66 protein-coding genes (2 of these 66 only partly in view) are annotated in these 56050 nt (G+C 53.4%); 54 read left to right on the plus strand and 12 right to left on the minus strand.

Annotation, left to right across the window (positions count from 1 at the left end; genetic code table 11):
• From ACX4JR_RS00320 to ACX4JR_RS00390, 15 genes are all read left to right on the plus strand, one after another.
• A protein-coding gene (locus ACX4JR_RS00320) for a CTP synthase (protein WP_476059066.1) crosses the window boundary here: on the plus strand, positions 1–899 show its 3' portion. Its footprint begins 712 nt before the window's first position; the window shows 899 of its 1611 coding nt (coding positions 713–1611); its start codon lies beyond the left edge, outside the window; it ends in the stop codon at positions 897–899.
• Positions 900–1027: 128 nt separating this feature from the next.
• Positions 1028–1984 (plus strand): signal peptide peptidase SppA, encoded by a 957-nt coding sequence (gene sppA, locus ACX4JR_RS00325; protein WP_476059067.1) that lies wholly within the window; start codon positions 1028–1030, stop codon positions 1982–1984.
• Positions 1974–2831 carry a YIP1 family protein gene (locus ACX4JR_RS00330; protein WP_476059068.1) on the plus strand — a complete coding sequence of 286 codons (858 nt, stop codon included), beginning with the start codon at positions 1974–1976 and terminating at the stop codon, positions 2829–2831. Before sppA ends, ACX4JR_RS00330 begins: the two co-directional genes overlap by 11 nt.
• Positions 2832–2932: 101 nt before the next feature.
• Positions 2933–3301: a response regulator gene (locus tag ACX4JR_RS00335; RefSeq protein ID WP_476059069.1), complete on the plus strand. Its 369-nt coding sequence runs from the start codon at positions 2933–2935 to the stop codon at positions 3299–3301.
• A 185-nt stretch (positions 3302–3486) separates the two neighbouring features.
• Positions 3487–4173 carry a hypothetical protein gene (locus ACX4JR_RS00340; RefSeq protein WP_476059070.1) on the plus strand — a complete coding sequence of 229 codons (687 nt, stop codon included), beginning with the start codon at positions 3487–3489 and terminating at the stop codon, positions 4171–4173.
• 105 nt (positions 4174–4278) lie between these two features.
• A complete protein-coding gene (locus tag ACX4JR_RS00345; RefSeq protein WP_476059071.1) occupies positions 4279–5133 on the plus strand; it encodes a class II fructose-1,6-bisphosphate aldolase in 855 nt (284 codons plus the stop codon).
• A gap of 15 nt (positions 5134–5148) precedes the next feature.
• Positions 5149–5799 (plus strand): fructose-6-phosphate aldolase, encoded by a 651-nt coding sequence (gene fsa / locus ACX4JR_RS00350; RefSeq protein WP_476059072.1) that lies wholly within the window; start codon positions 5149–5151, stop codon positions 5797–5799.
• Positions 5800–5888: 89 nt separating this feature from the next.
• Positions 5889–6350: a DUF2062 domain-containing protein gene (locus tag ACX4JR_RS00355; RefSeq protein ID WP_476059073.1), complete on the plus strand. Its 462-nt coding sequence runs from the start codon at positions 5889–5891 to the stop codon at positions 6348–6350.
• 5 nt (positions 6351–6355) lie between these two features.
• The gene (gene rho / locus ACX4JR_RS00360; RefSeq protein ID WP_476059074.1) at positions 6356–7669 is read left to right on the plus strand and encodes a transcription termination factor Rho; all 1314 of its coding nucleotides are present in this window, start codon (positions 6356–6358) and stop codon (positions 7667–7669) included.
• Between the two features lie 81 nt (positions 7670–7750).
• A complete protein-coding gene (locus ACX4JR_RS00365) occupies positions 7751–8683 on the plus strand; it encodes a peptidoglycan DD-metalloendopeptidase family protein (protein WP_476059075.1) in 933 nt (310 codons plus the stop codon).
• Positions 8684–8851: 168 nt separating this feature from the next.
• A complete protein-coding gene (rpmE, locus tag ACX4JR_RS00370; protein ID WP_476059076.1) occupies positions 8852–9055 on the plus strand; it encodes a 50S ribosomal protein L31 in 204 nt (67 codons plus the stop codon).
• Between the two features lie 59 nt (positions 9056–9114).
• A complete protein-coding gene (locus ACX4JR_RS00375) occupies positions 9115–10002 on the plus strand; it encodes a DUF1385 domain-containing protein (RefSeq protein ID WP_476059077.1) in 888 nt (295 codons plus the stop codon).
• A complete protein-coding gene (prfA, locus tag ACX4JR_RS00380) occupies positions 9992–11062 on the plus strand; it encodes a peptide chain release factor 1 (protein ID WP_476059078.1) in 1071 nt (356 codons plus the stop codon). Before ACX4JR_RS00375 ends, prfA begins: the two co-directional genes overlap by 11 nt.
• Positions 11059–11964: a peptide chain release factor N(5)-glutamine methyltransferase gene (gene prmC, locus ACX4JR_RS00385; protein WP_476059079.1), complete on the plus strand. Its 906-nt coding sequence runs from the start codon at positions 11059–11061 to the stop codon at positions 11962–11964. Before prfA ends, prmC begins: the two co-directional genes overlap by 4 nt.
• Before the next feature lie 58 nt (positions 11965–12022).
• Positions 12023–13303 (plus strand): ArsB/NhaD family transporter, encoded by a 1281-nt coding sequence (locus ACX4JR_RS00390; protein ID WP_476059080.1) that lies wholly within the window; start codon positions 12023–12025, stop codon positions 13301–13303.
• A gap of 6 nt (positions 13304–13309) precedes the next feature.
• Here the strand turns inward: ACX4JR_RS00390 and ACX4JR_RS00395 are convergent, their stop codons facing one another.
• Positions 13310–14005 (minus strand): HoxN/HupN/NixA family nickel/cobalt transporter, encoded by a 696-nt coding sequence (locus ACX4JR_RS00395; RefSeq protein ID WP_476059081.1) that lies wholly within the window; start codon positions 14003–14005, stop codon positions 13310–13312.
• A gap of 143 nt (positions 14006–14148) precedes the next feature.
• On the opposite strand from ACX4JR_RS00395, the gene ACX4JR_RS00400 reads away from it, so the two are divergent.
• The 22 genes from ACX4JR_RS00400 (at position 14149) to cooS (ending at position 31327) form a co-directional block, all read left to right on the plus strand.
• Positions 14149–14559 carry a nucleotidyltransferase domain-containing protein gene (locus ACX4JR_RS00400; protein WP_476059082.1) on the plus strand — a complete coding sequence of 137 codons (411 nt, stop codon included), beginning with the start codon at positions 14149–14151 and terminating at the stop codon, positions 14557–14559.
• The gene (locus ACX4JR_RS00405; protein WP_476059083.1) at positions 14501–15019 is read left to right on the plus strand and encodes a ribonuclease toxin HepT-like protein; all 519 of its coding nucleotides are present in this window, start codon (positions 14501–14503) and stop codon (positions 15017–15019) included. Before ACX4JR_RS00400 ends, ACX4JR_RS00405 begins: the two co-directional genes overlap by 59 nt.
• Before the next feature lie 68 nt (positions 15020–15087).
• Positions 15088–16155 carry an L-threonylcarbamoyladenylate synthase gene (locus ACX4JR_RS00410; RefSeq protein WP_476059084.1) on the plus strand — a complete coding sequence of 356 codons (1068 nt, stop codon included), beginning with the start codon at positions 15088–15090 and terminating at the stop codon, positions 16153–16155.
• A gap of 64 nt (positions 16156–16219) precedes the next feature.
• Complete coding sequence (locus tag ACX4JR_RS00415) at positions 16220–16762, plus strand: manganese efflux pump MntP (RefSeq protein WP_476059085.1); 543 nt, start codon at positions 16220–16222, stop codon at positions 16760–16762.
• 95 nt (positions 16763–16857) lie between these two features.
• Positions 16858–17346 (plus strand): low molecular weight protein arginine phosphatase, encoded by a 489-nt coding sequence (locus tag ACX4JR_RS00420; protein WP_476059086.1) that lies wholly within the window; start codon positions 16858–16860, stop codon positions 17344–17346.
• Between the two features lie 88 nt (positions 17347–17434).
• The gene (gene rpiB, locus ACX4JR_RS00425; RefSeq protein WP_476059087.1) at positions 17435–17887 is read left to right on the plus strand and encodes a ribose 5-phosphate isomerase B; all 453 of its coding nucleotides are present in this window, start codon (positions 17435–17437) and stop codon (positions 17885–17887) included.
• Between the two features lie 30 nt (positions 17888–17917).
• Complete coding sequence (gene glyA / locus ACX4JR_RS00430; RefSeq protein ID WP_476059088.1) at positions 17918–19153, plus strand: serine hydroxymethyltransferase; 1236 nt, start codon at positions 17918–17920, stop codon at positions 19151–19153.
• 25 nt (positions 19154–19178) lie between these two features.
• On the plus strand, positions 19179–19652 hold the full coding sequence (locus ACX4JR_RS00435; protein WP_476059089.1) for a deoxycytidylate deaminase: 474 nt from the start codon (positions 19179–19181) through the stop codon (positions 19650–19652).
• Positions 19637–19945 (plus strand): MazG-like family protein, encoded by a 309-nt coding sequence (locus tag ACX4JR_RS00440; RefSeq protein ID WP_476059090.1) that lies wholly within the window; start codon positions 19637–19639, stop codon positions 19943–19945. Before ACX4JR_RS00435 ends, ACX4JR_RS00440 begins: the two co-directional genes overlap by 16 nt.
• A gap of 15 nt (positions 19946–19960) precedes the next feature.
• On the plus strand, positions 19961–21130 hold the full coding sequence (gene wecB, locus ACX4JR_RS00445; protein ID WP_476059091.1) for a non-hydrolyzing UDP-N-acetylglucosamine 2-epimerase: 1170 nt from the start codon (positions 19961–19963) through the stop codon (positions 21128–21130).
• Positions 21131–21363: 233 nt separating this feature from the next.
• Positions 21364–21600, plus strand: coding sequence for an AtpZ/AtpI family protein (locus tag ACX4JR_RS00450; protein WP_476059092.1), 237 nt, complete (start codon positions 21364–21366; stop codon positions 21598–21600).
• Between the two features lie 4 nt (positions 21601–21604).
• Positions 21605–22021, plus strand: coding sequence for an ATP synthase subunit I (locus ACX4JR_RS00455; protein WP_476059093.1), 417 nt, complete (start codon positions 21605–21607; stop codon positions 22019–22021).
• Positions 22022–22053: 32 nt separating this feature from the next.
• The gene (gene atpB / locus ACX4JR_RS00460) at positions 22054–22812 is read left to right on the plus strand and encodes a F0F1 ATP synthase subunit A (RefSeq protein ID WP_476059094.1); all 759 of its coding nucleotides are present in this window, start codon (positions 22054–22056) and stop codon (positions 22810–22812) included.
• A 97-nt stretch (positions 22813–22909) separates the two neighbouring features.
• Entirely contained in the window at positions 22910–23143 is a 234-nt protein-coding gene (gene atpE, locus ACX4JR_RS00465; protein ID WP_476059095.1) for a F0F1 ATP synthase subunit C, read from the plus strand.
• A gap of 151 nt (positions 23144–23294) precedes the next feature.
• Entirely contained in the window at positions 23295–23789 is a 495-nt protein-coding gene (atpF, locus tag ACX4JR_RS00470; protein ID WP_476060598.1) for a F0F1 ATP synthase subunit B, read from the plus strand.
• Entirely contained in the window at positions 23783–24325 is a 543-nt protein-coding gene (locus ACX4JR_RS00475) for a F0F1 ATP synthase subunit delta (RefSeq protein ID WP_476059096.1), read from the plus strand. Before atpF ends, ACX4JR_RS00475 begins: the two co-directional genes overlap by 7 nt.
• 20 nt (positions 24326–24345) lie before the next feature.
• Complete coding sequence (gene atpA / locus ACX4JR_RS00480) at positions 24346–25854, plus strand: F0F1 ATP synthase subunit alpha (RefSeq protein WP_476059097.1); 1509 nt, start codon at positions 24346–24348, stop codon at positions 25852–25854.
• A 46-nt stretch (positions 25855–25900) separates the two neighbouring features.
• The gene (gene atpG / locus ACX4JR_RS00485) at positions 25901–26764 is read left to right on the plus strand and encodes an ATP synthase F1 subunit gamma (RefSeq protein ID WP_476059098.1); all 864 of its coding nucleotides are present in this window, start codon (positions 25901–25903) and stop codon (positions 26762–26764) included.
• A gap of 68 nt (positions 26765–26832) precedes the next feature.
• A complete protein-coding gene (atpD, locus tag ACX4JR_RS00490) occupies positions 26833–28266 on the plus strand; it encodes a F0F1 ATP synthase subunit beta (protein WP_476059099.1) in 1434 nt (477 codons plus the stop codon).
• Between the two features lie 2 nt (positions 28267–28268).
• Positions 28269–28670, plus strand: coding sequence for a F0F1 ATP synthase subunit epsilon (locus ACX4JR_RS00495; RefSeq protein ID WP_476059100.1), 402 nt, complete (start codon positions 28269–28271; stop codon positions 28668–28670).
• 142 nt (positions 28671–28812) lie between these two features.
• Positions 28813–29295 carry a 4Fe-4S dicluster domain-containing protein gene (locus tag ACX4JR_RS00500; protein ID WP_476059101.1) on the plus strand — a complete coding sequence of 161 codons (483 nt, stop codon included), beginning with the start codon at positions 28813–28815 and terminating at the stop codon, positions 29293–29295.
• 169 nt (positions 29296–29464) lie between these two features.
• A complete protein-coding gene (gene cooS / locus ACX4JR_RS00505) occupies positions 29465–31327 on the plus strand; it encodes an anaerobic carbon-monoxide dehydrogenase catalytic subunit (RefSeq protein WP_476059102.1) in 1863 nt (620 codons plus the stop codon).
• Between the two features lie 74 nt (positions 31328–31401).
• Here cooS and ACX4JR_RS00510 read toward each other — a convergent pair whose 3' ends face one another.
• The 4 genes from ACX4JR_RS00510 to ACX4JR_RS00525 all read right to left on the minus strand — a co-directional run bounded on the left by ACX4JR_RS00510 (position 31402) and on the right by ACX4JR_RS00525 (position 33798).
• Entirely contained in the window at positions 31402–31641 is a 240-nt protein-coding gene (locus tag ACX4JR_RS00510) for a hypothetical protein (RefSeq protein WP_476059103.1), read from the minus strand.
• The gene (locus ACX4JR_RS00515) at positions 31619–31927 is read right to left on the minus strand and encodes an AbrB/MazE/SpoVT family DNA-binding domain-containing protein (protein ID WP_476059104.1); all 309 of its coding nucleotides are present in this window, start codon (positions 31925–31927) and stop codon (positions 31619–31621) included. The genes ACX4JR_RS00510 and ACX4JR_RS00515 overlap by 23 nt, the downstream gene beginning before the upstream one ends.
• A 126-nt stretch (positions 31928–32053) precedes the next feature.
• On the minus strand, positions 32054–33295 hold the full coding sequence (locus tag ACX4JR_RS00520; protein ID WP_476059105.1) for an NAD(P)/FAD-dependent oxidoreductase: 1242 nt from the start codon (positions 33293–33295) through the stop codon (positions 32054–32056).
• On the minus strand, positions 33292–33798 hold the full coding sequence (locus ACX4JR_RS00525; RefSeq protein WP_476059106.1) for a 4Fe-4S dicluster domain-containing protein: 507 nt from the start codon (positions 33796–33798) through the stop codon (positions 33292–33294). Before ACX4JR_RS00525 ends, ACX4JR_RS00520 begins: the two co-directional genes overlap by 4 nt.
• A 246-nt stretch (positions 33799–34044) precedes the next feature.
• Between ACX4JR_RS00525 and spoIID the strand changes: the two genes are divergently transcribed.
• The 8 genes from spoIID to ACX4JR_RS00565 all read left to right on the plus strand — a co-directional run bounded on the left by spoIID (position 34045) and on the right by ACX4JR_RS00565 (position 43515).
• Complete coding sequence (spoIID, locus tag ACX4JR_RS00530; protein ID WP_476059107.1) at positions 34045–34992, plus strand: stage II sporulation protein D; 948 nt, start codon at positions 34045–34047, stop codon at positions 34990–34992.
• Between the two features lie 580 nt (positions 34993–35572).
• Positions 35573–36328, plus strand: coding sequence for a peptidoglycan DD-metalloendopeptidase family protein (locus ACX4JR_RS00535; RefSeq protein WP_476059108.1), 756 nt, complete (start codon positions 35573–35575; stop codon positions 36326–36328).
• A 121-nt stretch (positions 36329–36449) separates the two neighbouring features.
• On the plus strand, positions 36450–36710 hold the full coding sequence (gene spoIIID / locus ACX4JR_RS00540; protein ID WP_476059109.1) for a sporulation transcriptional regulator SpoIIID: 261 nt from the start codon (positions 36450–36452) through the stop codon (positions 36708–36710).
• Positions 36711–36854: 144 nt separating this feature from the next.
• Complete coding sequence (mreB, locus tag ACX4JR_RS00545; protein WP_476059110.1) at positions 36855–37910, plus strand: rod shape-determining protein MreB; 1056 nt, start codon at positions 36855–36857, stop codon at positions 37908–37910.
• A gap of 202 nt (positions 37911–38112) precedes the next feature.
• Positions 38113–42228 carry a S8 family serine peptidase gene (locus ACX4JR_RS00550; RefSeq protein WP_476059111.1) on the plus strand — a complete coding sequence of 1372 codons (4116 nt, stop codon included), beginning with the start codon at positions 38113–38115 and terminating at the stop codon, positions 42226–42228.
• A gap of 108 nt (positions 42229–42336) precedes the next feature.
• Positions 42337–42546: a type II toxin-antitoxin system HicB family antitoxin gene (locus tag ACX4JR_RS00555; RefSeq protein WP_476059112.1), complete on the plus strand. Its 210-nt coding sequence runs from the start codon at positions 42337–42339 to the stop codon at positions 42544–42546.
• A gap of 176 nt (positions 42547–42722) precedes the next feature.
• A complete protein-coding gene (locus tag ACX4JR_RS00560; RefSeq protein ID WP_476059113.1) occupies positions 42723–43025 on the plus strand; it encodes a UPF0175 family protein in 303 nt (100 codons plus the stop codon).
• Complete coding sequence (locus ACX4JR_RS00565; RefSeq protein ID WP_476059114.1) at positions 43018–43515, plus strand: PIN domain-containing protein; 498 nt, start codon at positions 43018–43020, stop codon at positions 43513–43515. The genes ACX4JR_RS00560 and ACX4JR_RS00565 overlap by 8 nt, the downstream gene beginning before the upstream one ends.
• A 17-nt stretch (positions 43516–43532) precedes the next feature.
• Here the strand turns inward: ACX4JR_RS00565 and ACX4JR_RS00570 are convergent, their stop codons facing one another.
• A complete protein-coding gene (locus ACX4JR_RS00570) occupies positions 43533–43892 on the minus strand; it encodes an anti-sigma factor family protein (RefSeq protein WP_476059115.1) in 360 nt (119 codons plus the stop codon).
• Between the two features lie 65 nt (positions 43893–43957).
• On the opposite strand from ACX4JR_RS00570, the gene ACX4JR_RS00575 reads away from it, so the two are divergent.
• The gene (locus ACX4JR_RS00575; protein ID WP_476059116.1) at positions 43958–44143 is read left to right on the plus strand and encodes a type II toxin-antitoxin system HicB family antitoxin; all 186 of its coding nucleotides are present in this window, start codon (positions 43958–43960) and stop codon (positions 44141–44143) included.
• Between the two features lie 74 nt (positions 44144–44217).
• On the opposite strand, the gene ACX4JR_RS00580 is transcribed toward ACX4JR_RS00575, so the two are convergent.
• From ACX4JR_RS00580 to ACX4JR_RS00595, 4 genes are all read right to left on the minus strand, one after another.
• Positions 44218–44613, minus strand: coding sequence for a HEPN domain-containing protein (locus ACX4JR_RS00580; RefSeq protein WP_476059117.1), 396 nt, complete (start codon positions 44611–44613; stop codon positions 44218–44220).
• Positions 44594–44929 carry a nucleotidyltransferase domain-containing protein gene (locus ACX4JR_RS00585; protein ID WP_476059118.1) on the minus strand — a complete coding sequence of 112 codons (336 nt, stop codon included), beginning with the start codon at positions 44927–44929 and terminating at the stop codon, positions 44594–44596. The genes ACX4JR_RS00580 and ACX4JR_RS00585 overlap by 20 nt, the downstream gene beginning before the upstream one ends.
• A 152-nt stretch (positions 44930–45081) precedes the next feature.
• Positions 45082–46155 carry an anti-sigma factor family protein gene (locus ACX4JR_RS00590; protein ID WP_476059119.1) on the minus strand — a complete coding sequence of 358 codons (1074 nt, stop codon included), beginning with the start codon at positions 46153–46155 and terminating at the stop codon, positions 45082–45084.
• Positions 46152–46769: a sigma-70 family RNA polymerase sigma factor gene (locus ACX4JR_RS00595; RefSeq protein WP_476059120.1), complete on the minus strand. Its 618-nt coding sequence runs from the start codon at positions 46767–46769 to the stop codon at positions 46152–46154. Before ACX4JR_RS00595 ends, ACX4JR_RS00590 begins: the two co-directional genes overlap by 4 nt.
• A gap of 251 nt (positions 46770–47020) precedes the next feature.
• Between ACX4JR_RS00595 and ACX4JR_RS00600 the strand changes: the two genes are divergently transcribed.
• From ACX4JR_RS00600 to ACX4JR_RS00630, 7 genes are all read left to right on the plus strand, one after another.
• Positions 47021–47173, plus strand: a complete 153-nt coding sequence (locus ACX4JR_RS00600) for a hypothetical protein (protein WP_476059121.1) — start codon at positions 47021–47023, stop codon at positions 47171–47173.
• Between the two features lie 220 nt (positions 47174–47393).
• On the plus strand, positions 47394–49562 hold the full coding sequence (locus ACX4JR_RS00605; RefSeq protein ID WP_476059122.1) for a copper amine oxidase N-terminal domain-containing protein: 2169 nt from the start codon (positions 47394–47396) through the stop codon (positions 49560–49562).
• Positions 49563–49840: 278 nt separating this feature from the next.
• Positions 49841–51202 (plus strand): ISLre2 family transposase, encoded by a 1362-nt coding sequence (locus tag ACX4JR_RS00610; protein WP_476059123.1) that lies wholly within the window; start codon positions 49841–49843, stop codon positions 51200–51202.
• Between the two features lie 118 nt (positions 51203–51320).
• On the plus strand, positions 51321–51494 hold the full coding sequence (locus ACX4JR_RS00615) for a hypothetical protein (RefSeq protein ID WP_476059124.1): 174 nt from the start codon (positions 51321–51323) through the stop codon (positions 51492–51494).
• Positions 51495–51614: 120 nt separating this feature from the next.
• The gene (locus tag ACX4JR_RS00620) at positions 51615–52706 is read left to right on the plus strand and encodes a TolC family protein (protein WP_476059125.1); all 1092 of its coding nucleotides are present in this window, start codon (positions 51615–51617) and stop codon (positions 52704–52706) included.
• A gap of 690 nt (positions 52707–53396) precedes the next feature.
• Positions 53397–54524 (plus strand): S-layer homology domain-containing protein, encoded by a 1128-nt coding sequence (locus tag ACX4JR_RS00625; RefSeq protein WP_476059126.1) that lies wholly within the window; start codon positions 53397–53399, stop codon positions 54522–54524.
• Positions 54525–54687: 163 nt separating this feature from the next.
• Positions 54688–54879 (plus strand): DUF2283 domain-containing protein, encoded by a 192-nt coding sequence (locus ACX4JR_RS00630; protein ID WP_476059127.1) that lies wholly within the window; start codon positions 54688–54690, stop codon positions 54877–54879.
• Positions 54880–54974: 95 nt separating this feature from the next.
• Here ACX4JR_RS00630 and ACX4JR_RS00635 read toward each other — a convergent pair whose 3' ends face one another.
• The gene (locus ACX4JR_RS00635) at positions 54975–55607 is read right to left on the minus strand and encodes a nucleotidyl transferase AbiEii/AbiGii toxin family protein (protein WP_476059128.1); all 633 of its coding nucleotides are present in this window, start codon (positions 55605–55607) and stop codon (positions 54975–54977) included.
• Positions 55556–55864 (minus strand): DUF6922 domain-containing protein, encoded by a 309-nt coding sequence (locus tag ACX4JR_RS00640; protein WP_476059129.1) that lies wholly within the window; start codon positions 55862–55864, stop codon positions 55556–55558. Before ACX4JR_RS00640 ends, ACX4JR_RS00635 begins: the two co-directional genes overlap by 52 nt.
• 74 nt (positions 55865–55938) lie before the next feature.
• On the opposite strand from ACX4JR_RS00640, the gene ACX4JR_RS00645 reads away from it, so the two are divergent.
• Positions 55939–56050, plus strand: the beginning of a protein-coding gene (locus ACX4JR_RS00645; RefSeq protein WP_476059130.1) for a DUF4351 domain-containing protein. Its footprint extends 644 nt past the window's final position; the window shows 112 of its 756 coding nt (coding positions 1–112); the start codon lies at positions 55939–55941; its stop codon lies off the right edge, out of view.

The raw sequence follows: 56050 nt of genomic DNA on the forward strand, positions 1-56050 counted from the left end.
AGGCCCTTGATGTGGATTCCATTTACGAAGTGCCGTTAAAAATGGAAGAAGAAGGCCTGGCCAATTTTACGGTGAACCGACTGAAGCTCGAATGCGGCCCGCCGGATATTTCTGAGTGGCGTAAAATGGTGGAAAAAATGAAAAACCTCAAAAACTTGGTCACCATCGGGCTGGTGGGTAAATATGTTTCCCTGCCCGACGCCTATATAAGTGTTGCCGAGGCGCTGAGGCATGCCGGCTTGTTCCACGGCTGGGCGGTAAAAATTAAGTGGATAAATTCCGAAGAAGTGCAGCCGGAAAATGTAGAAGATTACCTCCGCGATGTTGACGGCATACTGGTGCCCGGGGGATTCGGTGACCGGGGAATTGAAGGAAAGATTACCGCCATTAAATATGCCCGGGAAAGGCAGGTTCCCTTTTTGGGCATTTGCCTGGGAATGCAGCTGGCGGTGGTGGAATTTGCCCGTAACGTTTTGGGCTGGCATGGCGCCAACAGCTCGGAATTTGACGTGGCCACCCCGTACCCGGTAATTGATCTGCTGCCCGAACAAAAGAAACTGGACAGAATGGGCGGCACAATGCGCCTGGGAAGATACCCCTGCCGCCTGCTGGAAGGCTCACTGGCCCACCGGGCTTATAATACGCTGGAAATTTCCGAGCGCCACAGGCACCGTTATGAACTGAATAACGAATACCGGCAAGCCCTGGCTGAAAAGGGAATGGTTTTCAGCGGTACCACTCCCCCTGACGGCTATTTGGTGGAAATAATAGAATTACCGGGCCATCCCTGGTTTGTGGGCACTCAATTTCATCCCGAATTTAAATCCCGGCCATACAGGCCCCACCCGCTTTTCAAAGACTTTGTGGGCGCGTCCGTCAAAAACAAATCTCATCGATAAATTGGGACTTCTTGACAACAGCAGCTTTGGATTGACCCGATCCAAAGCTTTTTTGTTAGGAGGAGGGTACCGCCTGCCCGGTGAGAATTTAAAAGAATTAAATAATATTTAGGAGGTGTATTTAAGCTTTGCATAAAAAAGTGATAACCGGAATTATCATCGGAATTGTGGTTATATCTGTTGTTGCGGCCGGCATTATGGCCGGCAGGCCGGCCCCCCTGTCAAACAGTGCCCGGGGCAACATAGGGGTAATAAATATAACCGGCATGATCACCACCGGCGGTTCCACATCCCCTATTTTCGGCGAAGCCACAGCCGGGTCTGACGAAATCAACAAACAAATTCGGGAAGCTGCCGATAACCCCAATTTGAAGGCGGTGGTTTTACGGCTGAACAGCCCGGGAGGGACCGTGGCCGGCACCCAGGAAATAGCTGTGGAAGTTGACCGGTTGAGGAAGTCGGGCAAAAAAGTAGTGGCTTCCATGGGAGATGTGGCTGCCTCCGGGGCTTACTGGATAGCTGCCCGGGCCGATAAAATAGTGGCCAATCCGGGGACCATTACCGGCAGTATCGGTGTAATTATGCAGACGACAAACCTGGAAGGCCTTTACGAAAAATTGGGTATCGAGGAAAATACCTTTAAAAAGGGTAAATACAAGGACATGGGGTCGCCAACCCGGAAAATAACCAGGGAAGAAAAGGCCATAATAGAGGGAATGATTGATGAGCATTACCGGCAATTTATAAGGGCCGTTGCCGAAGGCCGGAATATGGATCTTGACCAGGTAAGAAAACTGGCCACGGGTAGGGTCTTTACCGGCAGCCAGGCCAGGGATGTGGGGCTGGTAGATGAACTGGGTAATTTTTACGATGCGGTAAATTTAGCCGCTGAGCTGGCCGGTATTCGGGGAAAGCCCGTTGTGGTGAACCTGGGACCGGAAAAAAATTGGTGGGACATTTTGGAAAGTATTGCCTTTCGGCCCTTTGAAAGCGTTAACTGGCAGCGTTTTTTGGAAGAATATCCTGCTGCCTGGCTGTTATATTCACCTGAATGGAAAGCGGGGTATATTTATAATGGCAGATAAAAACAGGGAGAATGAACATATGAAAGAAATTCAGGATTTTCGCGAAGATAACGGGGCGGAAAGGGAAACTGCCGGCGATCCCGCTTTCTTTGCGAGGGATATTGCGGGGCCGGGGGACCGGGAGGAAAGTTCCGTTCCCCGGGAATTGCCGGCCCCCGGCCGGCAGGAGGCGGGCGGGCCCGGAAAGGGCCCGGAGAAGCCGGGGCTTGAACTTTTTGATCTCATCTACGGCGTGCTCTTTGATCCCGGGCGCACCTTCAAAAAAGCGGCCGCCAGTCCCCCTCTCTGGCAGTCGGTGTTTATTTATGCCGTAATAAATCTCTTAAGCGGTATAATGGGAATATTCATCAAATTGAGGGTAATGCCTTTCGGCACTGTGGATCTTGCCATACCGGTAATACAGGTGGTGAAGGGCATGATACCCCTACTTGCCATTGGCGGCTTTTTTATGCAATTTATTAAATGGTTTACATATAGCGCGCTGCTGCACCTGATAGCCGATTTTCTCGGCGGCAGGGGTAATGCCCGGGGAGTGTTTACCGTGTACGGTCTGGCCGCGCTGCCCACGCTTTTTTTAATTCCCGTACAGTTATTGGTAATTGCCCTGGACCCGCGCAGCATTTTGGTAAATATAATATTAATTCCCGTTTCCCTGGCCCTGGCCATTTGGGGAATCGTTCTCCTGGTAATGGGTATACGGGAGGTGCACCGCCTGTCCACCGGCAGGGCGATTGCGGTTGTACTTACCCCTGTACTGGTCATGGTCGTGCTGGCGATTTTGACTTTAATCATAATTATGTCCTTTGCTGCTTCCCTACCCCCGCTGCTGCGCTGGCCTTCCCTTTAGAAATTTATTTGTGCAAGAAAAAATTCCGCCCCGCTGAAAGGGATAATTAATTCCGCCGGCGAATAGATGTGTATCCAGCCAGGGAATTGGGGGAATTTTAAGTGAGTGATAAATGCGACCTCTTGGTGGTAGACGATAATCCTGGTGTGCTCAGGCTTTTGCAAGAAGCTTTTAGCGAAGAAGGCTTTCAGGTGGTGACGGCAAAAAGCGGCAAACAGGCCCTGGAAACAGTAGCCCGCATCAAGCCCCGTGCGGTTCTCCTGGATATGAAAATGCCCGGCATGGACGGGGTGGAGACTTTGAAAAAATTGCGAGAAAGGGATAATGAAGTCCCTGTAATAATGATGACCGCCTATGGTGAAGTTGATGCCGTGGAAGAAATTCAAAAATACGAGGTACTGCATTATGTGATTAAGCCCTTTAATCTGGTGGAAGTGCTTTCTCTTGTAAAGAAAGTTTTAGAATTATAAACAAGGCCGGAAAATCTAGAAAAATTGGTTAATAATTTATCACACAAGGTGCTTACCGAAAAAGGGTTTTGGTTCTTGCCGGCGAAGCTTTATTACGTGAGAGCCGGTACACCGGCAGGGTGTTAACAGTTTTTTTGTAGATCCCATTGAGACATTTGGGGCGTTTTTTTGGAGGAGGATCAATAATGCTTATAAGTACAGATACCATGCTGGCCATGCGCTGCCCTGAATGTGGAAAGCTGGAATATAAAGTGCTGTCCCGCTTCCAAGTCAGCGAATCTAAAACTTTGCATATCAATTGCTCCTGTGGGGCCGAAAAGTTAATTATAAGCACTAAAAATTATAAAGATTACTGGCTGCAGGTTCCCTGTGTGGTCTGTGAAACGAAACACCTGCAACGCATTTCGGGAAAACAACTGTGGTCAAGGGGAGAAGTTTATTACCTTTTGTGCCAGGAAACCGGCCTGGAATTGGGGTACCTGGGGCCGGAGGAAAAGGTAAAGGCCTTGAGCCGCAGTTACGAGGAGGACTTGCAGTTTCTGGCCAGTGACTTCGGAGAGGATGACTATTTCCACAACTCGGAAATAATGTACGAAGTGCTGAACCGGCTGCATGATATTGCGGAAAGGGATGCTCTTTACTGCCAGTGCGGCAACCGGGAAGTGGAAGTGGATATATTTCCGGACCGGCTGGAACTGCACTGTAAGGAATGCGGCAGCATAAACATTGTTTATGCTGAGAATGACGATGACCTTAAGGTAATTGAGATGGTGGACAGTATAGAACTTACCCGCAACGGGTTTGAGTACCTTGACAGCCTGGCCAGTACCAAAAGGGCCGGTAAAAAGCCCAAAAGAAAGCGTAACAAGTAATTGCAAACACCTCCCCAGGGGGGTGTATAATTGTTTTTGGCCGGCACTGGCAAATTTAATATATCCCCTTACAGGGCATATTAAGGATGAAAGGAGGTAATAGCGGTGGGTTTTGTCCCCGTGGCTGACCTGTTAAAAGATGCCGAGGCCGGCGGGTACGCCGTAGGGGCCTTTAACTGCAACAACATGGAGATTGTACAAGCCATCGTAGCTGCCGCCGAGGCCGAAAAAGCCCCGGTGATTATCCAAGCCAGCCAGGGCGCCATAAAGTATGCTGGAATTGAATACATAGTAGCCTTGACCAAAGCCGCTGCCGCGTCAGCCAGCGTTCCGGTGGCGCTTCACCTGGACCACGGAACCAGTTTCGAACAGGTGATGCAGTGTATTCGGTCCGGCTTCAGCTCCGTTATGTTTGACGGGTCAAAACTTTCCTTGGATGAAAATATAAGAATTACAAACCAGGTCCTGGCCGCCGCCCGCCCGGTAGGGGTATCAGTGGAGGCGGAATTGGGGAAAATCGGCGGAACGGAAGATGACATTACGGTGGATGAAAGGGAGGCCATGCTCACCGACCCCGAAGAGGCCAGATATTTTGTAGAAAAGACCGGCGTGGATTCCCTGGCTGTGGCCATAGGAACGGCCCACGGGAGATATAAAGGGGAACCCAGGCTGGATTTTGAGCGCCTGGCCAAGATACGTTCCCTGGTTAATATCCCCATTGTTTTGCACGGGTCATCCGGCGTGCCCGATGATGCCATTAAAGAGGCCATAAGCCGCGGCGTGCGCAAGGTCAATATAGATACCAACATCCGGGAAGCTTTTACCGAAAAGTGCCGCCAGGTGCTGTCCGAAAAGCCGGGTGAAATCGACCCCCGCAGGGTACTGGGCCCCGCCAGGGAAGCGGCCGCGGAAGTAATAAGGGAAAAAATAAGGTTGTTCGGCAGTTCAGGAAAAGCATAAGGTGGTGTGAAATTTATGAGACTGTTTATCGATACTGCCAATGTGGAGGAAATACGCGAGATTAACGAGCTGGGAGTTATCAGCGGCGTTACCACCAATCCTTCCCTGATAGCCAAAGAGGGAAGGGATTTCGTGGAAGTGGTCAAGGAGATTGCTTCCATTGTGGACGGTCCTATAAGTGCGGAAGTGGTAAGCCTTGAAGCGCCGGATATGATTAAAGAGGCGGAAAAACTGGCCGCCATTCACCCCAATATTGTAATAAAAATTCCCATGACGGCTGAAGGGCTCAAGGCTACCAGGCTCTGTGCCCAAAAAGGCATCAAAACCAATGTAACCCTGGTATTTTCAGCCAACCAGGCCTTAATGGCCGCCCTTGCCGGGGCCACCTATGTAAGTCCCTTTGTGGGCAGGCTGGACGACATCGGGGAAAACGGCGTAGGGCTGGTGGCCGATATAGTGGAAATTTTCACATTGCACGGCCTGAATACCGAGATAATTTCGGCCAGCATCAGGCACCCCATGCATGTAATTATGTCCGCCAAGGCAGGTGCCCATATCGCCACCGTCCCTTACAAGGTGCTCAAGCAAATGCTGAAGCATCCCCTTACCGACATAGGGATTGAAAAATTTCTGGCTGATTGGGAAAAAGTTCCAAATAAAGGATAAAGTTTGTAATTGTCTTGACTGAATGTCAGCCGGGCGATATACTTTACACAAACAGCGGATAAAATAGAATAAAGTTCAGCTCTGAGGAGATGAAATTAAGTTTGCGCATTTTGGGGTACCTTAAAGAATATTATGCCCGCGTTCTCGACCTCCCGGATGCGCCCGTAAAAGTTGCCCGGGGAGCAGCCCTGGGCACTGCCCTGGATTTCTTCCCCATACCCTTTGTCAGTATACCGGTTGCCTACCTTTTGGCCCGTCTTCTCGGTTCCAACGGGGTGGCTGCCGCCCTGGCAGCCACCTTCTTCAAATGGGCGGTTCCCTTCTTCTATTTTTTCAATATAACAGTGGGACAATTGATAACCGGAAATTGGTCAATGACTGTATCCGTTTTAACCGGCTCTGCAAAACTTAAGTGGTCCGATGCGGTAAATGCCCTGGGATACCCGTTTTTTATAGGGGCAATTTTCAACAGCATTTTAGCCGGCGGAATAGTATACTTCAGTTTAAAGCGCCTTCTGGAATTTCGCCAGAAGCGGCGCGGTTTAAAATAGGGGGGATGCCATCATTGAATTATGCCGAACTGGAAGGAAAAACCATGGCCGAACTGTACAAAATCGCCAAAAGCCTGCACCTCACCGGTTATTCCCGCTTGCGAAAGCGCGAACTCATCTTTGAAATTATGAAAGCTCAGACTGAAAGTAACGGGCTCATTTTTGCCAAGGGCGTTTTGGAAATTCTTCCCGATGGGTACGGTTTCCTGCGGCCCTTTCATTACCTGCCCAGCCACGACGACATTTATGTATCTTCTTCCCAAATCCGCCGCTTCGACCTGCGCACCGGCGATCTCGTGGCGGGACAGGTGCGGGGGCCCAAGGAAAATGAGCGGTACTATGCCCTTTTGAGGGTGGAGCAGGTCAACGAGGAGGACCCCGAAGTAGCTGCCGAGCGCCTTCACTTTGAAGGACTTACCCCCCTTTACCCCCAAGAGCGTATCAAGCTGGAAGTTTCCCCCGACCACGTGGCCACGAGGATAATAGACCTGCTGGCCCCTCTGGGTAAGGGCCAGAGGGGATTGATTGTAGCACCTCCCAAGGCCGGAAAAACCATGTTGCTCAAGGAAATCGCCAACAGTATAACCCACAACCACCCCGAAATGTATTTGATAGTGCTGCTTATAGACGAAAGGCCGGAGGAAGTTACCGATATAGAGCGTTCAGTACAGGGGGAGGTTGTAAGTTCCACCTTTGACGAACCCCCGGAAAATCACGTCAAGGTGGCCGACATGGTCCTGGAAAGGGCCAAGCGCCTGGTTGAGCACAAGCGCGACGTAATAATCCTTCTGGACAGCATTACCCGCCTGGCCAGGGCCCACAACCTGGTGGTGCCGCCCAGCGGGCGCACCCTGAGCGGCGGTGTGGACCCGGCCAGCCTGCACAGGCCCAAAAGATTCTTCGGCGCCGCCCGGAACATAGAGGAAGGCGGCAGTTTGACCATCCTGGCCACCGCCCTTATAGAAACCGGAAGCCGTATGGATGACGTTATCTTTGAAGAATTCAAAGGAACCGGCAATATGGAACTTATCCTGGACCGGAAGCTGGCCGACAGGCGCATTTTCCCCGCCATAGATGTTGTTCGCTCCGGAACGCGGAAGGAAGAAATGTTGTTAGACAAAGACGAGCTGGAAATGGTCTGGCATTTCCGCAAGGCAGTGGCCGGCATGTCTTCTGCAGAGGCCATTGAAATGTTGATAAATCACATCCAAAAGACCAGGAGCAATAAGGAACTAATCAAGGCCTTTCGGATTCACAGCAGGGCTTGCGGTGCCTTGCCCGTTACCGTGCCCGCCATGCCCGCCGGGGACGGGTCTTAGAACCTTTGTGCAGGGGAGGGTTCCTTTACCGGGAACCCTCTCCTGCTTTTTTATGTATAGTTTTCTTGATAACCGGAAATAATGGTGGATGGTATGATGACCAAAGTGTGTCCGAAAAGAAGCGAGGTAAGATATGCCGTGAAAAAATATATCCTGAAAAAAACCGTAATCGTCCTTTCCACGTCAGTGGCCCTGCTTTTTACCGCGGGGCCTGCCGGAGCGCGCTGGGACGAACTCATCGATCCCTCGGCTCCCTACGGGGGCCCGCCGGTTCTAGAGGAAAAAACGGAAATGTTCTCTCCCCGGGGAATTTACCGGGTGGAGAAAGGAGATACCCTTTCCGGGATAGCCAGTAAATTCGACCTTTCCATTTCCCGGCTGGCAGCCGTAAACGGCCTTTCTGACCGGGACAGGATCTTTGCAGGGCAGGTCCTCCGCCTGCCGGTAGCCGTTTTAACACACCGGGTATCTGAGGGGGAAACCCTTTCCGAAATTGCCGATAGGTACGGCACGGACATGGAGGCTATAGCCAGGTGCAACAACATTGAGAATAGTAATTTAATCTTTGCCGGCATGCAGATTACCGTACCGGTTACAGGGGATAAGTCCCGGGCGGTGGCCAGGAGCCTTCCCGTGGGGGAGCTGCCCTGGCCTGTTACCGGCTGGATAAGTTCTCCCTTCGGCATCCGGGACGGGCGGCCCCATGAGGGGCTGGACATTGCTGCCGATGCGGGTGAGCCCATTAAGGCGGTGCGGGGCGGCCGGGTGATTTTTGCCGGTCCCCGGGGAACATACGGCCTCACGGTGATTCTTGACCACGGTAACGGCCTCACTACCCTGTATGCCCACTGTTCCCGCCTGCTGGTCCGGGAGGGGGATGGGGTGACAGCCGGCCAAATAATAGCTGAAGTGGGCAGTACCGGGCGCTCAACCGGCCCCCACCTGCACCTGGAAGTACGTCTTGACGGGATTCCCTATGACCCGGTGCTGTGCCTGAAAAGAATATATGCTTAATGAACAGGGGACGGGCTGTTTTACATGCAAAAAACAGCCCGTCCCCTGTGTTATTCTTGCCTCTTTAAGTTCCTTATGATATAATACCCTAGTGTGTAAATAAGTTTTAAAGTGGTTTTAGTATATATAAAAAGGCAATTCTTTTTGAACAGAAAAGAGGTGAGTCCTGTGAAAAAGGGAATCCATCCGAAATACGGGGAGGCCACTGTAACCTGCGTTTGCGGCAACACTTTTAAAACCGGTTCTACCAAGAAGGAAATCAGGGTGGAGATTTGCTCCAATTGTCACCCCTTTTACACCGGTTCTCAGCGTACCATCGAGACCAGGAGGGGTCGTGCTGAGAAGTTCCGCAGAAAATACGGTCTCAAGTAGTAACAGGCAATTAAGCAGGGCAGTAGCTCTGCTATTTGTTTCTGGGAAGAGGATGGGATATGCGTCCTGAATTTCATTACGGAGGCCAGGCCGTTATAGAAGGCGTGATGATAAGGGGCCCGGCAAGCCGGGCTGTAGCCGTCCGGCGCCCGGACTCCACCATAGTTGTTGATGAAAAGCCGGTTAATTCCATAACCAGCCGGGTCAAAATATTAAAGTGGCCCCTTTTGCGGGGCGTGGTGGCACTATTCGAGGCCCTGGTAATGGGGCTGGAGGCCCTTACCTATTCCGCCAGCCAGGCCCTGGATGAAGAGGAAGAGGAGCTTACCACGCGGGATATTGTCATTACGGTGGGCATAGCCTTTGCCCTGGCCGTCCTTCTTTTTGTAGTGGTGCCCGCCGGGGCCACTCACTACTTGGCCAGCTGGGTTCACGGAAACCTGGCCCAGAATCTGGTTGAAGGGGTCATTCGCATAGCAGTATTTTTATTATATATAATATCTATTTCCTTCATGCCCGACATTCAGCGGGTATTTCAGTACCACGGCGCGGAGCACAAGGTTATCAATGCCTATGAGGCGGGAGAAGAATTGTCGGTGGCTGCGGTACAGCGCTATTCCACCTTTCACCCCCGCTGCGGCACCAGCTTTTTACTCATTGTTATGGTGGTAAGTATCTTTATATTTTCTTTGCCGGGCGAGCAGGTGTTGTGGTGGAAGATTCTTTCCCGCATCTTATTATTGCCGGTGGTTGCCGGCGTTTCTTACGAAGTTTTGAAGCTGTCCGCGAGATATGAAAATTCACCTGTTTTCCGGTTAATTATAGCTCCCGGAAAATGGCTGCAGGGTCTTACCACCCGCGAGCCCGACGACAGCCAGGTGGAAGTGGCCATTTCCGCCCTGGGAGCTGTTTTGCAGGACAACAGAGGTGAGACAAATGTTCGATAAACTGGATAAACTGGAAGAGCGCTATGAAGAGCTCAGCGAACTTATAAGTAAACCGGAAATCATCGCCAATAATGAAAAGTGGCAGCAATACGTTAAGGCCCACGCCGAATTAAATGAGATAGTAACTACTTACCGGGAATACAAGAAAACATTAAAGGAAATCGAAGATAACCGGGAAATGTTAAAAGAGCGGCTGGATCCGGAATTCAAAGACCTGGTGGAAAGCGAGCTGGCCGAGCTGCGGCAAAAAAAGGAGAAACTGGAGCAGGAACTCAAGATTTTGCTTTTACCCAAGGACCCCAATGACGAGAAAAACGTTATCATGGAAATTCGGGCCGGCACCGGCGGGGAAGAAGCCGCCCTTTTTGCCGGGGACTTGTACCGCATGTACGTGCGGTATGCCGAGCGCCAGGGCTGGAAAGTAGACGTGATGAATACTCACAGTACGGACCTGGGCGGCATTAAGGAAGTTGTATTCATGGTCGTCGGTAAGGGAGCCTACAGCCGCTTGAAGTTTGAGAGCGGCGTGCACCGCGTGCAAAGGGTTCCCACCACCGAGTCGGGAGGACGTATCCATACGTCGGCGGCCACGGTGGCCGTACTGCCCGAAGCGGAGGAAGTGGATGTAAAAATCAACCCCGAAGACTTGCGGATTGATGTTTTCTGTTCATCGGGGCCGGGCGGTCAGTCGGTGAATACCACCCAGTCGGCGGTGCGCATTACCCACCTGCCCACCGGAATCGTTGTTTCCATGCAGGATGAAAAGTCCCAGCATAAAAACAAGGAAAAGGCCATGAAAGTGCTGCGTGCCCGCCTGCTGGACCGGGCCCGCCAGGAACAACAGGAGGAAATGGCCAGCGCCCGGAGATCCCAGGTGGGTTCCGGGGACCGCAGTGAAAGAATTCGCACCTATAACTTTCCACAAAACCGGGTAACCGATCACCGCATAGGCCTGACTACCCACCGCCTGCAGGAAGTACTCATGGGCGAGCTGGACGAAATTATTGATGCCCTGATTACCACGGACCAGGCCGAGCGGCTGAAGCAGGTGGAGGCATGATGAAGGAAAATATATGGGGCGCCCTGTATGGGGCGCGCCTTTTGTTTAAGGAAAGGAAAATAGAATCGGGCCCCCTGGATGCCGAAGTGCTGCTGGCCCACGTGCTGGGAGTGGAAAGGGATTTTCTTTACCGGGAGCCGCATTTTCCCCTCAGCCCGGAGCAATATTCCCTGTTCCGGGAATTGGTGGAAAGGCGTGCCGGGGGAGAGCCCGTGGCTTACCTGGTGGGGCGCCGTGAATTTATGGGGCTGGATTTCAGGGTGGACCGGAGGGTGCTAATTCCCCGGCCGGAGACAGAATTGCTGGTGGAAACAGCCCTGGTGCTGCTGGGGGGCCCCCGGCCCCCGGAAGGCCCGGCAGTTAACCTGCCTTCCGCCCCTAAAACCGGCATCGTGGTGGACGTGGGTACCGGAAGCGGGGCCATAGCCCTGAGCCTGGCCTTTTACCTCCCGGAACTGGTTCTCTATGCCACGGACATATCCGCCGGCGCCCTGGATGTAGCCGGGGAAAATGCCCGCCGCCTGGGGGTTGACGGGCGGGTCGCCCTGCTGCAGGGCAATTTACTGGAACCCCTGGAAGGACTGGGGGTAGAGGGTAAAATATCTTTAATAACGGCCAATCTTCCTTATATTCCTTCAGCGGATATGGCCGGGCTGCCCCGGGACGTCAGGGATTTTGAGCCCCGGGGGGCGCTGGACGGCGGCCCCGGCGGCCTTTGCTGTTACCGGCAGCTTATTCCCGGGGCCGTGGAATACCTGGCCCCGGGGGGGTACCTCTTGATGGAAATAGGTCCCGGTCAGGGCCGGCCCTTAAAAAAACTGGCCCCCGCCGGCTGCTCCGCCCGGGTGCTGAACGACCTGGCCGGCCGGGAGCGCCTGGTAATTTTGCGTGCTCCCGAATAACTCTTCTTCTTACCCGGGTATTATAAATTGGTGATAAAATATTTTAAGGAGAGTATTTATGGAACATGCCGGCGCCCTTTACGCAGGCATCATATTCATAATTACATACGCCCTCATTGTCTGGGAGAAAATCCACCGCACGGCCGTGGCCCTCGCCGGTGCCATGCTGGTGATACTGGCCGGCATCATTTCCGAGGAAGCCGCCGTGCGGGCCATCGAATTCAATACCATTGGACTCCTCATCGGTATGATGATTATTGTCAGCATTACCCGCCGCACCGGCGTGTTCGAATACCTGGCCGTGCGAACCGCCAAGCTGGCCAGGGCCCGGCCGGCCAGGATCATGGTTGGTCTTTGCATTTTAACGGCGGTGGCCTCCGCCTTTTTAGACAACGTGACCACTGTTCTGCTGGTGGTGCCGGTTACCATTGAGATTGTCAGCATCCTGCGGTTAAATCCGGTTCCCTTTTTAATTGCCGAGATTATTTCCTCCAACGTGGGGGGAACGGCCACCCTCATCGGTGACCCTCCCAACATCATGATTGGCGGTTATACAGGCTTGAGTTTCCTGGATTTCCTGGTGAATTTAGCTCCGGTGGCGGTATTTATTTTCATTGTTACCACCGGTACGCTCTGGTTTATTTACCGGCCGCATTTTAAAGTGAATGAGGAAAACAGGAAAGATTTAATAGAAATAAACGAGGAAGAAATGATTAAGGACCGGCCGCTTCTGAAAAAATCTCTGTTTGTTCTGGCCCTTACCATTGTCGGGTTTACCTTGCACGGGGCCCTCGGGCTGGAATCGGCCACCGTCGCCTTAAGCGGTGCCGTTCTTCTTCTGATTTTAAGCAAGGCCGAGCCCGAGCATGTTCTGGAAGGGGTGGAGTGGCACGTCATTTTCTTTTTTATAGGTCTCTTTATCCTTGTGGGGGCTCTGGAAGAAGTGGGATTAATTGAGGCCGTTGCCCGGGCCGGGCTGGTTTTAACCGGGGGCGAAATGGTTACCACCGGGCTTTTGGTGCTGTGGCTTTCGGCCATAGCTTCCACTTTCGTGGATAACATTCCCTTTGTGGCTACCATGATTCCCCTCATAGATGAGATGGGAAGGCTGGGCAATATCCAAAATCTGAATCCCTGGTGGTGGTCCCTGGCCCTGGGGGGCTGCCTGGGCGGTAACGGTTCCCTGGTGGGGGCGGCCGCCAATGTAATCGTGGCCGGTATGGCCGGGCGGCGGAAAATCCCCCTGGGATTTGTGGACTTTTTCAAGGTAGGCTTTCCGCTGATGATTCTGTCGGTGTTTATAGCGATGATTTATTTGCTGCTTTTTTACTTGAAGTAAAATTTTTCATCCCGCCCAGATACCGCGCGCTGCACTTAGCGCCGTGTAAAGCCCTACTCCCATTACAAACACGCCGGCTGCCGCTGCCAGCCGGGACCAGGTGCGCGTATTGGTAAGCTTCCCGGCCAGGGAGGAAATTTTGATAAACAGCATGCCCACCACTATCAGCGCCAGGGCCGTGCCGGCGCCAAAGGCGAAGATAACCGCCAGCCCGGAGCCCAAAGCGCCGGTATTGATGGAGAGGAGCAAAGTAGCCAGGGCCCCGGGACAGGGCATAAGGCCGTTGGTCAAGCCCAAAAGAAGAAGGTCCAGTATGCGGAGCGAGCCGGCCCCGGCATGGTAGGCGTGGCTGCAGGAGTGCCCGTGATGGCGGCACAGGTGGCCGTGGCTTTTGGGAATCAAGCGGTACCCGATTAGAATTATCAGTATTCCGGTTACCAGGTGCAGCCAAAGCTTTAATTGAGCGCCGGGCTCCCCGGAGTTGTTCTGCAAAGTGGCTGCCGCTACGTGGGCGGTAACGGCCAGAATTAACACCACCAGTGTGTGGGACAGAGCCGAAGTAAGTCCCAGGATGACCACGTGTAAGGTCTTTCCCCTGGAAAGCACCAGGTAAGCTCCCATTACTCCTTTGCCGTGCCCCGGCTCAAGGGCGTGAAGGGCCCCCAGCCAGAAGGCGGACAGTACATGAATTAAAGGTGGCACATTTTTTCCTCCCCTGGTATTTGTCCTCCCACATATATATTAAGGGGCGGCCGTATTTATACTGGTTTACCCGGTGAACTTTCCAAACACTTGCTCGGGTGGTATAATATTGCTAATGTATTTCTGGAAAGAGGTATCCTGCCATGTTCACCCTGGACGGTTATATAAAGTGGCACCGGGAGCAGGCACGGACAGAAGAAAAGGGGCGGGAGCGGCTATTACACCTAATGCGCGCGAAAGCCGGGGAAATGGCCCTTGCCCTGGCGAAAAATTACAATGTGGAAAAGGTTTTCCTTTTCGGCTCAGTGGCTGCGGGCGACATTGCGGAGAACTCGGATATAGATATTGCCGTAACGGGGCTAAGGGAAGAAAAATACCTGGCGGCCTACGGTTTGCTGGAAAATATGGCCGCCCCCTTTGCCGTGGACCTGGTGTTGCTGGAGACCGCGGCGGATACGCTGCGGGTCAGAATTGCAGGGGAAGGGGTTGTTCTTTATGACCGGGCGGGAGAGAAAGGCGGCCAGGCTCCGGCGCCTGGTGTCGGAAATAAATGATGACTTGCGTGCGGTGGCTTCGATAGTTGAAGATGCCGTCAAATTGATAGAAGATGTTAATGCCAAAAGCGGGCCGGTGCCGTCCCGGGATGTAATGGCCGCGGCGGCCTACCTTCACCACTTTTACACCGGGGTGGAGGCTGTTTTTAACCGAATTTCCAATAGCATAGACGGCGGCCCGGGCCATGCCGCCGACTGGCACCGCGAGCTTTTGCGCAGCATGGCCATTGAGATTCCCGGCGTGCGCCCGCGGGTGATTTCGCCCGAAGTAGCGGAGGAGCTGGATGAATACAGGCGTTTCCGGCACCTGTTCCGCCATGCTTATGCCTCGGAGCTGCGCTGGAAAAAAATGAGCCACCTGGCTGAAAATTTGCCGGAAGTGCATGCATTGTTAAAAAACAGTCTGCAAGAGTTTATTTCTTTTATATTGCAGCTGGCTGCCGGCTTGGAGAAGAATTGACTTTTCAATATTTTGCTTGCAAAGGCTTTGTGGTATACTACCCCGTAGAGAATCAGGAGTGGAATCACGTGGAAGCTAAGGCCCGCGCTACTAAGTACTGGAAAGTAAATGCAAACAGGCCGGACCCGGAAATAATCAGTCGGGCCGGCCTTATTTTGCGCCGGGGAGGGCTGGTGGCCTTCCCCACCGAGACGGTATACGGGCTGGGAGCCAGCGCCCTGAACAGCCGGGCGGTGAGTAAGATTTTTGCCGCCAAGGGCCGGCCGGCGGACAATCCCTTGATAGTACACCTGGCCCGCCCTGACCAGGTCGGTTCGGTGGCCGTGAGCATTTCGCCGGTGGCCGCGGCACTCATGGAAAAATTCTGGCCGGGCCCCCTTACCCTGGTACTTCCCGGCCGGGGGGTCGTTCCCAAAGAAGTAACCGCGGGCCTCAGTACGGTGGCGGTCCGGGTCCCCGGCCACCCCGTGGCCCTGGCCCTTATCGGGGCGGCGGGAGTCCCGGTGGCGGCCCCCAGTGCAAATATTTCCGGGCGCCCCAGCCCCACCACCGCCGGGCACGTACTGGCCGACCTGGACGGGCGGATAGATGCCGTGCTGGACGGCGGGCCGGCAGGGCTGGGGGTGGAATCCACGGTGCTGGACGTTACGGGGGAGGTTCCCCTTATCCTGCGCCCCGGGGGTATTACCCCGGAACAAATAAAGGCCGTTACCGGGGCCGTGGAATTGGACCCCGCTGCCGCGTGCCGTACAGTAAGGGAAGATGAAAGGCCCCGTTCCCCGGGCATGAAGTACCGCCATTATGCCCCGCGGACGCCCCTGGTGCTGGTTGAGGGAGATGAAGGGGAAGTGGCCGGGGCCCTTGCAAAGCTGGCCCGGGAGTACGCCGAAAAGGGAGCGCGGGTGGGCATATTATGCACCCGTGAGGCGGCCGGTTTCTTCCGGGGGGTGGAAGTATTAGTGTTGGGAAGCCGCCGCAGTCCCCGGAGTCTGGCCTCCAACCTGTACGGTGCCCTCCGCAACCTCGATAATTCGGGGGTGGACGTCATCCTGGCCGAGGGAACCGGCGAAGAAGAACTGGGCCTGGCCGTCATGAACCGCCTGCGCAGGGCGGCGGAAAAAATAATTGTGGTGTGATAACAGAAGGTTTGCGGAAGTATATTTTAGGAATAATTCGGATTTCTGGTATTGGAGGAGCACTGTGACTGCCGTAACATTGTTAATCATGGCTGTCGCCCTGGGCACGGACGCCTTCTCCATGTGTTTGGGATTGGGAATGACCGGGGTGACTGTGAGGCAAATTATTATAATAAGCCTGACTGTTTTGGTGTTTCACGTGATAATGCCCCTGGCAGGCTGGCTCGCGGGAGAACTGGCGGGCTCGCTGCTGGGTAAAGCTGCCGGTATTGCCGGGGCCCTGGTGCTTATCTACCTCGGGGCTAAAATGTTATATTCGGCGTGGAAGGGCGGCGAGAAAATTGAACACCGTGACGCCCTGGTCAGCACCGGCGGAATGCTGCTGCTGGCTGCCAGCGTGAGCATGGATGCCCTGAGCGTGGGCTTCAGCCTGGGCACCCAAAATGTGGACCTCCCTTTCACGGTGGGGATTTTCGGCATTGTTGCGGGAATTATGACCGGAACCGGCCTTATTCTGGGCCGGTACATCGGCAGCCGCATAGGAGAAAGGGCCGTGGGCATCGGCGGCGCCCTTCTCGTGGGGATTGGGGTAAAGCTGTTTTTTTAACAGGAGTTAAGGCCGGTGCTCCCAGTGGAGCACTTGAGCGAAGCGGGGAGCACCGGCCCTAAAGGTGGGCTATTTTTCAAAGCAGGGTGGTTAAAGTGGGCAAGAAAAAAATTCTCTTCGTCTGCACCGGAAATACCTGCCGCAGCAGCATGGCCGAGGCGCTGGCCAAAAACATGCTGAAAAACACGGATATGGGGAACCTGGAAATCGAAATAGCATCGGCGGGAACTATGGCCTTCCCGGGCGCGCCGGCTGCGGAAAACGCCGTTAAAGTTCTAAGCGACATGGGCATTGACCTGAAAGGTCATGCCGCCAGCTTACTTACCCCCGAGGACGTTCGCGGTGCGGACCTGGTCCTCACCATGACCGCCGCCCACCGTGAGCAGGTGCGCGCCATGGCTCCCGAGTGCGAGGACAAAATATTTACCCTGGCGGAATATGCCGGGTCCGGGGACGACATTCCCGACCCCTTCGGTGCCCCCGAAGAAATATACCGGCAGTGCGCCTCGGCAATTCAGAAATTGGTAAAACGAGCCCTGGAGCGGTTTTTGTCCGGGCAAGCCGGAGACAAGCTCAGGCATTAATTTTTGTCAAATTTAAAGGAAAAAGGGATTTTATGTAGAAATTTTGAAGAGGTACCCGTTACAAAATTTCAGGAGAGGAGATTTTGTATTGCGGCTAGCGGTGGCATCCGATCACGGAGGATTCAAACTCAAAAAGGAAATTTTAAAATATCTCGAAGAAACAGGCATTGAATATAAAGATTTCGGCACCTATTCAGATGAACCAGTGGATTACCCGGATACAGCAAAGCCGGCGGCCGAGGCTGTGGCCAAAGGGGAATTTGACCTGGGGGTGCTGTGCTGCGGCACCGGCATCGGGGTGTCCATTGCCGCCAATAAAGTTGCCGGCATCCGGGCGGCCCTGTGCCACGATACCTATTCCGCCCGCATGGCCCGGGAACACAACAACGCCAACATTATTACCATGGGTGAGCGGGTAATCGGCCCGGGATTGGCCCGGGATATTTTAGCGTCTTTTTTGAATGCCGAGTTTTCCGGGGGGCGTCATGCCCGCCGGGTTGAAAAGATACATGACATAGAGAAGAAATACTGTTGTCGCTGACAGCAGCTTGGCAGGGAGGATTTTTGCGCAATGAATTTTTTTTCCAGCCCTCTTGCTAAAGTTGACCCGGATATTGCCCGGGCCGTTGAATTGGAACTGGAACGGCAGCGCAATACACTGGAACTCATCGCTTCGGAAAATATTGTCAGCAAGGCCGTTTTAGAGGCCCAGGGTTCGGTACTTACCAATAAATATGCGGAAGGATATCCCGGCAGGCGGTATTACGGCGGGTGCGGGTATGTTGATATTGCTGAAAGCCTGGCCATAGAAAGAGCCAAAAAGATTTTCGGCGCCGAGTATGTAAACGTGCAGCCTCACTCCGGCTCCCAGGCCAACATGGCAGTTTATTACGCCCTGTTAAAGCCGGGAGATACCATTTTGGGCATGAATCTGGCCCACGGGGGACATTTAACCCACGGCAGCAAAGCCAACATTTCCGGAAAATACTTCAACGTGGCCTTTTACGGGGTGGACGAGCACACCGGGCGCATTGACTATGACCGGGTAAGGGAAATAGCCCGGGAGAGCCGGCCGGACATGATTGTGGCCGGGGCCAGCGCCTACCCCAGGGCCATAGACTTTGCCGCCTTTCGGGACATAGCCGATGAAGTAGGGGCTCTTTTAATGGTGGATATGGCCCACATAGCGGGGCTGGTTGCCGCCGGTGAGCACATGAGCCCCGTTCCCTATGCCGACGTGGTAACCACCACCACCCACAAAACCCTGCGGGGCCCCAGGGGCGGCATGATTTTGGCCAGGGAAAAATACGGGCGGGCCCTGGACAAGGCCATATTCCCCGGCATTCAGGGAGGGCCGCTGATGCACGTCATTGCGGCCAAGGCGGTGGCCTTCGGCGAGGCCCTCCGGCCGGAGTTCAAGGAATACCAGCGGCAAATAGTGAAGAACGCCCGGGCCCTGGCCGGCGCCCTCTCAAAGCGCGGGTTCAAGCTGGTATCCGGCGGTACCGACAACCACATGATTCTTGTAGACCTGCGGCCCAAGGGGGTTACCGGGCATGAGGCCGAGAATATTCTGGATGAAGTGGGCGTGACCGTAAACAAAAACGCCATACCCTTCGACCCCCAGCCGCCTTCCGTGGCCAGCGGCATCAGAATAGGAACCCCTGCCGTTACCACCCGCGGCCTGAGGGAAAATGAAATGGAAATAATAGCTGAAATTATCGACATGGCCCTCACTGATTCCGGCAAGCGGGAAAAAGCCCGCCGCATGGCCCGTGAACTCTGTGAACGTTTCCCTGTCTACTAATCATTTCTTGTAGGAGCGACGCGCCATGGAAAGCCGCCCTTCGTGGGACGAATACTTCATGGAAATATGCCGGCTGGTGGCCACCCGGTCCACCTGTCTCCGGCGCAAGGTAGGGGCCGTGGTGGTGCGTGACAACCGCATACTGGCCACCGGTTACAACGGCCCCCCCAGCGGGCTGGCCCACTGCCTGGACGCCGGCTGCCTGCGGGAAAAAATGGGGATACCTTCGGGGGAGCGGCACGAACTGTGCCGCGGCCTGCACGCCGAGCAGAACGCCATCATCCAGGCGGCCACTTTCGGTATACCCATAGCCGGGGCCACCTTCTATCTAACCCACCAGCCGTGTGTTCTCTGTGCAAAAATGCTGGCCAACGCAAAGGCGAAGCGGGTCGTCTTCGCCGGCGACTACCCGGACGACCTGGCGACGGACATTTTGCATGAAGCAGGGATAAAGCTGGAACGGTATAAGGATGTGTACGTCCCGTGCAAAAGAAAATAATAGCCCTTCCCCGGCTGAACAACCTTTCCCCTACCATGGAATCCACCGCCCTCAAACTGATGGAAGAGGCCGGCGAGCTGGCCCAGGCCATCGGTAAGCTGAGGGGCATGAGCGGGGAAGAGCGCAAGCTGGAAGAGCACGAAGTGCTGCGCCGCATTGCCGGGGAATTGCTGGACGTGGCCCAGACCGCCGTTTCCATGATGTTTGTGCTGGAAGAAACCTTCGGCGTGGATATAGACCAGGAACTGGAGAACCACATTAAGAAACTAAGGGAAAAAGGTTATTTAACATAAAAAAGGACTGGTAGCGTGCTAAAGGTTATGGTTGTATTCGGCACCCGCCCGGAGGCCATTAAAATGGCCCCCGTGGTTAAGGCGCTGGAAAGGGATAAAGATATAGACTGCAAAGTTGCCGTAACCGCCCAGCACCGGGAAATGCTGGATCAGGTGTTGCGGCTTTTTGTTATTTCCCCCCACTATGACCTGAATATCATGCAGCCGGGGCAAAATCTTTTCCAAATCACCGGGCGGGCCTTAAAGGGGCTGCAGGGGGTATACGAAAAGGAAAAGCCCCACCTGGTGCTGGTACACGGGGATACCACCACCACCTTCGTGGCGGCCCTGGCCGCCTTTTACCTGCAAATACCCGTGGGCCACGTGGAGGCCGGCCTGCGCACCGGCAACAAATACTCGCCCTTTCCTGAAGAAATGAACCGGCACCTTACGGGAGTGCTGGCCGACCTTCATTTTGCCCCCACGGAAAGGGCCAGGCAAAACCTTTTAAGGGAAAATGTCCCCGCGGAAGATATATTCGTGACGGGCAATACCGTCATTGACGCCCTGCTGGCCACTGTGGAGCCGGGCTACAAATTTGACCACCCGGTGCTGGGCAAACTGGACTTTGAGCACAGAAAAATACTTCTGGTTACAACCCACCGCAGGGAAAACCTCGGCAGGCGGATGCGGGAAATATACCTGGCTCTTAAAGAAGTGGTGGAAAAAAGCCCGGAAGTGGAAGTCGTCTTTCCGGTACATAAAAATCCCGCCGTGCGCAGGCCGGTGGAAGAGATATTGGGCGGCCTTGAAAGGGTTCACCTTATCGAGCCCCTGGACTACCGCCCCTTTGTAAATTTGATGCAAAAGTGCTGCCTGGTGCTTACCGATTCCGGCGGATTGCAGGAAGAGGCCCCGTCCCTCGGCAAGCCCGTGCTGGTACTGCGGGATACCACTGAGCGCCCCGAGGCGGTGGAGGCCGGCACGGTGAAGCTGGTGGGCGCCTGCCGGGAAAAGATAGCGGGTGAGACGCTGCGCCTTTTGCGGGATAGAAAATATTACCAAAAGATGGCCGGGGCGGTCAATCCTTACGGGGACGGAAGAGCCAGCGGGCGAATTCTGGAGTATATCAAGTACCGCCGGGGCCTCAGCAAACAAAAGCCTCAACCTTTTTTAATAAAAACAAATTTGCAGCAGGATTTTTAAAAAGTAGTGACGAATGAATAAATTGGCTTGTGTTTGGTGTCACAAACATTAACGTAAATTACGGCAAGCCGGGCTTCAGAAAAAAATAACACGGCAGTGGAGGAATAAAGCTATTTTTGTAGAACCATAATTTTAGGCGTTGATGTAAGCCAGGCGACAGTATTGTATACAAGAAAGTGCCGGTGGTAACAATTGCCTGAGATTTTCGTGAAGAGAGTGGTTAATACATAAATATGGGAGAACAACAACCTAAAAAAACGGGCGGGATATTAAAAGCCGTTGCGCTGACCAGCACCATCGGCGCGGAACTGGCCATTATGGTAACCCTCGGGTACTACGGGGGTAAGCTTCTGGACGAAAACCTGGGTACCGGGCCCTGGTTGATGGTGGCCGGTATTCTGGCAGGTGTGGCCGCGGGCACCTGGGGAATAATCAGAACTCTGGAAAAGTTCTGGAAAGAAGGGGAGTGAGCCGGTGCATAAGCCGGTGCCCATTAACGACATTAACAAGCAGTTTTCCCGGAGCGCCAGGCTCACTCTTTTTGTACTGGCGGCGGCGGGCCTGGGACTGGTAAAAGACGCGGCCGATCCCTTCATCTGGGGTCTGATAGCGGGCGGGTTGACCAGTATATTGAATGCCTATTTCCTGCGCAACAGGCTGCTCGGGCTGGCGGAGATGGGCAAGGATCAGGCAAAGGCTTCCCTGCGGCAGAATTTTACCACGCGCATGGGGCTTGTGGTGGCCGTAGTTTTCTTTGCCAGCCGGGTGGATTTTTTAAGCATCTACGGTGTGGGAGCAGGACTTCTGCTGGTGCCCTGCCTCACCGTGATCGATGCGGCCGTCACGCTGTACCGGCATTTTGCCGCACGTGATGCCGTTGATAAGATATAATAAATTTTTATCAAGAAAGGGGTGAGGAGAGAGTGTCGGCGGAAGCAGGCAGTCACGCCAGTCAAAGCATGCTGGACCGGGTTCACGAGGCGCTGAACGTCTGGGGTTTTCCCCACGAACCGGTTAATCTCTTCGGATTCGGTCCGGTTAACGTCAAAACAATAGTTATGACCTGGGTGGTCATGGCGCTGGTAATTATATTTACCGTTGCCGCCACCAGAAATATGAAGGTGGACCGGCCGGGCAAACTGCAGTTGATTGTCGAGGAACTATTCCAGTTTTTAAGGGGATTGGTCAACGAGAACCTGGACCCCAAAAAGGGCGCCGGGTTAATGATCCTGATTTTCAGTCTTTTTATTTACCTCTTGTTCTGCAACTTATGGGGCTTGGTTCCCACCATGATGTCGCCCACGGCAGATGTTAATACCACCCTGGGCATGGCCATAATGGTCTTTGTACTGGTCCAGATCCTGGGCATCAGGTATAAGGGCGGCAAGTTCTTCAAACACTTCATTGAGCCGTTCCCGTTCTTCCTGCCGCTGGTCATTGTGGAAGAACTGGCCAAGCCCATTACCCTGGCCTTCCGTCTTTACGGAAACATTTACGCCGGCGAGGTATTAATCGCCGTGCTGTTGGGATTGATACCCCTGACAGCCGATATCTTGGGTGGTTTTATAGCGTCAATTATCTGGCTGGCATTTAGTATTTTCGTAGGCTTCATCCAGGCCTTTATCTTTACCATGCTTACCATCGCCTACATTTCCCAGGCTGTGGAAGAGCATGAGCATTAATGTTGGTTAACTGATTAAGTAGCCTATCTCTCCCTTTAATTGGAGATAGCCACCATATTATGGATTAAAATTTTAGGGCAGAAAGGAGGGGAAAAGTATGGAGGTAGGAGCAGCTGCAGCTCTCGGTACCGCTTTGGCCGTTGGTTTGGGAGCACTGGGTGCCGGTATCGGTGACGGTCTCGTTACCGGTAAGACTGTGGAGTCCATTGCCCGTCAGCCCGAACTCAGGGGTAGCCTGCTGACCACAATGTTCATTTCCGTAGGTTTGATCGAAGCTCTGCCTATTATCGGTGTTGTTATCGCATTTATCCTTATGGGTAAAATAGGTTAATATTTTTAAGCAAGACGTTAAGTGGTCAGTGATGCAGTAAAAAGGTTGTGTAGCGGATTTGGGACAGGCTTGCCCCAAATCCGCTATCGCCTTCCTTTATGTCCGCAGTGGCCCATGGAAAAGGGAAGGAGGGGAAGTAGTGAGCAGTGTTATCGAGGCGTTGGGCCTGAACGCAACCCTGGTGGCGCAGATTTTTCACTTCATTGTCCTTTTGATTTTTCTTCGCATCGTGGTTTATCCGCCCATTGTTAAAGTGCTGGAACAGCGGCAGGAGTTCATTGCCAGCAACATAGCAAAGGCCGAGGAAGAAAGAAAACAGGCCGAAGCATTGCGGCAGCAGTACCTGGCTGATATGCAAAAGGCCAAGGAAGAGGCAAACGAAATTATCCAAAAGGCCACTAAAGCTGCGGAAGAAGAGGCCCGTGCCATTATAGAGGCGGCCAAGGAAGAGGCCAACCGGATCAAAGAATCCGCTATGCAAGATATTGAAAGGGAGAAGGAGAAGGCAGTTTCCCAGTTGCGCGAGCAAGTGGCATCATTGTCCGTACTGGTTGCCAGCAAAATTATTGATGAGAGAATTACAGCCGATATTCACCGTGACCTGGTGAACGATTTCATTAAGGAGGCAGGGGATCTGCCATGTTAAAGGGGGCCGTGGCGGGACGGTATGCCGAGGCCCTTTACGAGATTGCGGTGGAGAAAAATATGGTGGATAAGCTGGAGGAGGAACTGCGGGCCGTGGTGAACCTTCTGGAGGAGGAGCCCGGCCTGAAAAAAGTGCTTTTCCACCCGCGCATTACCGCCGCAGAAAAGAAGGATGTTCTCAAGGCCCTGCTGGAGGACAGAATCTCCCCTGTGGCCATGAATTTCCTGTACCTGGTGATTGACCGCCAGCGGGAAACATATCTGGCCGATATAGTGGAGGTCTTTGTGGATTATGCCAACAAGGCCAGGAACATCGCCGACGTAGAGGTTACTTCGGCTATTGAGCTGGGCAAGGATGAGCGCAAGCGCCTGGTTAAGGCGCTGGGTAAAATGACAGGTAAGGAAGTAAGAGTCAATTATTCCGTAGACCCCTCTCTCATTGGAGGAGTAGTGGTCCGGATCGGTGATAAAGTTATCGACGGCAGTATCAAAACTCGCTTGGAATCAATGAAAGAACACCTCCTGCAAATTAGTTAAGGATAGGGGTGAACTGGTGGATGAATTTGCGACCTGAAGAGATTGGTTCAATAATCAAACAGCAAATTGAAAAATACCAGTCTCAGATAGAAGTGTCCGACGTCGGTACCGTTATCCAGGTTGGTGACGGTATTGCCCGGGTATACGGCCTGGAAGATTGTATGGCCTCAGAACTGCTGGAATTCCCCGGCGGCACCCTGGGAATGGCCCTGAACCTGGAAGAGGACAACATCGGCTGCGTTTTGATGGGTCCCTACACCCACATCAAAGAGGGCGATATCGTCAAGCGTACCGGGCGGATTATCTCCGTGCCCGTGGGGGACGCCCTGCTGGGCCGTGTTGTAAACGCCCTGGGACAGCCTTTGGACGGTCAAGGTCCCATTGAAACCGACAAGATGCGCCCTGTGGAGCGTATCGCTCCCGGTGTTATCGAGAGAAAGCCGGTTCATGAGCCGCTGCAAACCGGTATAAAGGCCATTGACTCCATGATTCCCATCGGCCGCGGGCAGCGGGAGCTGATCCTTGGCGACCGCCAGACCGGTAAGACCGCCATTGCTGTGGACGCCATATTGAACCAAAAGGGCGGGGACGTTATCTGCATTTACGTTGCCGTGGGTCAGAAGCAGTCCACGGTGGCAAACGTCGTGCAGACCCTGAGGGACCACGGCGCCATGGAATACAGCATCGTGGTATCCGCTACCGCCTCCGACCCGGCGCCCATGCAGTATATCGCCCCCTTTGCCGGTGCTGCCATGGGTGAGGAGTTCATGGAGAACGGCAAGCACGTGCTAATCATTTACGACGACCTGTCCAAGCAAGCTAACGCTTACCGTGAATTATCCCTGCTCTTAAGACGTCCTCCCGGGCGTGAGGCTTATCCGGGTGACATCTTTAACCTGCACTCCCGCCTTTTGGAGCGTGCATGTAAGTTAAGTGATGAGCGGGGTGCCGGTTCCATGACCGCTTTGCCCATTATCGAAACCCAGGCCGGTGACGTTTCGGCCTATATTCCCACCAACGTTATCTCCATTACCGACGGCCAGATTTACCTGGAGCCCGACCTGTTCTATGCCGGCCAGCGCCCGGCCATCAACGTAGGTCTTTCGGTGTCCCGGGTTGGTGGCGCCGCCCAGGTTAAGGCCATGAAGCAGGTGGCCGGTACCTTGCGCCTGGATATGGCCCAGTACCGCGAGCTGGCTGCCTTTGCCCAGTTCGGCTCCGACCTGGACAAAGCCACCCAGGCACGCCTGATCCGCGGTGAGCGCTTGATGGAATTGTTGAAGCAAAACCAGTATGTCCCCATGGCCGTTGAGGACCAGGTTGCTTCCTTGTTTGCCGGCGTCAACGGCTTCCTGGATGATATACCGGTGGAAAAGGTAGCTGCCTTTGAAGAAGGCTGGCTGAAGTTCCTGCATGCCCAGAAGCCCGAGTTGATTAATGAATTGGCTGAGAAGAAGGAAATTTCCGAAGAGCTTTCCAAAAAGCTGAAGGAAGCTTGCAAGGAGTTTAAGCAAACCTTTGACAAGTAACCCGTAAGCACCCGGTTCATATCATGGCGAGGTGGTGAACAAATAGATGCCTAGTTTGCGCGATCTCCGGCGCCGCATAAAAAGTATTCAAAAAACCAGGCAGGTTACCAAGGCCATGCAGGCCGTATCCGCTGCCAAGCTGCGGCGCGCCCAGGAGGATGTGCTGGCTGCCAGGCCCTTCGCACGGCGGGTGCGCGACGTTTTGGGGAGAGTCGGGTCTGCATCCGTGGGGGTGCAGCATCCTCTGCTCGCGGTACGTGAGCCCAAAAAGGTAGCCTACGTGGTATTTACGGCGGATCGCGGCCTCTGCGGAGCTTTCAACAGCAATATTCTCCGCAGGGCCGATAAGGAAATAAGAAAGCATGAGAACGTGGATATTGAGCTGATTTGTGTCGGCCGCAAGGCGCGCAACTATTTCCGGCGCCGCGGGTATAAAATTGCCCGGGAGTATATCGGCATCGGCGAAACTGCCGATCTGGGGCTGGCCCGGGAGCTGGCCCGGTATCTCTCGGAGAAGTATGTGGCCGAGGAATACGATGCGGTTTACATGGTATACAGTGAATTTGTAAACGTTCTGGTGCAAAAGCCCGTGGTAGCCAAGCTTTTGCCGGTGGAACCTCCGGAAGAAATGGAAGGTGCCAAGGGGCCCAAGGTGGAATACATCTTCGAGCCCGATGTGGAATCCATACTGGAGCAGATAATTCCCATGTATGTTGAGAATTCCGTCTTCCAGTGCCTTCTGGAGAACAAGGCCGGCGAGCACAGCGCCCGGATGACGGCCATGGACAATGCCACCAAGAACGCCGACGAAATGATCGACAAGCTTACACTTTCCATGAACCGTGCCCGTCAGGCTGCCATTACCAAGGAAATCTCCGAAATCGTTGGCGGCGCCGCCGCCCTGGAATAATACCCGCGGCGGGGGCTTCCGTTCGGTTGGCCAGTTGAACAAAAGGCGAAGGAGGTACGGAGTAGCTAATGGCTAAGGGTGCAGTTGGTCATGTAGTACAGGTCATTGGCGTGGTTGTTGACATTCGTTTCCCGCCGGGCCAGGTACCTGACATATATAACGCCGTTAAAATTGAAAGCGAAAAGGAAGACGTGTTCGGCAGGAAGATTGATCTGACCCTGGAAGTTGCCCAGCACCTGGGCAATAACATTGTGCGCTGCGTTGCCATGTCCACCACCGACGGTTTGGTGCGGGGCATGGAAGCTTACGATACCGGCAAGCCCATCAGCGTGCCGGTGGGCAGGCCTTCCCTGGGGCGCGTAATGGACGTGCTGGGGAATCCCATTGACGGTAAAGGCCCCATCGTAAGTGATGCGTATTATCCCATTCACCGCCCGGCTCCGCCCCTGGTGGAGCAGTCCACCCGGGCAGAACAGCTGGAAACCGGCCTTAAGGTTATCGACCTGCTGGTGCCGTTCCTCAAAGGCGGTAAAATCGGCATGTTCGGCGGTGCCGGAGTGGGCAAGACCGTTATCGTTATGGAACTTATTAACAACATTGCCAAGCAGCACGGCGGTATTTCGGTGTTTGCCGGGGTTGGCGAGCGTACCCGTGAGGGTAACGACCTTTACCTGGAAATGACCGAGGCCGGCGTTCTTGACAAGACCACCATGGTGTTCGGCCAGATGAACGAGCCGCCCGGGTGCCGTCTCCGCGTGGCGCTGACAGGCCTGTGCCTGGCTGAATACTTCCGTGATGAAGAGGGTGCCGACACCCTGCTGTTTATCGACAACATTTTCCGCTTTACCCAGGCCGGTTCCGAGGTTTCCGCCCTGCTGGGCCGGATGCCCTCAGCCGTGGGTTACCAGCCCACCCTGGCCACTGAAATGGGCCAGATGCAGGAGCGGATTACATCCACCAAGAAAGGTTCCGTTACGTCAGTCCAGGCTGTTTATGTGCCTGCCGACGACCTGACCGACCCGGCTCCGGCGACTACGTTTGCTCACCTGGACGCCACCGTTGTGTTGTCCCGCCAGATTGCCGAGCTGGGCATTTACCCGGCTGTGGACCCGCTGGATTCCACATCCCGGATTTTGGACCCCGGTATAGTGGGTGAGGAACACTATGCCGTGGCCCGCGGCGTACAGAGTGTTCTCCAGCGCTACAAGGACCTGCAGGACATCATTGCCATTCTCGGTATGGAAGAATTATCCGACGAGGATAAACTCATTGTGGCCCGGGCCCGTAAACTGCAGCGCTACCTTTCCCAGCCCTTCCACGTGGCCGAGCAGTTTACCGGCCGGCCGGGGGTTTATGTGCCGCTGAAAGAAACCATCCGCGGCTTCAAGGAGATTCTGGACGGCAAGCATGACGACCTGCCGGAGGATGCTTTCTACATGGTGGGAACCATTGACGAGGCGGTTGAAAAGGCCAAACGGATGGCGGCAGAAGGCGGTGAGTAATTATGTCTGAAAAGACTCAGCGCTTGGAAATAGTGACACCGGAGCGTGTAGTGCTGAAGGACGACGTGCGCTTCGTGGTGGTTCCGGGCGTGGAGGGGGAGCTGGGCTTCCTGCCCGATCACGCCCCCCTGGTAAGCGCCCTTAAAATAGGTGTTTTGCGCCTGCAGAAAGAAGGGCAAACCACCAGCGTGGCAGTGCACGGCGGGTTTGTGGAGGTACGCAACAGCCGCGTTACGGTGCTGGCCAGTGCCGCCGAGAGAGCTGAGGAAATAGATAAGGCCCGGGCCGAAGAGGCAAAGAAAAGGGCTGAGGAGCGCCTGAAAAACCCGGGCCCCGACATAGACGTGGAAAGGGCGAAGGCGGCCCTTGCCCGCGCACTGACCAGGCTCAAGGTTGCAGGTTAATAAAAAGGGGGACAGTCTCCCTATTTTTAAAGGGACTGTCCTCTTTTTTTTGCAAAAGTAAATTGTTTATTTTTTCTGAAAACAGGCAGGAAAAAAAGACCCGGGAGCGAAGGGTTTAGCTACAATCTGGAAGGGGGTGAAAATGTTGCTACCAGAGGTAGTTGTTGACTACGATCTGTGCCTGGGGTGCAAGTCCTGCGAAATTGCCTGTGCCGTGGAACATTCTGCCGGTAAGGACTTGTTTGCTGCCATAAATGAGCCCGGTCTTCCGCGCAAGCGTATATTCGTGTGTGCCGCATCCGGCAGGAGCATACCCCTGAATTGCCGCCACTGCGAGGATGCCCCCTGCCTGCGCGCCTGTCCCTCCGGGGCCCTGCACCGGGAAGGGGGGACGGTACTGCATGCGCGGGAGCGCTGCCTGGGCTGCGGCGTCTGCCAGATGGCCTGTCCCTTTGGTGTCATAACCCGCTTGCCCGGCAGCAAGGTTATCGCCAAGTGTGACCGCTGCCCGGACCGGAGTTCCCCGGCCTGCGTTGATGCCTGCCCCACCGGCGCCCTGCAATTCGGGGACCCGGCGGCCCTGGAAAACGCCCGCCGGCAGAGGGCGGCGGAAAAGGTCATTTAGTTCTTTATTTTTTAATTTTTGACAGGATTAACAGGATTTGCAGGATTAAAAAATTTTAAGAATTCTTACTTTGGTAATGCAGTAGGCCGTTAGTTGTTTGAGGCATTAATAATTAAATTAAATTTTAATCCTGTTAATCCCGCCTAATATACGAAAGGGGGAAAGTAACTTGTCCGGTAAAAGTGTCGATAAAGCCTCCCTGTCCATGATACAAAAGGCGTCTTCCGATAACGTTCAACTGGCCTGGGACCGCCTGGCGGCCCAGGAGCCCCAGTGCGGCTTCGGCAAACTGGGCATCTGCTGCCGCAACTGCAACATGGGGCCCTGCCGCATCGACCCCTTCGGAGACGGGCCCCGGGAGGGCGTTTGCGGGGCCGGCGCCGATACCATTGTAATGAGAAACGTATTGAGGGCCATTGCCAGCGGCGCGGCCGCCCACTCGGACCACGGCCGCGGCATTGCCATGACTCTCCGCGAATCCGCCAGGGGCAGTGCCGGGGACTATCCCATCAAAGACGTTGACAAGTTGAAGGCCATCGCTACCGAACTGGACATTGCCGTTGACGGCAGGGGCCCGGAGGAAATTGCCCTGGACGTTACCGGGCTTCTCCTGGAGGAATTCGGCTGCACCAAGGGGTACCTGGAATTTATAAAGCGCGCCCCCAAAAAACGCCGCGACCTGTGGGCCAAGCTGGGGATAACCCCGCGGGGGATCGACCGCGAGGTAGTGGAAAGCATGCACCGCACCCATATGGGCGTGGATAACGACTACGTCAGCCTGGCCCTCCAGGGTATGCGCACCGCCCTGAGCGACGGCTGGGGCGGCTCAACCATTGCCACCGAATTGTCCGACGTCCTTTTCGGCACCCCGAAGCCCGTAAAAGGGCAGAGCAACCTGGGCGTTCTCCGCGAAGATCACGTCAATATAATTCTGCACGGGCACGAGCCCACCCTTTCCGATGTAATAGTTTTCGCCGCCAGGGACCCGGAACTCCTGGAACTGGCCAGGGCCAGGGGCGCTAAGGGCATCAACATCTGCGGCATGTGCTGCACCGGCAACGAAATTCTCATGCGCCACGGCATTCCCGTCGCCGGCAATTTCCTGCAGCAGGAACTGGCCATTGTTACCGGCGCCGTGGAGGCCATGGTGGTGGATATCCAGTGCATAATGCCCGCCCTCACCAGGGTGGCCGGGTGCTACCACACCAAGATAATTTCCACCTCGGCCAAAGCAAAATTCCCCGGCGCCGAGCACATTGAAATGGATGAGCACAATGCTTTCGAAACGGCCAGGAAGATCGTCCGCACCGCCGTGGAGAACTTCTCCAACCGTAAGCCGGAAAAAGTCAACATCCCCTCCCAGACCATGGAGTACATGGCCGGTTTCTCCGCCGAGGCCATCCTGGAGGCCCTGGGAGGTTCCCTCAATCCCCTTATCAACACTATCAAGACCGGGAGCATCAAGGGCATCGCCGCCATTGTGGGCTGCAACAATCCCAAGTACAAGCAGGACTACAGCCACCTGACCTTTGCCCGCCGCCTGATTAAAGAGGATGTCCTGGTGGTGGGAACGGGCTGCGCCATGATTGCCTGCGCCAAGGAAGGCCTGCTCCGCCCCGAAGCCGCGGCTGAGGCCGGGCCCGGCCTGCGCGCCGTCTGTGAATCCCTGGGCGTCCCGCCCGTCCTGCACATGGGCTCCTGTGTAGATATCAGCCGCATCCTTTACGTGGCTGCAGCCATCGCCAATACCCTGGACGTGGACATAAGCGACCTGCCGGTAGTGGCTGCCGCCCCGGAGTGGATGTCCGAAAAGGCCGTCTCCATAGGCGTGTACGCCGTGGCCTCCGGCATTTATACCATCCTGGGTACGGTGCCGCCGGTTCTGGGCAGCAAGAAGGTAACCGAGCTGCTCACCGAAGGCGCCAGGGAGGTAATCGGCGCCACCTTTGCAGTGGAGGAAGACCCGGACAGGGCAGCCGGCCTGGCCCTGCAGCACATTGCCGGCAAACGGGCGGCCCTGGGGCTGAAGTAAAAAAAGGGGGGAGCGGCCTGAAGAGAGGCCGTCCCCCTTTTTTTAAATAAGCTGGTCAATACTTTTTAAGAATGTCATGGTAGCCACACGCCAGCAAAACCATAGCATCTCCAGACCGCTCGAAGATCACCCGGATGCTCCTGCTGGCATAAGCCTCCCAAAAGGGTGTGCCCCCTGACGCGGTGCACCTTGAGCGAAGGGTGTCTGGGATTTTCACCCAGCAAACGCACGGTTTTGGTTACCTGTTTTTGAGCTTCTTTGCTCAACTCCCGGAATTGCTCTATAAAGCTATCAGTCCTGATTACCCGCGGCATCTTCCAGTTCTCCTGCCAGCTCATCTATACTGTCGTGCGCCTTAAACCGCCCGCTTTTCAGATCCTGCAGGCCCTTCTGGATCCTTTCCTGCCACTCCTTACTCCAGAAATACTCCTGGTCCTTCGGGTGCCATTCAACCGGAACAATGCGTAGACTCCCACCGTCCTCGGCTATCTCCAGGCGCACGTAGTCGCCCTCTCTGATTCCGAGTTTTTTGGCCAGCTGCCCTATGCTAATGAGCATTCTTTTCTGTACCTGCTGAATAACTGCTTGTTGTTCTTTCATGCCTAATGCACCCCAAACAGTTTTTCTGTATTATAGCATTATTAAGCTGGGAGGGGCAATAAAGTTTTAGCACTGGATGGATTGGGGAGGGGAGCCTTCCTTTTGTGGAAAGGCCCCCTTAATTTGCTAACCGGCCCCGCAAGCCAGGCTCCCCATCACCGGCGGGCGGCCTTCCAGGAGCGCCCTTTTATCCCTCACGGGCACGCGGGCCTTTATCCGCGCCGTTAAAACTCCCACGCCGTCCACGTCATTTACCGCTGCGTAGCCCACCAGGCATTCACCCCTGAAAACCAGCCGCCGGTAGCGCCGCGCCGCTTCGTCCACGCTCTCCAGTACTTCAAATTCCGGCCCTTCCGCCCTGGAAATGCCGGCGGTGATGGCGCTCAGCCCGAAAAATTCCAGGGAATTGAGTCCCAGGGAGCCGGGGTAGCGCTCCCGGCACCCGGCCATGTTGCGCCCGGCCAGGCGGCCCTGGGCGGCCGCGTTGGGCCAGGTGGCATTTACCCGCACGTCCTCCCGGGCCAGGTCGTATGTTTCGGCCACATCCCCGGCGGCATATATGCCGGGCTCACTTGTTTCCAGGTATTCATTCACCACCAGTCCCCGGTTTGTTTCAAGGCCGGACCCGGCCAGGAAACCGGTGTTGGGCCGGACACCCTTGCCGGCCACCACCAGGGAACAGGGCAGCTCGGTGCGGTCATGCATTCTTATCCCCTTGACTTGACCGTGGTTGTCCTGCAGTATCTCCTCCACCCGGCAGCCCAGGTAGAATTTCATCCCGTTTTCTTCCAGGTGCTGCTGCACCAGGCGCGCGCCCTTCGCGTCCATCACCTGGGAGAGTACCTGCGGCGACCCCACCACAACGGACACCTGCATTCCGCGCTGCAGCAGGGCACAGGCCGTTTTCAGACCCACCGGCCCGGCCCCCAGGACCACCGCCTGCCCGCCCCGGTCTGCCCGCCTGCTGATGGCCCTGGCGTCCTCCAGGGTCCTCAGGGTATAAACCCCTTCCGCCCGGATGCCGGGTATTTCGGGCAGCTGCGGGGAAGCGCCGGAGGCCACCAGCAGGCGGTGGAAGGATATCTCCTCTCCCCCCTCGCAGCGGACTTTCCCCCGGGCGGGGTCTACGGCGCTTACCCTTACCCCGAAGCGGGCGTCAACGGCCAGGCGCCGGTAAAAGTCACCGGCACGTATGCGCATCCAGTCTTCCGTGACCCTGCCCGCAATGTAGTGGGTGGTCATGCACCGGGAATAGGCGGGCCCGGGCTCGTCAGCAAGCATGACAATTTCGCCTTCTGTATCCAGCTCCCGTATGGCTTCCACGGCGAAAATCCCTGCCGCGCTGTTGCCGATAACTACATATTTCATTCCTCTGTACCCCTTTCCGGCCAGGCCAGGCGGGCAGCATAGCGCCGCCGCACTGCCTCGTCTTGCTCCCCGCCTTCCCGCAAAACCAGGGCCCCCGTGGGACAGGCCTCCACGCAGGCGGGAACGTCCCGGTCCGGGCAGCGGTCACACTTCAGGGATAAGCCGCGCTCCCTGTCCCGCCCGATAACTCCGAAGGGACACACCATAATGCACATCCAGCAGCCCACACAGCGCCCGCTGTCGATGGTTACCGTTTCAGAGGCAGCATCCCGGGTTATGGCCGCCGCCATGCAGGCCTCCACGCAGGGGGCGCTTTCGCAGTGGCGGCACATCAGGATAAAGGAGCGGCCCTCATCCCGCACCGTAAACAGCCGGGGCTTCGGCGCGGGAACTTCCCGGATAGCGTCCGGCAAACTGCCGCTCTCCGAGTGCGCCACCGCGCAGCCCAGGGCGCAGGACAAACAATGAAGGCACCTGTTCCTGTCCAACCAGATTTCTTTCAACCATATTCACCTCCGTAAAAACACCGCACCTGGTGTTCCTTTCCCCCAAATCCGCCTGCATAAAACTTCGACGGCAGCGGTTGCTTTTCCTTTCCAAATTTTAGAACAATCACCATAAAGTTGTTCGGAAGTAGTTTTTTATTATCCTGAAAGGGGAAGAATTAATGATAAGAATTATTTTTAGAACTCCCGAATATACATAGGACAAGACCCATCCCAACCCTGCGAGCGGGGGGGAGAATGCCGGTGAAAAGACTGATACTCTTCGCCATCGTACTCATAATAATAATTACCCTGGGCCTGCCCCTGCTGGTAAACTGGCTTACAGGTCCGGAGCCGGAATCGGGGGTGATAAAGGTCCGGCTTTACCGCCACGACACCGGTAAAATTGAAGAAATAGCCCTGAATGAATACGTAACCGGGGTGGTGGCGGCGGAAATGCCGGCGGAATTTCCCGTGGAGGCCCTAAAGGCCCAGGCCGTGGCTGCCAGGACTTACGTGCTGAAGCGTCTCAGGGCCGGCGGCGTGCTGAACAGGCCCCATCCCGGCGCCGATGTGTGCGACGACCCCCGCCACGCCCAGGCCTGGCTGTCCAGGGAAGAAATGAGAGAGCGCTGGGGAATTGTCAACTATTACCGCTACTACTACAAAATAAGGCAGGCCGTGGACGCCACCGGAAATGAAGTCATAACCTACCGGGGCGAGCTTATAGACCCGGTGTATCACTCGGCCTGCGGGGGCAGGACGGAAGATGCGGGAGAGGTGTGGAAGTACGATGTGCCCTACCTCAAGAGCGTGGACTGTCCCTACGAAGCCGATCCCCGGCCGGCCCAGACCGTAAGCTATACCATATCCCAGGTGGAAAAGGCACTGGGGGTCGATCTGTCCGCCGTTCCGGTATCATCGGGAAGCAGCCCCGTTAAGATAACCAGCCGTACCGGTACCGGGCGGGCCAAAACCGTAGAGGTGGGGGGTGTGGAATTACCGGCCACCCTGGTCCGGGAGCGCCTGGGCCTGCGCTCTACTAATTTCAGCAGCCAGATGAAGGGCGACAAAATTATCTTTACCACCGTGGGGTACGGGCACGGCGTGGGGATGTGCCAGTACGGGGCCAGGGGAATGGCCGAACAGGGCTACAGTTACCGGGAAATATTGAAACATTATTATACGGGTGTAGAAGTAGAAGAATTTTAAAATATTTTAGGCGGGATTTAATTTGCAGGGTTTACAGGGTGAATTGAACTGTTAATCCGGTTAAATAATAAAATTTTTGACAGGATTAACAGGATAAAACAGGATTAATAAATAATTAAAATGATTTTTTACTGGATTAGCAGGTGAGACTACATTAATAAAATAAATTTTTTAATTTGTCATTGAATTAATTAAAATTAATTAAATAAAATTTTTTATCCTGTAAATCCTGTAAATCCTGTCTAATTCATAGGATTATTGTTTTTTGTTGGTATTAAGTAATAAAATTTTTTGACAGGATTAACAGGATGGACAGGATTAATAAATAATTAAAATGATTTTTTACTGGATTGGCAGGTGAGACTGCATTAATAAAATAAATTTTTTTAATTTGTCATTGAATTAATTAAAATTAATTAAATAAAATTTTTTATCCTGTTAATCCTGTCTAATTCATAAAACAAGATTAATAAATAATATTTTTTAATCCTGTTAATCCCGTCTAATTTTAATTTATATTATTAAAACCTGCCCAAACGGGCACACTGTAAAAAAGTCCTTGTATCAAGGAGGGATTACAGTGTGGCCCTTTGGTGAAAGATTAAAGGACCAGGACGCCGTAGAAAAATTCCGCCGCTGGTTGCGCCGGTGGCTCCTCGGGGCGCGGTGGCGCTACTTTGCCGCGGCCGCCGTGGCCGTTACCCTGCTGGCGGGCATAATCTGGGCGACTATCAATACATGGAACAATACAAGCCCGGCTGCGGGGGATAAGCCGCCCCGGGAGGTTATTACCGGCTTTTCCCCTGTAACTGAAAAATCGCCAGCCGGTAGATTAGAAGATAAATTCGTCAGGCAGCAAGTACAGGAAGTAAATGAAAAGGAGCCTGCCGGCGCCGGGGCCGGCGGCGGTGGTGAGCCGGAGGCCGCAGTTTCCCGGGACGAGCCGGGCACCATGGTTCTCCCGGTAAGCGGCAGGAAAATATCATCCTACGGCTTCCACTACTCACCGGTATACGGGGATTACCGGTTCCACACCGGGATAGTACTGCAGGCGGAAGAAAACAACGAAGTACGCTCCTGCCTCCCCGGAAAGGTAACGGAGATATCCTTTGTCCGGGAAAAGGGATACAGCGTAAAAGTGGATCACGGGGACGGATGGGCCAGTATTTATGAGGGCCTGGACCGGGTGACGGTGGGCAAGAACGACGGTGTCGACGCCGGAGGCCTCCTGGGCCGGGCAAAAATTGCCGGTGCCAGCGGCAAGGGAGAAATTACCTTTACCTTGCTCAGAAACGGGGAGCCCGTGGACCCCACCCCGTATATCCAGAAATACTGATAATTGACGAGCATGCCGGGGACAACCCGGCTGCTTTTTTTGCCGCCCGGCGGAGCATTTATTGGTGCTGCCTGCATATATATTTAAAGTAATTTTCTATACAGCCCGGGGAGGTAGGGCAATGCAGGAGTATATCCAAAAGCGGGTGCTGGAAATATGTGCTTACATACTGGAAACCGGGGCCACCGTCAGGAAGGCGGCCGAGGTTTTCGGGGTAAGCAAAAGCACGGTGCACAAGGACATGACCGAAAGGCTGCCGTCCCTGAACAAAGAGCTGGCGCTGAAAGTGAAAAAAGTCCTGGAGCACAATAAGTCCGAGCGGCACCTGCGCGGAGGCGAGGCAACCCGGCGCAAATATAAAGCCAAAAGTGTAAAAAATTAGTACCGGCTGCAGGATTTTGTCCCCAAAGGTAGAATTTTTCCAACTATTGGCCTGTATAAAAGGCAAGCAGTGATATGGACATGCACAGCTTATGCTTGTCCGGAAAGGCGGGGACAAGCGGGCTTTAAGGGGGACAAAATCGTCATGTTTCGTATGGGCACGGATATAGGCGTGGACCTGGGTACGGCAAATGTACTGGTCTACGTAAAAGGTCGAGGTATCGTTTTGTACGAGCCCTCCGTGGTTGCCATGGATAAGAACAGCGGTAAAGTTATTGCCGTCGGCTCAGAGGCCAGGCGCATGCTGGGCCGCACCCCGGGCAATATCGTGGCCACCCGCCCCATGCGGGACGGCGTTATAGCCGACTACGACGTAACGGAAAAAATGCTCAAGTACTTTATAACCAAGGCCGTCGGCAGAAAACTGCTCTTCAAGCCCCGGGTAATGGTATGCATTCCCTCCGGGGTAACCAATGTTGAAGAGCGTGCCGTTCGCCAGGCCGCCCTGCAGGCCGGGGCGAGGAAGGCCTTTGTAATTGAAGAGCCCCTGGCCGCGGCCCTGGGGGCCGGGCTTGACATCGCGCAGCCCAGCGGCACCATGGTGGTGGATATCGGCGGCGGCACCACCGACGTGGCCGTTCTCTCCCTGGGCGGAATAGTTCAGAGCCGCTCCCTCAGGGTGGGAGGGGACAAGTTTGACGAGGCCATTATCAGGTACGTGCGCCGGGAAATGAACCTTGCCATCGGCGAGCGTACCGCTGAAGAGATAAAGATTGAAATAGGCAGTGCCTACCTTCCCGGCGAGCCGGAGAGCCGCATGGAAATCCGGGGCAGGGACCTGGTGCGGGGGCTGCCTGTGGCGGTGGAAATCAGCAGTACCCAGGTCTACGAGGCCATAAAGGAGAACCTGGCTGCAGTGGTGGGGGCTGTAAAGGAAGTGCTGGAAACCACCCCGCCGGAGCTGGCTGCCGACATAGTGGAAAAGGGCATCGTCCTAACCGGCGGGGGGGCCCTGCTCCGCGGGCTGGACCTGCTGCTGAGCCGGGAAACGGGGCTGGCGGTGTACGTTTCGGACGATCCCTTGTCCTGCGTTGCCCGCGGTACCGGCCGGGCCCTGGACATGCTGCACGTCCTGGAGGAGGGCAAAAAACGAAAGCACCAGCGGGATTTCCGGCACAGGCAATTGACCCAGTTCCAGTAATTAACATGGTTAATAATTAAAAAAGTAAACAATTCTGGCAGGAACGGGCAGCGGTTTATAGAATATATCTAAAATAATTTATATCTGACAGGGTTCACAGGATTATTTTGATTGCTAATCCCGTCTAATTTTATAAAGAATCAGTTCCTTTCTTCGAAAGGAACTTTTATTTTGACCAGGTTGAAAGCGAGGTACGTTTCTTTTGAAAAGAAAGAGCCGCGTAATTTTAGCTCCCATACTGCTGGTTCTGGCTGCAGCCGCGGTATTATGGCTGTCCGGCGGCGATGGGCCGCCGGTGCGGCGGGAGAGCGGCAGCACCGGTGCCGGCGGTCCCGCCGGCGGGTACCCCCTGCCGGCGGGAGACAGCGTTAAGCAGTACGTCCTGGAACTGGCCCGGCCCCTGACCCCGGAGGAAAGGGCGGAGCTTGGCTCCGCGGCCGAGCCCGGGGGGCCCCTGGGCGGGGACGAGGTGCTGGTGCGGGCGGAGGAAGGCCGCCGGGATGAACTGGCGGCCCTGCCCTTTGTAAAGAATGTGAGGGAGTACCGGCCGGGGGAGAAAATTTCCCGGGAACTGCCGGGTGATGAATCAAGTAAAAGGGTTCGGGTAACCGTCACTCTTTTTTCGACAGAAGATAAAAAGGCGGTGGGCGCCCTGGTAAAAACCCTGGGGGGATCGGTTTTGGAGGGCCAGGGGCGCTACCTCCGGGCTGAAATCCCCGGGGCCGCCCTGGAAAAACTGGCCGCCTCACCCCGGGTGCTCTACGTGGAAAAATACCTGCCGCCCGGGTTTTTAAACGACCGGGCCAGGGACATTACGGGGGCCGGGCCCCTGGCGGTGCCCGGCTTTGCAAGCGACACGGGACTTACCGGGGAGGGGCAGGTCATCGGCCTGGCGGACAGCGGGCTGGACACCGGCCACCTGGGAAACCTGCACCCGGACCTGGAAAATACGCCGGGCAGGAAACCCAGGGTTATAATGCTCAAATCCTGGGCCGGGGTGGAAACACCGGCGGATACGGTGGGCCACGGCACCCACATGGCCGGGACCCTGGTGGGAAGCGGAAAGGCCTCCGGCGGCAAGTATGCCGGCCTGGCTCCGGGGGCCAGTTTATATTTCCAGGGCATCGTGGACGCAGATGACAATCCGGCGCCGCCCCTGGACCTGGAAGAGCTGTTTGAGCCGGCCTACCAGGCCGGTGCCCGCATCCACGTGAACGGCTGGGGCAGAAAGGAAAATACGTACAGCGGCACTGCGGCCCAGGTGGACGGGTTCGTGCGCGGCCACCCCGATTTTCTGGCCGTATTCGGGGCGGGGAATTCCGGCCCCCGGAACGGCAGTCTTACCGCCGAAGCCAACAGCAAAAACGCCCTGGTGGTGGGGGCTTCCGTAAGTCCCCGCCCCGCCTTTGATGATAACATCGGGGACACCGGGGAGGTGGCCGGCTTTTCCAGCCGGGGCCCCGCCGGAGACGGGCGCATAAAGCCCGACCTGGTGGCTCCCGGCACCAACATCATTTCCGCCGCTTCCCGGCTGGTGGGGGGAAACCTGGCCGGAAGGCCCCAGTACACCCTCATGCAGGGGACAAGTACGGCCGCGGCGGTAACCGGGGGCGCCGCCGCGCTGCTGCGCCAGTATTTCCAGGAACGTGCCGGTATTGAAAACCCCTCGGCGGCCCTGATGAAGGCCGCTCTGATCAACGGGGCGAGGCGCCTTGACGGGGTGTCCCCGGCGGCGGGCTTCGGCCTTCTGGACATCGGCGGTACCGTTCTGGCCCTGGAGAGCGGGCTCTTTGAAGCGGTGGACAATGAGAAGGGTATTTCCACGGGGGAAAGCGTGACCTTTGAAAAGGAAGTAACCTGCGGCGGGGCCCCCTTCAAGGCCACCCTGGCCTGGACAGACCCGGCGGCCGCCCCGGGGGCCCGCGGCACATTAATTAACGATTTGGACCTGGAAGTCATTGCCCCCGGCGGTGAAAGATATTACGGCAACGACTTCAGCGGCAGGGGCGCGCGGGATACCCGCAACAATGTGGAGCAGGTATGCATACCGGCCCCCCGGCCCGGTACCTATAAGATAATAATTCACGGCAGGTCCGTGCGGGAGGATACTTCCCCGGGCAGGGCCGTAACCCAGGACTTTGCCCTCGTTTTCGGCCAGCCCCCGGCCCGGGAGGTTGTGGCCGGGAGCAGCGGAAATGAAGTAATTCTTTCGGGGGGTGCCCGGCTTTCCCTGCCGGAAGATACCGTGGTGGTCGTGGACGATAAATTGCTGCCCGGGGGAATTCCCCCGGCCGGCGCCGAACTTTATCTTGTGGGGTCTTTTGATAACCCCCGCAGGGTTTATGCCGCGGGCCGCACCTGGCGGGCCGGGGGCGTTAAGGCCCTGCGGGCCGGTGATGCAACCGTTCTCGTGCGCATAAACCGGGAATACCGGGAAGGCGGCTACGCCGTCGACAGGAGGGCAAGGGACGTTTTAACCTTGAACGGCCGCCCCGCGGCAGAGGGGCAGGCAATCCCGCCGGGGGCCGGCGTTACGGGTTATGTGAATCCCTTCAGCCAGACCCTCTGGAAGGTTGACGTTACCGGGCAGGAAGTAACGGGGGTGATTGCCGGCGTCGACCGGGAAAACCGGAGCATAAAACTTTTGGACCACCAGAAAGCCTACAGCCTGGCGGAGGAAGCTTCCATTTTCTTTTCGGACATCGTGGTGGACGGAGACCCCGCCGACCTGCCCTTCGGGGCTTCCGTGGCCGCGGGCCTGGAAAGGCTGCTTCCCGGCATGCCGGTAAATATTGTCCTGGGTTCCGACGGGAAGGTATATCACCTGGCCGTAAAGCGGCACGTGGTGGTGGGCCGGGTTGCCGGGACGGAACCGGACTCGGGAACCGTTATTCTCTCCTCCGGCGGCCGTTACCGCTTGCTGCCCGGCATTGAGGTGGTGCGGGACGGGCAGCCCGCCGGGTTGGAAAGCATAAAGGCAGGCGACCTGGCCATGTTCAACCTGGTCCCGGGCTCCGCGGAGGCGCTGGGATTGACCCTGTACTCCGAGGTAAGTTACGGGCGGGTGATTTACGCGGAGGATGATATCCTCTACCTCATGGACAACATAAAGGGGTTCAAAATGTTGAGATTTCACCCGGAAGCCCGGGTATTCAGGTGGGGAATGCCCTCCGGCACTTCCATCCTGAGCCCGGGCCAGTGGGTGCGGGTGACAACGGATCCCGCATCCAATGAGATATGGCGGCTGGATATTGCGGAGGTGGCCGCCAGGGCGGAGGATATCCTGGCGTCTTACATTCCCGCCGGGAATCAGGTAAAAACCGCCGGCGGTGATACGTACCTCGTGAGTTCCGTGTCCGTGGTGACCAAAAATGGCCTGCCGGTAAAGCCCGGAGACTTGCTGCCCGGCGAGCCGGTAACCGTGACCGCCCTGTACGGGCCCGGGGGCGAAAAAATCGTGGCCTCCCTGGAGGCCCGGGCCCGGGAAGGGGTAGAGCCCCCTGATTTGAAAATAAAATCCATCATCCCCTTTACCGAATTCTCCATGGTAACGGGGTATACCGGCGCCACCCGCCTGTATGCCCGCTACCCGGACGGCACCTTTAAAGAAGTGCAGCTGGGGGATTCCGGGGAGTTCTATTACCCGGTCTATGCCGGGGAAGCGGAAAATATCCAGCTGGTAGCGGTGGACGGCAGCACGGGCGGGGTGGCCGGCCTGCACCTGAGTTTCCCCCGCCGCCATAAGGGATTTGCCGATATTGACGGCCACTGGGCGGAAATCGACATCCGCCACCTGGCGGACCGGGGGCTTTTAAAGGGCTACCCGGACGGCACCTTCAGGCCCGGTAACCCCGTCACCCGGGTGGAATTCACCGTTATGCTGGCCCGGCTGCTGGGTTCGGAGGCCGGCGGTTTCGTTACCGGGCCTCCCTTCAAGGACGCCGGGGACATACCCCGCTGGGCGAGAAGCGCCGTTGCCCTGGCCTGCAGCAGGGGCCTGGCCGTGGGCTACGAAGATAACACCTTCCGCCCCTACAGCCGCATAACCAGGGAGGAGGCCGCCGTCTTCCTGGTGCGCGCTTACGGCATTCTGAAGGGTCTTCCGGACCAGCCGGCGGAAGCGCTCCCGTACGCCGACTGGAGTACCGTTTCCCGGTGGGCGCGGGAAGATGTGGGCAGGGCCCGGCAGCTGGGGCTGCTGGGGGGCAGGCCAGGCAACCGCTTTGCCCCCGGGGATAACATCACCCGGGCCGAAACCGCCGCTGCTTTGAACCGCCTGCTGTTTAAACTTACGGAAGGGGGCAGTCCCCCCGGTTAAAGGGGACTGCCCCTTTTATTGGTAAATTTTTGAATTTTGACTGCCTGTATGTCTATTATCTATGATATAATTTGACCAAAGAAGAGCTACGTTTAAGGAGGCTGAATTATGCGTTTTACCGCTGCTATCGTTAAGGAAGGTAAATGGTATGTGGCCCGGAGTCTTGAAGTAGAGGTAACTTCCCAGGGGAAAACAGTAGAAGAAGTCTTAGCAAATCTTAAAGAAGCATTGGAACTATATTTTGAAGATGAGGAAATCCCGGAAAACGTTCAAACTCCTATTATTGCCCCGCTGGAGGTCAAACTCGTCCCGCACTGATTGAATTCTCGACAAGGCGTTCCCTCCATGTTTTTCCTCATTTCTTATATTTTCTATCAAAACCCAAAAGAGGTTGATTTCCTTCTGGTGCCTACTGAAATTTTACACGGCCAATGCATTACTAAATATTGGAAGATAGTTGCTTATATGCTATAATAGCTGCAGGGGTGAGAGAAATGGTAATGAGGCAATCGACTTTCCAGGTGACACTGCCGGGTGAGATAAAGCCTTTATTAGAGAAACTTAAGGGAACATCACTGGATGACAAGGTTAGATTATCGGTAGCAATAGAACTGTTTGTTAATAAAGTAGTTTCACTGGCAAGGGCCGCAGATATAGCCGGAAGATCCTACTTGGAATTTATGGATATATTAAAGGCAAGAGGCATTCCCTGGATGGAATACACGGAAGAAGATTTGAAACAAGATGAGATGGCAATTGAACGGCTAATGAGGGAAACCGGAGAAAGCAATGAGTAAGATTATATGTAATGCGAGTCCCATTATTAGCTTGGCGTTAATAGGCAAGTTGGATTTGCTGTGGCAATTATTCGATGAGGTATATATACCAAAAGCAGTATACCGCGAGGTAGTTTTAAAGGGCGGCAAAAAACCTGGCCTCCAGGGCTTACAGGAGGCAATTGATGCAGGACACATTTCCATTTATGAGGTTAAAAATCGAGAAATGGTTAATCAGTTATATGGTGCGCTGCATTACGGGGAAATTGAGGTAATTATAGGGGCAAAAGAACTAAAGATTAAAACTGTTATCATAGATGAGAAACTAGCGCGCAGATTTGCTGAAACCTTATTATTAACACCTGTAGGAGTGCTGGGGATATTGCTTCTTGCCAAGAAAAAAGGTAAGATAGCCAAAATAAAGCCATTACTTGATGCTATGATAAAGAATAACTTTCGAATCTCGAAAAGGTTATACTATCATTTATTGAAAAAAGCAGGTGAGTTTTAAACTAAAAGCAGGGAGCGTTACATCACTCCCTGCTTTTTTATCACCAGCTCTCCAGCCACAGAATAAATAGTCTTCGTCTTCGCCTCCCGGTCCCAGGCCTTCAGCTGCGCCTCCATGCCGGCCATCTTGACCAGCAGCTGCTCCCTTTCCTCCCGGTCTTCCGTGACTTCCACCCGGGCCGCCAGTGCCCTGAAGCCCGCACGCGGCCCGGCGGGAATTTGGGCCGCGACCCCGGCAGCAAAACCGGGCGGGGCCTTCACGTCCCCCGCCCCTTCCCACAGGGCGTCCCCGACCTCCTGCCAGAAAGCCGCCTCGTTCCGGCACGACCGGCAGGCGGCCACGTGCTCTTCTATTATTTTTCCCCAAACGGCGTCCAATTCGCCGTCCAGCCATATGGAAATTTAATAGTGTAGAGTATAATAATTAAGGAGAGGTGATTCAAATGACTAAAAATTTTCCGGTTATTATAGAGCAGGATGAAGACGGGAAATTTATTGTTACTTGCCCTGTTTTTGAAGGATGCTATAGCCAGGGGGATACTTTTGAAGATGCCATGAACAATATCCGTGAAGCCATTGAACTTTGCTTGGAAGAAAATGATGCCGGAAAGAAAAAGGATAAAAGATAGGGAGCAGTCCTCCCGGCTGAAGGGGATTGCTCCTTTTTTGCTGGTAAGTTTGTTTTATGGAACAACCTATCATGTTATTCATTTTCAACTAATCGCCTTATCTTTCTTGCCTTATCCAGGGCTTGTAATGCATCTGCCCTGTTTGGTAGCCCGTCTGGCAAACTTCCTACCGGTGCGGTCGGATACCTGGTCGGGATGTAATACATATCAAGAATCAATGCATCCTTTCTTACGACCTCAAACTCGGAATTTATTTCCACAACCAGATTTACGAGTTCAGGAAGCTTGTGAATCCTCGGAGGGTTAACACCGTGCTTCACCAAAAAGGCTTTTAAACATTTTTCGGCGGCCTGGTGAGCGTGAAAGCATACTACATTGTATAACTGAACCTTCATTAACTCTTCTGCCGCCTTGAGGTCGTCATCGGCATAACGGAGCCAAGCCTGGTATTCAAGAGACTGCCCTGTCATATAGTACTACTCCTTTCTTCAGCACCTCTTCCCTTAGGAAAATGTTATTATGTTTTAACATCTCCTCAAACTCATCCGGAGTATATACCAAAAAATCGATCCCTACCCGCGGATTGGTGAGTTCCGCCAAATACAGAAGCCGTTCAATAAATCTCTTCTCCGTGTACATAACTACAAGCATATCAATGTCACTGTATTCACCGGTCTTCCCGGCGGCCAGTGAACCGAAGAGAATGATTTTATCCGGATTGCATTTTTCAATTATTATTTTGCTAATCCTGTCAACTTCGTCCCGCACTGATTGAATCCTCGACACGGCGTTCCCTCCATGTTTTTTCTCATTCCTTATATTTTCTATCAAAACCCAAAAAATGTCAATCTTGCAAACCTCTCAATCCCATGCCAGCTTTTCCACTATTGAAAAAAACAGTAAAAGCAGGGAGCGTTACACCACTCCCTGCTTTTTTATCACCAGCTCTCCAGCCACAGAATAATAGTCTTCGTCTTTGCCTCCCGGTCCCAGGCTTTCAGCTGCGCCTCCATGCCGGCCATCTTGACCAGCAGCTGCTCCCTTTCCTCCCGGTCTTCCGTGACTTCCACCCGGGCCGCCAGGGACCGGTACTGCTCCACCTTCTCGTTGTACCGGGCGGTGATGTCGTCCTTCTGGGTGCTGGTGGCCGCTACCTGCCCCAGGGTCTTGAGATCTTCCAGGAGCTTGCCGGCCAGGCTGTTGTCCACCACGATTTTGAGGGTCTCCTGGCTGCCGGCGGGGGTATTTTCCGCACCCAGAACTTCGTACTGCGCCCCGGCGCCGTTTATATAATCCAGCGCCACCCTGTGGGCGGCCTCCATGTCTTCCACCTTTATCTTCAACAGCGTGCGCTCAATAACCCGGTCTGTTCCGGTATTCAACAGGGCGTACTGCTGGGGATCAACCCTTTCCCCGGGACCGCTGTCCCCCGTGCCGGAATTGCCCGGCTGCCCGCTGCCTTTACCCGGCGGGCTGCCGGAAACGGAACCCGGGTTTTCCTTATTAACACCGGGCTGCCCCGTGCCGGCGCTTCCCGGCTCATTTACGCCCTGCCGCTCACCCGGTTTTACGCCGCTGCCGGCATTGCCCGGGCCGTTATTTTGACCGGGGTCCCTGTCGATTACGAGACCCGGTGGTTTATGGTTATTGTCCGCCACCTGACCGGCTGGACTGGCCCCCCACCAGTGCAGGTAGGCCCCCGCGGAGCCGGCCGCCACCAGCAGGAAGGCCGCGGCTGCGGCAACAGCGCGCTTCCACCGGGCCGCCAGTGCTCTGAAGCCCGCACCCGGCCTGGCGGGAATTTGGGCCGTGACCCCGGCGGCAAAACCGGGCGGGGCCTTTACGTCCCCCGCCTCTTCCCGCAGGGCGGCCCCAACCTCCTGCCAGAAAGCCGCCTCGTTCCGGCATGACCGGCAGGTGGCCACGTGCTCTTCTATTATTTTTTCCCGCATGGCGTCCACTTCGCCGTCCAGCCATTCGGGGATGAGCTGTTTCACCTGTTCGCATTTCATTGCTTTCCACCTGCTCGCTGCTTGTCTTTATAGGGAAGGATGCTGCCGTTTTCGGCGGCAAGCCTTGTAATCTCCTTCTTAAGCGCCCGGCGCGCCCGGCTGATTCTCGATTTCACCGTGCCCAGGGAACAGCCCAGCAAGAGGGCAATTTCATCGTAGGAATAGCCCTGCATTTCCCTCAACACCAGCACCGCCCTGTGCTCGGATGACAATTCCCGCAGGGCCCTGCGGACCATATTACGAAACTCCTTGTTCTCGTAGGCCTCCTCCGGGCTTTCGCCGTTCGAGGCCACCAGGCGGGGCATCTCGCCCTCCTCCGTCTGCACCGGGTTATCCAGGGAAACCTCCGGTTTCTTTTTGCGCTTTTCATTCAAGGAAAGATTTACCGCGATCCGGTGCAGCCAGGTGCCGAAATCCGCCTCGTTGCGGAACCCCGGCAGGGCCCGGTAGGCCTTTATGAACACTTCCTGGGCCAGGTCCTGGGCGTCGGCGTGATTGCCGGTGAGCTGGTAACTGAGGGTGTAAACCCTGTCCTGGTACAAGGTCACCAGCTGCTCAAAGGCCCTGGTGTCTCCCTTTTGAGATCTTTTTACCAGAAGTTTTGTATTGTCCAAAGGGAATATCCCCCTCGAGCCTGAAGCCCGGACACTTTTTAGACACATTTATATAAGAAAAAGTTCCGGACTCCAGTATGGAATGTCTGCAGAAATTATGTCTGGCAAAATAGTTAACCTGGTAAACAATTTACTGTAAATTATATCATATCTCAAAAGGTTGCTGCTGCCGTTCCGCTCTGATTTTTCAAATGCCGCCGCTGGATTTTTTATTAATTTTTTCCTCGCCTGGAACTTTTGGCGGAACTCCCGTGTCTAATAAAGCGGGTGAAAAACAAAAGCCTGCCGGTTTAACCAGCTTTACGCAGCAGTTAAAAAAATTTTTTCCCCGGATGGAACTTTTGGCGAACCGCATGTGTCTAACTAAGCGAGTGAAAAACAAAGCCTGCCAGGCGAAGAAATAAAAGGCACCCTTGCAGGGTGCTGGCAGGGGAGATATAATAAGCCATGTGAGTTGGTAGGGAAATTTATCAAAGGGTGAGCAAGCGGTAGGACCGCTTCTCGATGTTAGCAAGTTAACAAGTTAACTGGCAATTAAGGGGGGATGTGGAACTTAAGTAAGGAGAAGTATTGTTGGGGTAGTTGAAAGGATGAAAACATTAAATTTTAAGGAGGGAAAAAGGTTTGTTTAAGGCACGTACCAAGAAGTTTTCGCTTTTGATGGCGCTTGTGTTTGCGTTTACTGTGCTGGTTCCGTTTGCAGGAATTGCTGGAGCAGCATCTACCGATTATTCAACCATTACTGCTCCTAAAGTGGACGATGGTGATAATAAAGATCTTGGTAGCTTTTTGATTGAAATTGATCCGCTAGTACCGGGTATAAGTGAAGCCTGGGTAAGTCTACCTGCTGATTTTGATGTTAACGGAGTTACAATTTCTGGCTTAAATGGTGCAGGTGTTACTCAAAATGTTTATGAAGTTGACGGAGACACCGGTTTTAAAATTGAAATCATCAATAATAGTGGTGGCAGTGTTTCCGATGCTTCGTTTATTGTAGATTTCACAGATGTTGATGTTCCTGATAATTTCAGCGGTGCAATTGAAGCAACTATCAAGAATATTTCCGGTCAGCTTCTTGACGGTAAAGTAACTATCGGTTATGTAGCTGGTGGAGCAGTTACTTTAACCGTAGAAGACGATGAAACCTTCTCTGAAGAAGGCGGTTCAGTGACGATCCAAGTTGAGGAAGAAGTAGCAGGCACCTTGGAAAATGGAGATACAATTGATCTAGTTCTTCCCGATGGTTTTGAGTGGGATGAAAATAACGGTGCTTATGATATTAACATTCTCTGGGGAGACCTTACTGCTGCTCAGTTAGACTTCAGCTTTGATGATGAAGAGTTAAGCATTGGTGTAAAAGCCGGTGTTGAGAGCACTAAAGCAACTTGCTTTAAGTTTACAGTTGATATTAATGTTGAAGATACAGACGATGCCCAGTATGGTGATATTATAGCAAAAGTTAAGGGTGACTACGATGTCACTCCCGATGAGTTGGTAGTAGGAACCTATGGCGACTTTAATGTCACTGCAGAAGCTGATGATGCCAGTAAGCAAGTGTATGCTGGCTTTGATAATCAAGAAATCAGCGATATCATCATAAAAGAAGACTTGGCTGGGAGCCTTATAGACGGTCGCACCATCACCCTTAAGTTGCCTGAAAACGCAAGGTGGGCTAAAGTGAAGGATACAGACATTGAAGGTCTGACAGCTGGTGCAACCAATGGTGATGTTCTGGATACCGATAGTGGTCTTAGGTTGAGATACGGTGGTCTGCAAGGTACCGACGACAGAACTTTGAGATTATATGTTGACGCTATTTCAGGTGTTGGTTCTACTTCTGACGCTGAGTTAAAACTGGAAGGTCTGGAAGTGGCTTTGCAGGCTGGCGTAACTGGAGATCTCGTGATTGAAGTTGGTGGTAGTGCTGGCGTAGCAACTGAGGAAATTAAAGTAGCAGAAATAATTGACCCGGTTACAGTCACAGCTGAGAAGAAAGATGTTGTACTTGGTATGAAGGATCAAGTAGCCGGTGACATTATAATCACCGAGGCAAAAGCTGGTGCAATCAATGAAGAATTTGATAATAAACCGGCTCAGATAGGTATTTTCTTGCCCGATTGGGTGAAATTTAGCGAGGAACCAGATGTAGAAGTTATCGAAGGTGACCTAAAGATTGACGATGTAGAGCTTGCTGAGGATGACACTGAGCTTTGGATTACAATTGACAGAGATAGCCATGAGGCTAGCACCATCGTTATTAGCAATATCAAGTACGACATTGTTAGGGTATTGGCTGAAGGTGACATCGATGTTAAGATCGGTGGAGGCGCTATTGTGGAAACTGCCTTTGTAGGTTATGAAGATGAAGATGAGTCTTACTTTGAAGATGATTGGTATGCTGCAGAAGTGGCGAATGCTACTTGTGTAACTCCTGCTCCTGACGAGAAGAAGATATCCACCTCTATCACTCTGGGTGAAAACGGCAGCTACATCTCCGATGGTCGCATCATGGTTCAGCTCCGTGATGCTGCTACCGCTCTGGGAGTAGCTGAGCAGAACATCTTCTGGGATAATAACACCAAGACTGCTACCTTCATCAAAGGTGATCGTGTTGTACAAATCACTGTTGGTGACCCGCAAGTCAAGCTGAACGGTGTAGCACTACCCACTGATAAGGGTGCAGAAATCAAGGACGGCCGAACCTATGTATCTTTGTCCGCAGCCGGTGTTGCTCTTGGTGCAACTGCAAGCTGGGATAATACAACTAAGACAGCAACTTTAACTATTCAATAAGTTAGTCTTAAACAAGCCCGGGTTTAAAAAGCCGGGCTTGTTTTATGTTAATCACCACTTCCTACTCGATACATTGCAGATATTTATAATAATTTAAGGAATTTATATTTTAAAGTTTTTATATTAGAAATTTAGGATTGTAACATTTTTGAATCCAATACATAACGAAGGCCGTGTAAAATTTCAGTAGGCACCAGAAGGAAATCAACCTCCTAGAAATAGAAATGAGACCTCACCCCAAAAACACTCCAACGGAAATTAAAGGAGGGCGAGGTCTCATGTTAAATATTCGCCACATAGTGGGGGCAGTCCTTCTATTCGATTCTGGCCTAACTAAATTAATTGGCGAGTGCAAAGACTTTTATGAGCTTGAAAAAGGCATCCATGAGCTGTGCCAGGCAGTCTGCAACCAAATTTTCACCTGGGCCCTGGAACAGATCGATACCCGCCTGATGAATGAACGTGACCGGAGCACCTGGGAAGTGGTCGGCTTTCGGGCTAAAACAGCAGTAAGCACCTTTGGGGAATTTCTCTTCAAAAGGCGCCTGTACAGGAACAAAAAAACCGGGGAAACCAAATTCTTTTTAGACGAGCTGCTGGGCTGGCCAGCCCGGGCCAAGATCACCCCCCGTTTAAAAGAACTGGCCGTCAAACTAAGCACCGAACTTTCCTTTGCCCGTGCCGCCGAGATCTTAAACCACCTTGTTTCCGGCCTAAGTCCCATGACCGTCTGGCAGGCTACCCAAGAAGTGGGAGAAGTCTTGCAGCAAGAAGGAGAAGAAAAAAGGGCAGCGGTTTTTGAAAAGGGCGAAGCTCCCGGCGGGAAAGAGGTAACCCCGGAGCTGTGTATCGAAGCCGACGGAGTGATAATCCGCCTGCAGAAGACAAAAGAGAAAAGAGGAGAAATTAAGCATATGGTCGCCTACGAAGGGAAGGAACAAATTGGCCAAGGTCGCTTCGCCCTGAAAAACAAGCTTGTTTTAAGCAGCCTAAATAACGGTAAGGCAGCCTGGGAAGAAAACTATGCCGTAGCCGGGGGAAAATGGGACCTGAGCCAAACCGAAAGGATCTTCATCGGCGGCGACGGGGCAGACTGGTCCAAGCAGGGAATTGATTACTTTCCCGGCGCTGTGTATCGCTTAGACCCATACCACCTGAGCAGGCATTTAACCGAGGCCCTCTGGTACGACGAAGAAACCTACCGGAAGGTGGCCCTGGCCATTTCCCAGGGTAACTGGGAGGAGACCCAAAGAGTTCTTACGGAAGCAGCAAAAAACACCAGGGGCAACCGGAAGAAGAGGATCACCAAACTTCTGCATTATCTTGAGGAAAACTGGGCGGGGATCGCTGCCTCGCCGGGAGCAAAACGTTTGGGCACCATTGAAGGGCAGATTCAACACAACGTGGCCCGGCGGATGAAACGCCTGGGAGCCAGGTGGACAATCCCTGGAGGAGACCGGATGGCCCGTGTTTTGGCCGCTAAGGCAAACGGGGAGCTTGGCATATACTTTGCGCTGGCCGGTGAAACACCGGAAATTGAGAGAAATTGCGCAGTTAAAGCCAGTCGAAAAACAAAAAACAGAGGATGTGGAAAAGTGGCTGCAGGCGTCTGTTCCGGCTTTAAAGGGTCCTTTTGCTGACCGGCTGTGGATTAAGTATGTTTTACGTGAACTTAGCCGTCCCAGCTTTTCTGTTCTTTTGTAAAAGCATGTTCCTTGGAGAGCCTTTGAGGTTTTCAGGCGGCGCCGGAGGGTAGCCTTGACAGCCGGGGTCCCCGCATGTGATAAAATGTACAAGCCGGCGGGGTATGCTAAAGTATGCAGCATGTTCTCCGGAGCCGCCCCGTCGGTACCGAAACTATATCACATGCGGGGTGGCTGTCAAGGCCGCCGCCTGAAAACTAATGTTTTAAGCGGTGAGGTCTCATGTTAAAAGATACCTACTGAATCTTGACACGGACCATAACGAATACTAGTCTTGATTCTTCAAATACTTTAAGTTATACTATTAGTAAATAGTTAACTAATTTAACTAAATGAGGGAGAGAGTACCATGAAAAGGCTACGTGGTATTATTTTCATGACAATATTAATGTTAGGAATATGGACCGGGCCAACCTTCGCGAATGATGAGCAACAGGCCGAATCGATTGAACTAACACTTAATGATGCAATTTTTCGGGCATTAACGCACAGTAAGGAAGTGAAAAAAGCTAACTTAGACATCGAACGTGCCAAAGAAGCACGAGAGGATGCTAAGGATATTGTAGATTTTATTCCCACTGGGGTAGGGCCATATGTACCAGAGGTAAGGGAAGCTTATACAAATCTCCTTATCAAGGATTTAGAATGGCAAATGTCCAAACGCAGCTTGACAGCGGCAGAGGATGCCGTTGCTCTCAATACTTGTCAGAAGTACTGGGCCGTACAGCAAGCGCAAAGATATTTAAAGGCGAAGGAATTGGCTTTTGAGCAGGCTCGCGCTGACTTACGCAAAGCTAAGGCTAGTTTTGAAGTTGGACTGATTAACGAAGAGGCCTTGCTAGGAGCACAAACATTGTTTAAAAAAGCCAAGGGAGAGTTGGAGGCGGCCCGCAATGAGTTGGCTCAGGCATATGCTGAATTCAATGATTTAGTTGGGTTGAAGCCTGATGAGTGTCCGGTGCTAACAGAAGAAGCGACATTTAGCCCGTTGGAAGTGACCGATTTGCAGAGTGCGGTGCAGCGCACTATAGAGCAGAACCCCCAGGTTTGGCAGGCGGAGCACGTGATAATGATTAAAGATAAAGTAAGGTACCTGCAGGATAACTGGAGTATTGCTGATATAGATATGCAAAAGGCTGAGCTTGATGTTGGTAGCTTAAAGGATAACCTCAGGCTGTTAGGTCGTACTCTCTACTATGCTGCACGCAGCGCTGAGGAATCTTATTCCGCTTTGGTGACCGGTGTAGAACTGGCAAGGGAGTCCCTGCGCGTTACGAAGTTGAAGTATGAGGTAGGGATGGCCACAGAGGCGGACGTGATTAAAGTGGAGAAAGAACTTGCCGAGAAGGAGAAAAGCCTGCATGACGTTATAACCCAGCATGCTTATTTGAAACTGGCATTTCAAAAGCCCTGGGCTTATTTATTACAAAGTACAAAGTAGGTTGCATATTCCGCTCAAACCGTTCACTAATTCCGGTGTATTCCGACCACCGATTCCGGAGTTTGCCGACCAGTAGTTGGAGCGAAGCGATGCCGGATAATTCGTCCACATAAAGTGGCCGGTTTACATACTAAAGCCCGGTAACATATTTTAACATAATTTCCAGTTCGCTATAGATATTCGTATTAATCATTATAATGAACATAGTCATTTTGCCGTCATCACCGGGGCTAATTAATATGTGAATAACGCTTGCGTTATTTAAGTGATTGTGGACCCTGTGGACAGGCGGGTTAAGCTTTTTGGTAACTTGTTGGGAGTAGAAGTTTGATAAATAGCTGGCATAATCATAAAAGTGCTTAGAAAATAAAAGGTGCCAGGCACCAATTTTAACTTAAAGCCCCGGCATCACCAGATGCCCGGGGCTTATAATTATTGCTCTTTTTCAATGTATTTGCTTTGTTATAAATATAAACTTGAGAAAATCGCTGAGGTTATTTTGCAGGATATCATGAACCTTTTCTATGTCCAGAATAAAGTATCCATGTATTAGCAATAAAACAAAGACCAATCGCCCAAAACAGGCCTTTGGTCCTGTTCCAAACAGTACCCTGGACCCCTTTCCCACAAGCAAAAATTAACATAGAATTACATTGAAACATTAAGATAACTGAAAAGGAGGAACGGGTCGTGAAAAGGGCATTAGTAATTATCATTTCTCTCATGCTGGTGTTAACCCTTTCGGCGGGGGCCGCCTGGGCCAGGCCGGGAGGCGGGAAGGAAGGCGGTTACGGAAAGGGTAATAGTTCTATCAGCACGTCTTCTGCAGAAAATACTGGGAAAAATGAGAATGCAGCAAACCGGGATTACCGGGTTAAGGTTAAAAAGGGGAAAATAGAAATCAAGGGTAACGGCAGCAAGCTTGAGCTGAAAAAAGGGGAGTTGGAGTTTAAGATAGGAAACGGCAATGTTAGAATAAAAAACAGCGCCCTTGAGCAGTTTAGGGAAAGATACAGGGAAAGACTGAGAGTATACGGGGAGAGTGCCTTCAGGGGAGAAGTCGCTGCAAGTAATTTCTCTGATATTCGAAATCACTGGGCCCGGTCGTGCATTGAAAAACTGGCGGCCATCAACCTCTTTAACGGGTATGAAGACGGTACTTTCCGGCCGGACGAGCCTGTAACCGGGGCGGAAGCTGTTGCTCTTGTGATGAGACTTGCCGCAGAAAGCGAGCCGGGGGAGCCGGGTGAGGAGGAATTAACTGAGGAGCCGGCCGGGAATGAAGAAATTGATCCCGCCGCCGGTGATGAAACCGGTGAGGAAACAGGCGAAGATGTGACGGAAGGGGAACTGGATGAGGTGCCCGCATGGTCCCGGGAGGCCGTCCGGGAAGCTGCCCGCAGGGGTATAATCAACCTGAACCGCTTCCATTCCCGCGTCCAGGCCGAGAGGGCCCGGGTGGCTGTCTGGGTGGCCAAGGCACTGGGCCTGCAGCCGGTGGATACTGCTGAAATTCCCTTCAAAGACGCCTATTTGATTGCGCCGGAAGATGTGGGGTACATCATGGCCCTTTATAAGGAAGGCCTTATAGCGGGAACTCCCGGTGGAAAGTTCAATCCCAACAGCGCCATTACCAGGGCGGAGCTGGCGGCCATAATGGAAAGGCTGCTTGCGAAAGAGGCGGACGGGGAAGAAGAAGTTGAAGGACCGGCGGAAGGTGGAGTGGAAAGTGAAAACGATGAAACTTCCACCGGGGATGATTTGAATGTTGAAGAAAATGCCAGTGAATCTAGTAGTTACAATGAGGAAACAGAGTGAAAAGCGTACCACGCGCCAATTTTAACTTAAAGCCCGGGGCATCGCCGGATGCCTGGGGCTTTAAGGTTTTGTTGTAGCAAAAGTTCAGGTACCAGGGAATTGTCTTGACAAATACTGGCATAACCATGATAAAATTTATATAGATAAATTGGAGGAATGAAACATGAAATTCCGATATGATGATGAAGTTGATGCTCTTTATATTGAATTAATTTCAGGGGAAGTTAAAGAAAGCGAAGAAGTTAAACCCGGATTAATTTTAGATATCGGGCAGGACGGAAATGTAATTGGTATTGAATTATTGGATGCCAGTAAAAAAATAGGTAAGAAGTTAAATTTGGTAGTAGAATTATAGAAAGTTGCCGGGTCAGGCATTGCTTTGTAATATTATCCAGCTCAAAGCCCCGGCGTCATCGGACAGCCGGGGCTTTTTTGCCGTAATCGTTCGATCTAGCTTAAAATTGTTTTCATTAATTCTTTTTGCTTTTGCATAAAGAATTTTTTTACATCTTTCCAATTAACGGGTTTTAACATTACTGGATCCGCTTCTTTATCCGCATCCTCAAAATAACCGATACTTTTCAGTAAATGATATTTGCTATATGCTACGTTTTTATACTTTATGTCAAACAAATATAATAAACTTTCTAAACCTATTATTTTTTTGGTAATAAAATAAAGGTCAATAAAATCTTTTTTGCTGCCCCTGCTTGAAATTGCCGTTATTTTCATTAAAGCAATGTCTTTAAGGTCTGCAATTTGACATCCCCAAAAAGTTTTTAGAGGATACAGCAAAGGATATTTGTAAAGTATAAAGCTCAGTTTTACTCCTTCTAAAATAGCGTGTACGGTGCCGCGTGATTCGCCCGTAAGTTTGAATGTGCCCAATTGACTCAGGCTTTGTATGATATCAAAAGTATCGAATTCATCCTGGGTAAAGAAGTCAAAATCCTCTGAAAGGCGGTGCCCCAACTGCAAAGCCGCAGCGGTTCCGCCGGCTAGGTAAAATTTTTTCAAAAATCTTTGCCGGGTTAGTAATTCCAAAAGGGATTTTCTGTTTTTGGAGATGACTTTCTCAAACAACGTATTTCCTCCCCGGGCAGGTCAAAATAATTTTGCCAAAGGGACGCCGTTTTTTTTGATATTTTGCGGCTGTTTTTCACTACTTCCTGGACTTGTTCATCCCGGTAAAATGACATCAGCCACTTTATAACACAGTCATCGCCGTATTCTAAAAGTCTTTCAATAACAAAATAATAATCTTTTACCGGGTTGATTTTGGATGCGTCTATATCCCAAAAATAAGGACGGGTAAATGCGGGCAATGATTCTAAAAGCATTTTTATTTAGAGCACCCCTTGTTATTATACCAAAAAATGGGTAGAGAGAAAAGTTGGGGTTAGGCTTTATTTCCATGTTCAAGGCCAGGACCCGGGTCCGGGGAGAAGACGGGTACGTTTTAGTCCACATAGAGCCCCAGTCCTATAAAGAAGAGCAGTTCAACAAGCGCATGTTTAAATATTTTG

Source organism: Desulfofundulus sp. JL263-se (genome assembly GCF_056316025.1).

Bases quoted from the DNA above. Each gene is read 5' to 3' on its own strand.
- ACX4JR_RS00330 (WP_476059068.1), top strand. From the start codon at position 1,974: ATGGCAGATAAAAACAGGGAGAATGAACATATGAAAGAAATTCAGGAT.
- ACX4JR_RS00340 (WP_476059070.1), top strand. From the start codon at position 3,487: ATGCTTATAAGTACAGATACCATGCTGGCCATGCGCTGCCCTGAATGT.
- fsa (WP_476059072.1), top strand. From the start codon at position 5,149: ATGAGACTGTTTATCGATACTGCCAATGTGGAGGAAATACGCGAGATT.
- ACX4JR_RS00355 (WP_476059073.1), top strand. From the start codon at position 5,889: ATGAAATTAAGTTTGCGCATTTTGGGGTACCTTAAAGAATATTATGCC.
- rho (WP_476059074.1), top strand. From the start codon at position 6,356: ATGCCATCATTGAATTATGCCGAACTGGAAGGAAAAACCATGGCCGAA.
- ACX4JR_RS00365 (WP_476059075.1), top strand. From the start codon at position 7,751: ATGGTGGATGGTATGATGACCAAAGTGTGTCCGAAAAGAAGCGAGGTA.
- ACX4JR_RS00375 (WP_476059077.1), top strand. From the start codon at position 9,115: ATGCGTCCTGAATTTCATTACGGAGGCCAGGCCGTTATAGAAGGCGTG.
- prfA (WP_476059078.1), top strand. From the start codon at position 9,992: ATGTTCGATAAACTGGATAAACTGGAAGAGCGCTATGAAGAGCTCAGC.
- prmC (WP_476059079.1), top strand. From the start codon at position 11,059: ATGATGAAGGAAAATATATGGGGCGCCCTGTATGGGGCGCGCCTTTTG.
- ACX4JR_RS00390 (WP_476059080.1), top strand. From the start codon at position 12,023: ATGGAACATGCCGGCGCCCTTTACGCAGGCATCATATTCATAATTACA.
- ACX4JR_RS00400 (WP_476059082.1), top strand. From the start codon at position 14,149: ATGTTCACCCTGGACGGTTATATAAAGTGGCACCGGGAGCAGGCACGG.
- ACX4JR_RS00405 (WP_476059083.1), top strand. From the start codon at position 14,501: ATGACCGGGCGGGAGAGAAAGGCGGCCAGGCTCCGGCGCCTGGTGTCG.
- glyA (WP_476059088.1), top strand. From the start codon at position 17,918: ATGAATTTTTTTTCCAGCCCTCTTGCTAAAGTTGACCCGGATATTGCC.
- ACX4JR_RS00435 (WP_476059089.1), top strand. From the start codon at position 19,179: ATGGAAAGCCGCCCTTCGTGGGACGAATACTTCATGGAAATATGCCGG.
- ACX4JR_RS00450 (WP_476059092.1), top strand. From the start codon at position 21,364: ATGGGAGAACAACAACCTAAAAAAACGGGCGGGATATTAAAAGCCGTT.
- atpE (WP_476059095.1), top strand. From the start codon at position 22,910: ATGGAGGTAGGAGCAGCTGCAGCTCTCGGTACCGCTTTGGCCGTTGGT.
- ACX4JR_RS00475 (WP_476059096.1), top strand. From the start codon at position 23,783: ATGTTAAAGGGGGCCGTGGCGGGACGGTATGCCGAGGCCCTTTACGAG.
- atpA (WP_476059097.1), top strand. From the start codon at position 24,346: ATGAATTTGCGACCTGAAGAGATTGGTTCAATAATCAAACAGCAAATT.
- atpG (WP_476059098.1), top strand. From the start codon at position 25,901: ATGCCTAGTTTGCGCGATCTCCGGCGCCGCATAAAAAGTATTCAAAAA.
- atpD (WP_476059099.1), top strand. From the start codon at position 26,833: ATGGCTAAGGGTGCAGTTGGTCATGTAGTACAGGTCATTGGCGTGGTT.
- ACX4JR_RS00495 (WP_476059100.1), top strand. From the start codon at position 28,269: ATGTCTGAAAAGACTCAGCGCTTGGAAATAGTGACACCGGAGCGTGTA.
- ACX4JR_RS00500 (WP_476059101.1), top strand. From the start codon at position 28,813: ATGTTGCTACCAGAGGTAGTTGTTGACTACGATCTGTGCCTGGGGTGC.
- ACX4JR_RS00510 (WP_476059103.1), bottom strand. From the start codon at position 31,641: ATGCCGCGGGTAATCAGGACTGATAGCTTTATAGAGCAATTCCGGGAG.
- ACX4JR_RS00515 (WP_476059104.1), bottom strand. From the start codon at position 31,927: ATGAAAGAACAACAAGCAGTTATTCAGCAGGTACAGAAAAGAATGCTC.
- ACX4JR_RS00520 (WP_476059105.1), bottom strand. From the start codon at position 33,295: ATGAAATATGTAGTTATCGGCAACAGCGCGGCAGGGATTTTCGCCGTG.
- spoIIID (WP_476059109.1), top strand. From the start codon at position 36,450: ATGCAGGAGTATATCCAAAAGCGGGTGCTGGAAATATGTGCTTACATA.
- mreB (WP_476059110.1), top strand. From the start codon at position 36,855: ATGTTTCGTATGGGCACGGATATAGGCGTGGACCTGGGTACGGCAAAT.
- ACX4JR_RS00555 (WP_476059112.1), top strand. From the start codon at position 42,337: ATGCGTTTTACCGCTGCTATCGTTAAGGAAGGTAAATGGTATGTGGCC.
- ACX4JR_RS00560 (WP_476059113.1), top strand. From the start codon at position 42,723: ATGGTAATGAGGCAATCGACTTTCCAGGTGACACTGCCGGGTGAGATA.
- ACX4JR_RS00565 (WP_476059114.1), top strand. From the start codon at position 43,018: ATGAGTAAGATTATATGTAATGCGAGTCCCATTATTAGCTTGGCGTTA.
- ACX4JR_RS00575 (WP_476059116.1), top strand. From the start codon at position 43,958: ATGACTAAAAATTTTCCGGTTATTATAGAGCAGGATGAAGACGGGAAA.
- ACX4JR_RS00580 (WP_476059117.1), bottom strand. From the start codon at position 44,613: ATGACAGGGCAGTCTCTTGAATACCAGGCTTGGCTCCGTTATGCCGAT.
- ACX4JR_RS00590 (WP_476059119.1), bottom strand. From the start codon at position 46,155: ATGAAATGCGAACAGGTGAAACAGCTCATCCCCGAATGGCTGGACGGC.
- ACX4JR_RS00610 (WP_476059123.1), top strand. From the start codon at position 49,841: ATGTTAAATATTCGCCACATAGTGGGGGCAGTCCTTCTATTCGATTCT.
- ACX4JR_RS00620 (WP_476059125.1), top strand. From the start codon at position 51,615: ATGAAAAGGCTACGTGGTATTATTTTCATGACAATATTAATGTTAGGA.
- ACX4JR_RS00630 (WP_476059127.1), top strand. From the start codon at position 54,688: ATGAAATTCCGATATGATGATGAAGTTGATGCTCTTTATATTGAATTA.
- ACX4JR_RS00640 (WP_476059129.1), bottom strand. From the start codon at position 55,864: ATGCTTTTAGAATCATTGCCCGCATTTACCCGTCCTTATTTTTGGGAT.